Annotated in this window: 54 protein-coding genes (1 of these 54 only partly in view); 47 read left to right on the top strand and 7 right to left on the bottom strand. The window is 60.6% G+C overall.

All coding sequences use genetic code 11. The features are described 5' to 3' along the window. Positions 1-30: 30 nt before the first annotated feature. From HB633_RS12420 to HB633_RS12390, 7 genes are read left to right on the top strand one after another with little or no spacing between them, the layout of a single operon-like run. Positions 31-357 carry a YbaB/EbfC family nucleoid-associated protein gene (locus HB633_RS12420; protein ID WP_056363948.1) on the top strand — a complete coding sequence of 109 codons (327 nt, stop codon included), beginning with the start codon at positions 31-33 and terminating at the stop codon, positions 355-357. Positions 358-394: 37 nt separating this feature from the next. Continuing rightward, on the top strand, positions 395-991 hold the full coding sequence (gene recR, locus HB633_RS12415; protein ID WP_213778401.1) for a recombination mediator RecR: 597 nt from the start codon (positions 395-397) through the stop codon (positions 989-991). Between the two features lie 18 nt (positions 992-1009). Further along, the gene (locus HB633_RS12410) at positions 1010-1234 is read left to right on the top strand and encodes a DUF1653 domain-containing protein (RefSeq protein WP_060856302.1); all 225 of its coding nucleotides are present in this window, start codon (positions 1010-1012) and stop codon (positions 1232-1234) included. A gap of 54 nt (positions 1235-1288) precedes the next feature. Beyond that, complete coding sequence (locus HB633_RS12405) at positions 1289-2494, top strand: CaiB/BaiF CoA-transferase family protein (protein ID WP_213778400.1); 1206 nt, start codon at positions 1289-1291, stop codon at positions 2492-2494. 51 nt (positions 2495-2545) lie between these two features. Beyond that, positions 2546-3583 (top strand): ABC transporter substrate-binding protein, encoded by a 1038-nt coding sequence (locus HB633_RS12400; protein ID WP_213778399.1) that lies wholly within the window; start codon positions 2546-2548, stop codon positions 3581-3583. Positions 3584-3586: 3 nt separating this feature from the next. After that, positions 3587-4414: an ABC transporter ATP-binding protein gene (locus tag HB633_RS12395; protein ID WP_213778398.1), complete on the top strand. Its 828-nt coding sequence runs from the start codon at positions 3587-3589 to the stop codon at positions 4412-4414. A 36-nt stretch (positions 4415-4450) separates the two neighbouring features. Beyond that, positions 4451-5275, top strand: a complete 825-nt coding sequence (locus HB633_RS12390) for an ABC transporter permease (RefSeq protein WP_056363935.1) — start codon at positions 4451-4453, stop codon at positions 5273-5275. Between the two features lie 10 nt (positions 5276-5285). On the opposite strand, the gene HB633_RS12385 is transcribed toward HB633_RS12390, so the two are convergent. Continuing rightward, positions 5286-6260, bottom strand: a complete 975-nt coding sequence (locus HB633_RS12385) for an NADPH:quinone oxidoreductase family protein (RefSeq protein ID WP_213778397.1) — start codon at positions 6258-6260, stop codon at positions 5286-5288. Positions 6261-6465: 205 nt separating this feature from the next. On the opposite strand from HB633_RS12385, the gene surE reads away from it, so the two are divergent. From surE to rlmD, 6 genes are all read left to right on the top strand, one after another. Further along, positions 6466-7224, top strand: coding sequence for a 5'/3'-nucleotidase SurE (gene surE / locus HB633_RS12380; RefSeq protein ID WP_213778396.1), 759 nt, complete (start codon positions 6466-6468; stop codon positions 7222-7224). After that, positions 7221-8381, top strand: coding sequence for a protein-L-isoaspartate(D-aspartate) O-methyltransferase (locus tag HB633_RS12375; RefSeq protein WP_213778395.1), 1161 nt, complete (start codon positions 7221-7223; stop codon positions 8379-8381). The genes surE and HB633_RS12375 overlap by 4 nt, the downstream gene beginning before the upstream one ends. A 5-nt stretch (positions 8382-8386) precedes the next feature. Beyond that, complete coding sequence (locus tag HB633_RS12370; RefSeq protein ID WP_213778394.1) at positions 8387-9349, top strand: peptidoglycan DD-metalloendopeptidase family protein; 963 nt, start codon at positions 8387-8389, stop codon at positions 9347-9349. Positions 9350-9360: 11 nt separating this feature from the next. After that, positions 9361-10452: an RNA polymerase sigma factor RpoS gene (gene rpoS / locus HB633_RS12365; RefSeq protein WP_213778393.1), complete on the top strand. Its 1092-nt coding sequence runs from the start codon at positions 9361-9363 to the stop codon at positions 10450-10452. A 65-nt stretch (positions 10453-10517) separates the two neighbouring features. Then, positions 10518-11294 carry a 3'-5' exonuclease gene (locus HB633_RS12360; protein ID WP_213778392.1) on the top strand — a complete coding sequence of 259 codons (777 nt, stop codon included), beginning with the start codon at positions 10518-10520 and terminating at the stop codon, positions 11292-11294. A 131-nt stretch (positions 11295-11425) separates the two neighbouring features. Next, a complete protein-coding gene (gene rlmD / locus HB633_RS12355) occupies positions 11426-12802 on the top strand; it encodes a 23S rRNA (uracil(1939)-C(5))-methyltransferase RlmD (protein ID WP_213778391.1) in 1377 nt (458 codons plus the stop codon). Positions 12803-12888: 86 nt separating this feature from the next. Here rlmD and HB633_RS12350 read toward each other — a convergent pair whose 3' ends face one another. Continuing rightward, entirely contained in the window at positions 12889-13587 is a 699-nt protein-coding gene (locus HB633_RS12350) for a Bax inhibitor-1/YccA family protein (protein WP_056363922.1), read from the bottom strand. Between the two features lie 293 nt (positions 13588-13880). Between HB633_RS12350 and ndk the strand changes: the two genes are divergently transcribed. From ndk to HB633_RS12265, 17 genes are all read left to right on the top strand, one after another. Beyond that, a complete protein-coding gene (ndk, locus tag HB633_RS12345) occupies positions 13881-14306 on the top strand; it encodes a nucleoside-diphosphate kinase (protein WP_213778390.1) in 426 nt (141 codons plus the stop codon). Positions 14307-14426: 120 nt separating this feature from the next. Beyond that, entirely contained in the window at positions 14427-15569 is a 1143-nt protein-coding gene (gene rlmN / locus HB633_RS12340; RefSeq protein ID WP_213778389.1) for a 23S rRNA (adenine(2503)-C(2))-methyltransferase RlmN, read from the top strand. Between the two features lie 232 nt (positions 15570-15801). Next, a complete protein-coding gene (locus tag HB633_RS12335; RefSeq protein ID WP_213778388.1) occupies positions 15802-16962 on the top strand; it encodes a RodZ domain-containing protein in 1161 nt (386 codons plus the stop codon). A gap of 217 nt (positions 16963-17179) precedes the next feature. Further along, a complete protein-coding gene (gene ispG, locus HB633_RS12330; RefSeq protein ID WP_213778387.1) occupies positions 17180-18499 on the top strand; it encodes a flavodoxin-dependent (E)-4-hydroxy-3-methylbut-2-enyl-diphosphate synthase in 1320 nt (439 codons plus the stop codon). Between the two features lie 6 nt (positions 18500-18505). Next, the gene (gene hisS, locus HB633_RS12325; RefSeq protein ID WP_213778386.1) at positions 18506-19852 is read left to right on the top strand and encodes a histidine--tRNA ligase; all 1347 of its coding nucleotides are present in this window, start codon (positions 18506-18508) and stop codon (positions 19850-19852) included. Between the two features lie 100 nt (positions 19853-19952). Beyond that, positions 19953-20582, top strand: a complete 630-nt coding sequence (locus tag HB633_RS12320; protein ID WP_213778385.1) for a tetratricopeptide repeat protein — start codon at positions 19953-19955, stop codon at positions 20580-20582. A gap of 161 nt (positions 20583-20743) precedes the next feature. After that, positions 20744-21883, top strand: coding sequence for an outer membrane protein assembly factor BamB (bamB, locus tag HB633_RS12315; protein WP_213778384.1), 1140 nt, complete (start codon positions 20744-20746; stop codon positions 21881-21883). A 474-nt stretch (positions 21884-22357) separates the two neighbouring features. Next, entirely contained in the window at positions 22358-23695 is a 1338-nt protein-coding gene (gene der, locus HB633_RS12310; RefSeq protein WP_056364601.1) for a ribosome biogenesis GTPase Der, read from the top strand. A gap of 161 nt (positions 23696-23856) precedes the next feature. Next, the gene (gene hfq, locus HB633_RS12305; RefSeq protein ID WP_031356421.1) at positions 23857-24093 is read left to right on the top strand and encodes an RNA chaperone Hfq; all 237 of its coding nucleotides are present in this window, start codon (positions 23857-23859) and stop codon (positions 24091-24093) included. Between the two features lie 29 nt (positions 24094-24122). Next, positions 24123-25403, top strand: a complete 1281-nt coding sequence (gene hflX, locus HB633_RS12300) for a GTPase HflX (protein ID WP_061999530.1) — start codon at positions 24123-24125, stop codon at positions 25401-25403. 47 nt (positions 25404-25450) lie between these two features. Then, positions 25451-26920: an FtsH protease activity modulator HflK gene (gene hflK, locus HB633_RS12295; RefSeq protein WP_213778638.1), complete on the top strand. Its 1470-nt coding sequence runs from the start codon at positions 25451-25453 to the stop codon at positions 26918-26920. Between the two features lie 11 nt (positions 26921-26931). Next, on the top strand, positions 26932-27846 hold the full coding sequence (gene hflC, locus HB633_RS12290; RefSeq protein WP_213778383.1) for a protease modulator HflC: 915 nt from the start codon (positions 26932-26934) through the stop codon (positions 27844-27846). A gap of 41 nt (positions 27847-27887) precedes the next feature. Continuing rightward, positions 27888-28079, top strand: a complete 192-nt coding sequence (locus HB633_RS12285; protein WP_213778382.1) for a DUF2065 domain-containing protein — start codon at positions 27888-27890, stop codon at positions 28077-28079. Between the two features lie 121 nt (positions 28080-28200). Beyond that, on the top strand, positions 28201-29352 hold the full coding sequence (locus HB633_RS12280) for an ATP phosphoribosyltransferase regulatory subunit (RefSeq protein ID WP_213778381.1): 1152 nt from the start codon (positions 28201-28203) through the stop codon (positions 29350-29352). A gap of 163 nt (positions 29353-29515) precedes the next feature. Next, positions 29516-30862 (top strand): adenylosuccinate synthase, encoded by a 1347-nt coding sequence (locus HB633_RS12275; RefSeq protein ID WP_213778380.1) that lies wholly within the window; start codon positions 29516-29518, stop codon positions 30860-30862. Positions 30863-30952: 90 nt separating this feature from the next. Continuing rightward, on the top strand, positions 30953-31513 hold the full coding sequence (locus HB633_RS12270; protein ID WP_213778379.1) for a phosphoribosyltransferase: 561 nt from the start codon (positions 30953-30955) through the stop codon (positions 31511-31513). A gap of 245 nt (positions 31514-31758) precedes the next feature. Beyond that, positions 31759-33651 carry a potassium transporter Kup gene (locus tag HB633_RS12265; RefSeq protein WP_213778378.1) on the top strand — a complete coding sequence of 631 codons (1893 nt, stop codon included), beginning with the start codon at positions 31759-31761 and terminating at the stop codon, positions 33649-33651. An 83-nt stretch (positions 33652-33734) separates the two neighbouring features. Here the strand turns inward: HB633_RS12265 and HB633_RS12260 are convergent, their stop codons facing one another. Next, the gene (locus HB633_RS12260; RefSeq protein WP_213778377.1) at positions 33735-36095 is read right to left on the bottom strand and encodes a Tex family protein; all 2361 of its coding nucleotides are present in this window, start codon (positions 36093-36095) and stop codon (positions 33735-33737) included. A 199-nt stretch (positions 36096-36294) separates the two neighbouring features. Here HB633_RS12260 and HB633_RS12255 point away from each other — a divergent pair, with 199 nt between their 5' ends. The 3 genes from HB633_RS12255 (at position 36295) to HB633_RS12245 (ending at position 39867) form a co-directional block, all read left to right on the top strand. Then, the gene (locus HB633_RS12255) at positions 36295-37206 is read left to right on the top strand and encodes a colicin transporter (protein WP_346730304.1); all 912 of its coding nucleotides are present in this window, start codon (positions 36295-36297) and stop codon (positions 37204-37206) included. Positions 37207-37292: 86 nt separating this feature from the next. Further along, entirely contained in the window at positions 37293-37511 is a 219-nt protein-coding gene (locus HB633_RS12250; protein WP_060856278.1) for a DUF465 domain-containing protein, read from the top strand. 136 nt (positions 37512-37647) lie between these two features. Beyond that, positions 37648-39867 carry an ATP-dependent DNA helicase gene (locus tag HB633_RS12245; RefSeq protein WP_255580923.1) on the top strand — a complete coding sequence of 740 codons (2220 nt, stop codon included), beginning with the start codon at positions 37648-37650 and terminating at the stop codon, positions 39865-39867. Positions 39868-39957: 90 nt separating this feature from the next. Here the strand turns inward: HB633_RS12245 and HB633_RS12240 are convergent, their stop codons facing one another. After that, entirely contained in the window at positions 39958-40830 is an 873-nt protein-coding gene (locus tag HB633_RS12240; protein WP_213778636.1) for an outer membrane protein assembly factor BamD, read from the bottom strand. A gap of 57 nt (positions 40831-40887) precedes the next feature. Between HB633_RS12240 and HB633_RS12235 the strand changes: the two genes are divergently transcribed. The 13 genes from HB633_RS12235 (at position 40888) to HB633_RS12175 (ending at position 55132) form a co-directional block, all read left to right on the top strand. Continuing rightward, positions 40888-42138 (top strand): RluA family pseudouridine synthase, encoded by a 1251-nt coding sequence (locus tag HB633_RS12235; RefSeq protein ID WP_213778375.1) that lies wholly within the window; start codon positions 40888-40890, stop codon positions 42136-42138. Positions 42139-42143: 5 nt separating this feature from the next. After that, positions 42144-43010, top strand: a complete 867-nt coding sequence (gene pgeF / locus HB633_RS12230; protein ID WP_213778374.1) for a peptidoglycan editing factor PgeF — start codon at positions 42144-42146, stop codon at positions 43008-43010. A 478-nt stretch (positions 43011-43488) separates the two neighbouring features. Next, positions 43489-45318 (top strand): class I poly(R)-hydroxyalkanoic acid synthase, encoded by a 1830-nt coding sequence (phaC, locus tag HB633_RS12225; protein WP_255580922.1) that lies wholly within the window; start codon positions 43489-43491, stop codon positions 45316-45318. Positions 45319-45499: 181 nt separating this feature from the next. Beyond that, a complete protein-coding gene (locus HB633_RS12220) occupies positions 45500-46681 on the top strand; it encodes an acetyl-CoA C-acetyltransferase (protein ID WP_213778372.1) in 1182 nt (393 codons plus the stop codon). Positions 46682-46744: 63 nt separating this feature from the next. Next, entirely contained in the window at positions 46745-47485 is a 741-nt protein-coding gene (locus tag HB633_RS12215; protein WP_213778371.1) for a 3-ketoacyl-ACP reductase, read from the top strand. Positions 47486-47645: 160 nt separating this feature from the next. Beyond that, positions 47646-48227 (top strand): polyhydroxyalkanoate synthesis repressor PhaR, encoded by a 582-nt coding sequence (gene phaR, locus HB633_RS12210; protein ID WP_056353687.1) that lies wholly within the window; start codon positions 47646-47648, stop codon positions 48225-48227. A 204-nt stretch (positions 48228-48431) separates the two neighbouring features. After that, the gene (locus HB633_RS12205) at positions 48432-48734 is read left to right on the top strand and encodes a type II toxin-antitoxin system HigB family toxin (RefSeq protein ID WP_213778370.1); all 303 of its coding nucleotides are present in this window, start codon (positions 48432-48434) and stop codon (positions 48732-48734) included. Positions 48735-48740: 6 nt separating this feature from the next. Beyond that, positions 48741-49118, top strand: a complete 378-nt coding sequence (locus HB633_RS12200; RefSeq protein WP_213778369.1) for a transcriptional regulator — start codon at positions 48741-48743, stop codon at positions 49116-49118. Positions 49119-49425: 307 nt separating this feature from the next. Further along, positions 49426-50478, top strand: coding sequence for a tRNA-dihydrouridine synthase (locus tag HB633_RS12195; protein WP_213778368.1), 1053 nt, complete (start codon positions 49426-49428; stop codon positions 50476-50478). A 109-nt stretch (positions 50479-50587) separates the two neighbouring features. Beyond that, positions 50588-51979, top strand: a complete 1392-nt coding sequence (gene rimO, locus HB633_RS12190) for a 30S ribosomal protein S12 methylthiotransferase RimO (protein ID WP_213778367.1) — start codon at positions 50588-50590, stop codon at positions 51977-51979. Between the two features lie 22 nt (positions 51980-52001). Then, positions 52002-53189: a beta-ketothiolase BktB gene (bktB, locus tag HB633_RS12185; RefSeq protein WP_213778366.1), complete on the top strand. Its 1188-nt coding sequence runs from the start codon at positions 52002-52004 to the stop codon at positions 53187-53189. A 25-nt stretch (positions 53190-53214) separates the two neighbouring features. Then, positions 53215-53856 carry a hypothetical protein gene (locus tag HB633_RS12180; RefSeq protein ID WP_213778365.1) on the top strand — a complete coding sequence of 214 codons (642 nt, stop codon included), beginning with the start codon at positions 53215-53217 and terminating at the stop codon, positions 53854-53856. 79 nt (positions 53857-53935) lie between these two features. After that, positions 53936-55132 carry a cystathionine beta-lyase gene (locus HB633_RS12175; protein ID WP_213778364.1) on the top strand — a complete coding sequence of 399 codons (1197 nt, stop codon included), beginning with the start codon at positions 53936-53938 and terminating at the stop codon, positions 55130-55132. A gap of 19 nt (positions 55133-55151) precedes the next feature. Here HB633_RS12175 and serB read toward each other — a convergent pair whose 3' ends face one another. Further along, on the bottom strand, positions 55152-55997 hold the full coding sequence (serB, locus tag HB633_RS12170; protein WP_213778363.1) for a phosphoserine phosphatase SerB: 846 nt from the start codon (positions 55995-55997) through the stop codon (positions 55152-55154). 116 nt (positions 55998-56113) lie between these two features. On the opposite strand from serB, the gene HB633_RS12165 reads away from it, so the two are divergent. Then, positions 56114-57331 carry a cytochrome P450 gene (locus HB633_RS12165; RefSeq protein WP_213778362.1) on the top strand — a complete coding sequence of 406 codons (1218 nt, stop codon included), beginning with the start codon at positions 56114-56116 and terminating at the stop codon, positions 57329-57331. Positions 57332-57344: 13 nt separating this feature from the next. Here HB633_RS12165 and HB633_RS12160 read toward each other — a convergent pair whose 3' ends face one another. After that, a complete protein-coding gene (locus HB633_RS12160; protein WP_213778361.1) occupies positions 57345-57647 on the bottom strand; it encodes a BrnA antitoxin family protein in 303 nt (100 codons plus the stop codon). Continuing rightward, positions 57631-57671 carry the 3' end of a BrnT family toxin gene (locus tag HB633_RS12155; protein ID WP_213778635.1) on the bottom strand. It continues 229 nt past the right edge of the window, so 41 of the gene's 270 nt are visible here — the last part of the coding sequence; the start codon falls outside the window, past its right edge; its stop codon occupies positions 57631-57633. Before HB633_RS12155 ends, HB633_RS12160 begins: the two co-directional genes overlap by 17 nt.

Raw genomic sequence — 57671 nt, 5'->3', positions numbered from 1 at the left:
TTCTACCCCTTTCCCCCAAGGAGCCCGATCATGATGAAGAACCAACTCGCCGGCTTGATGAAACAAGCGCAGCAAATGCAGGACAACATGAAGAAGGCGCAGGATGAACTGGCGCTCATCGAAGTGGAAGGGCAGTCGGGCGCGGGCCTCGTGAAGGTAACGATGACCTGCAAGAACGACGTGCGCCGCGTCGTGATCGATCCGAGCCTGCTCGCCGACGATAAAGACATGCTTGAAGACCTCGTTGCCGCCGCGTTCAACGACGCCGTGCGCAAGGCCGAAGCCACCACGCAACAAAAGATGAGCGGCATGACCGCCGGCATGCCAATGCCGCCGGGTTTCAAGCTGCCGTTCTAAGCCAGCACATCCACTTTCAGAGCAACGGCCACCGCGCATGAAACAACCTTCCGCCTTGTCGGCGCTCGTCGAAGCGCTGCGCGCTCTGCCGGGCGTGGGTCCCAAGTCGGCGCAGCGCATGGCCTATCACCTGATGCAGCATGACCGCCCCGGTGCTGAAAAGCTCGGCCGGTCGCTGATGTTCGCGACCGAGCATCTGCAGCACTGCGAAAAATGCAACACGTTCACCGAGGCTGCGATCTGCGAAGTCTGCAGCGATCCCGAGCGCGACGCCGAACTGCTTTGCGTGGTTGAAACACCGGCCGACCAGATCATGCTGGAGCAGACGCTGACATACAGGGGCCTGTACTTCGTGCTGATGGGACGGCTGAGTCCGCTCGATGGTATCGGGCCGAAGGAAATTCACTTCGACCGTCTGATCCAGCGGGCCACCGACGGTATCGTGAAGGAAATCGTGCTTGCCACTAACTTCACGAACGAGGGCGAAGCGACCGCGCATTACCTCGCGCAGACGCTGAAATCCAAGGGCCTGAAGGTGACGCGTCTTGCGCGCGGGGTGCCGGTGGGCGGCGAACTCGAATACGTCGATGCAGGCACGATCGCACGCGCGATGCTGGATCGGCGTTCGGTATAGATCCGAGGGATATACAACATGACCGAAGCAGAAGCATTGGCGCTCGCCACGCATCGTCATTACAAGGGTGGGTTGTATCGCGTGATCGGCGTGGCGCGGCATTCGGAAACCGAAGAATCCATGATCGTCTACGAGCATTTGTGGCCGCATGACCACGGGTTGTGGGTACGCCCGGCCGCGATCTTCAACGATACGCTCGCGGACGGTTCGCCGCGCTTCCAGGCGCTCGAAATTCCGCTTTGAGCGATTCATAAGCCGGCCGACTTCGCCATTCACAACAACAATGCAGGAGACACCATGAGTGCATCCTCGGGACCGCTTGCCGGCGTCAAGGTGCTCGAACTCGGCACGCTGATCGCCGGGCCGTTCGCCTCGCGCTTCATGGGCGAGTTCGGCGCCGACGTCATCAAGATTGAAGATCCGAACGGCGGCGATCCGTTGCGCAAATGGCGCAAACTTTATCCGGAAGTGGGCGGAACATCGCTATGGTGGGCCGTCCAGGCACGCAACAAAAAATCGGTGACGATCAACCTCAAAGCCCCGGAAGGCAAGGAGATTGTCCGCCGGCTGGCCATGGAAGCCGATGTCGTTGTCGAGAATTTCCGGCCGGGATTACTTGAGAAGCTCGGGCTCGGTTATGAAGTGTTGTCCGCTGAAAACCCGGGACTCGTGATGGTGCGGCTGTCCGGTTACGGGCAGACCGGGCCGTATCGCGACCGGCCAGGGTTTGGCGCGATCGCCGAATCCATGGGCGGATTGCGGCATATCACGGGGTACCCGGATTTGCCGCCGCCGCGCATCGGGATTTCCATCGGCGATTCCATTGCGGCGCTTCACGGCGTGATCGGCGCGCTGATGGCGTTGCATCACCGGCAAGCGAACGGCGGAAAAGGGCAGGTGGTCGATGTCGCCCTGTATGAAGCCGTCTTCAACATGATGGAAAGCGTGGTGCCCGAATACGGCGTGTACGGCATGATCCGCGAACGCACGGGCGCGTCGCTGCCCGGGATCGTGCCCTCGAATACGTATCCATGCCGTGATGGCAGCATCGTGATCGGGGGCAACAGTGATCCTATTTTCAAGCGCCTGATGATGGCGATCGGCCGTGAAGATCTGGGCACCGATCCCGCGCTGGCATCGAACGACGGACGGGTGCCTCGCACCCGGGAAATCGATGATGCCATCCGCGTGTGGCTGTGCACGCGTTCCATCGACGAAGCCCTCGCCGTGCTCAACGCCGCCGATGTCCCCGCAGGACGCATCTACAGCGTCGCCGATATGTTCACCGATCCGCAGTACATCGCGCGCCAGATGATCCAGCGGTTTCCGTGGCAGGACGGCCGCGAGATTCCTCTGCCCAACGTCACTCCAAAGCTCTCGGAAACGCCCGGCGAGACGCGCTGGCTCGGGCCGCAACTCGGTGAACACACCGATGAAGTCCTGCAATCGCTCGGGTATGATCCTGACGAGATTGCAAGATTGAGGGCGAACAAGGCGATTTAGGCCCGCGCTTTCAAGACAAAGCCGCAAAAAATAAAAAACCAAGGAGACAAGATGCAACGCAGGACTTTCATTGCAAGCGGTGCGGCGCTCGCTGCCGGCACGCTGATCGATTCTCCATTCGCATTCGGGCAAGCGAAGCTGGAGCACCCGAAGGTATCCATCGCGGTGGGCGGCAAGAACCTGTTCTATTACTTGCCGCTCACCATTGCCGAGCGCCGCAACTACTTCAAGGACGAAGGCCTCGAGATCGAGATCTCGGATTTCGCCGGCGGCGCGAAAGCGTTGCAGGCGGCGGTGGGCGGCAGCGCGGACGTGGTGTCGGGCGCGTTCGAACATACGCTGCTGCTGCAGGCAAAGGGGCAGATGTTCCGCGAGTTTGTGCTGCAAGGGCGCGCGCCGCAGATCGTGCTGGCTGTATCGAAGAAAGCGATGCCGAATTACAAGGGCATTGCCGATCTCAAAGGCAAGAAGGTCGGCGTGACAGCGCCGGGTTCGTCGACATCGATCATGGCGAGTTTCGTGCTGGCGAAGGCCGGGCTTTCCGCGAGCGACGTGTCGTTCATCGGCGTGGGCGCCGGGGCGGGTGCAGTTGCCGCACTGCAGTCCGGCCAGATCGACGCCATGGCGAACCTCGATCCGGTCATGACCAAGCTGGAACGCTCGGGCGATATCCGCGTGATTTCGGACACTCGTACCCTTGCCGATACCCGCGCGGTCTTCGGTGGCGACATGCCGGCGGGATGCCTGTATGCGTCGCAAAGCTTCATCACGAAGAACCCGAACACCACACAAGCGCTGACGAACGCGATGGTTCGCGCCCTCAAGTGGCTGCAAACGGCCACGGGCAAGGAGCTGATTTCGACGGTGCCCGAAGCCTACTTGCTCGGCGATAGCTCGCTTTATCTGGATGCATGGCAGCACGTAAAAGAAGCCATGTCGCCCGATGGACTGATGCCAGCGAACGGTCCGGCGACGTCGCTCAAAACGCTTCAAGCCTTCGATGAAACTGTAAAAGGCAAGCCGATCGATTTGTCGAAGACCTGGACCAACGACTTCGTGACGAAGGCGCTGGCCACGGTCAAGGCCTGACCGATGCAGCCGACAACCACAGCCGTTCCCGCGCTCGCGCTGGAAAACGTCACCTGCACGTTCATCTCTCGCGATGATCGACGCTCGCGCTACACGGCGGTGAAGGAGACCACGTTGCGCGTTGCGCCGGGCGAGTTTGTATCGGTGGTCGGCCCAACGGGATGCGGCAAGTCGACGCTGCTGAACGTGGGCGCGGGCTTGCTCGCGCCGTCGTCGGGCACGGTCAACGTCTTCGGGACCGAGCTCAACGGGATCAATCGCCGCGCCGGTTATATGTTCCAGGCGGAAGCGCTGATGCCGTGGCGCTCGGCGCTCGACAACGTGACAGCGGGTTTGTCGTTTCGCGGCGTGCCGAAAGACGAAGCGCGCGCGAAAGGCGAGGAATGGTTGAAACGCGTTGGCCTCGGCGGGTTCGGTGACCGATACCCGCACCAGTTGTCGGGCGGCATGCGCAAGCGCGTTGGCATGGCGCAAACGCTGATTCTCGATCCCGACATCATCCTGATGGACGAGCCGTTTTCCGCGCTCGATATCCAGACGCGCCAGCTGATGGAAAACGAGTTGCTCGAGCTTTGGGCCGCCAAGCGTAAAGCCGTGCTCTTCATCACGCACGACCTGGACGAAGCCATTTCGCTGTCCGATCGCGTAGTGGTGCTGTCGGCCGGGCCGGGCACGCATCCGATCGGCGAATTTGTGATCGATCTGCCGCGCCCGCGCGACGTGGCCGAAATCCGTTCGCATCCGCGCTTTGTCGAATTGCATGCGCAGATCTGGTCCGTGCTGCGGGAAGAGGTCCTGAAGGGCTACAAGCAACAGCTCACCGCCGTTTAAATCGACAAGCAATCCGCCAAGAAGAGCAGACCCATCATGTGGAAAACGTTGCGCCCGAATCGCGCAAACCTGGTTGTGTGGCAATGGCTGCTGCTCGTGCTGTGTTTCGTGCTCTGGTATGTGCTGACCAGCCCGACACTGCTGCCGGCTTTCTATTTCGACGATTCCAGCAAGGCTGCATTCTTCTTCGGCGAGCCGCAGAAGGTGTTGCTGCGCATCTGGCAGTGGTTCACGACCGGCGAGATCTACGTGCATCTGTGGGTCACGCTGATCGAAACCGTGCTCGCGTTCGTGATCGGAACGGTTTTCGGACTGGGCGTTGGTTTGTGGCTCGCCCTGGCGCCGATGATGAGCGCGCTCTTCGACCCATACATCAAGGCCGCGAACTCGATGCCGCGCGTGATCCTTGCACCGATCTTCGCCGTCTGGTTCGGGCTTGGAATCTGGTCGAAGGTGGCGCTTGGCGTGACGCTGGTGTTTTTCATCGTGTTCTTTAACGTCTATCAGGGCGTGAAGGAAGTGAGTCCGGTCGTGCTTGCCAACGCCCGGATGCTCGGCGCGAACCGCAAGCAGTTGTTGCGGCATGTGTATTTGCCGAGCGCGACGAGCTGGGTATTCTCAAGCTTGCATACGTCGGTGGGACTTGCGTTTGTCGGCTCAGTGGTCGGCGAATATCTGGGTTCGGCGCGGGGTGTCGGATACCTGATCCTCCAAGCCGAAGGCACCTTCGATATCAATACCGTGTTCGCGGGCATTCTGGTGCTCACGGCGTTCGCGCTGATCCTGGACGGTATTGTTGCGCTCGTTGAGCGCCGCCTGATGAAATGGCAGCCGAGCGCCGGCGACACCGAGAAGATGTGAGGCGACATCGTCATGGCTCGATCACGATCTTTCCCGTCACACGCCGGCTCGCCATGTCGCTGAACGCCTCGGCTGCTCGTTCCAACGGATAACGCTTCGTGATATGCGGCCTGAGCCGGCCTTCTTTGATCCATCCAAAGATTTGTTGCATTGCTGCGCTCACAAGCTCAGGTTCGCGCTGTACGTGCTGGCCCCAAAATACGCCTACTATGCTCGCGCCTTTCAGCAACGTCAGATTGAGCGCTAACTTCGGTATCTCGCCATTGGCGAATCCCACCACCAGATAACGGCCCCTCCATCCGATGCTGCGGAAAGCCGGTTCCGCATACTCGCCACCGACCGGATCGTAGATGACGTCCGGCCCGCGCCCATCAGTCAGAACCTTGATGCGATCGCGCAAGTTCTCATTCGAATAGTCGATGGTCGCGTCGGCTCCATGCTCAACACACAGCGCAAGTTTCTCGGCGCTCGAAGCTGCCGCAATCACGCGCGCTCCAAGCGCCTTGCCGATTTCCACTGCCGCCAGACCCACGCCTCCGGCCGCTCCGAGCACGAGCAAGGTCTCGCCGGCTTTCAGCGCGGCGCGGTCGACCACCGCGTGATGCGACGTTCCGTAAGCCAGCGTGACGGCCGACGCGCTCGAAAAGTCGATGTCTTCAGGCAGGGGAATGCAGGCCGCTTCGCGCGCCACCGCCTGATCGGCGAACGCGCCCTGCGCCGTGTAGGCTGCGACCCGCATGCCGACCTTCAGCCGCCTGACGTTCGCGCCAACCTCGCGCACGACACCCGCGAACTCGGCGCCTGGCGTAAAAGGCAGTTCGGGCTTCGTCTGATACTTGTTCTGGATGATCAAAACATCAGGGAAATTCACGCTGGCCGCGCGCACGTCAATCACCACTTCGTCCGCGCCCGGCTTCAGATCCGGCAAGGTCTCGAGCACAAGTGAATCGGGCGGCCCGTACTGGTTGCATCGAATGGCGCGCATGGTGTCTCCGTGTGAGGTTTCGTGATGTGCCAGTGTAAAACGACCTCGTTCGGGCGTGCGCTCGCCGGCGCGGCGTTAGCCATTCGGTCTGGTAATCGCACGGGAAATGCTTGAAAACATTGTGTGTTTCGCGGAAAAGCTGGCCGATCGGCCGAGGACCCCGCCGCCGGGCCGCATGCCCAGTTTCCTCGGTTACAATCGGCGAATGCAAATCCTACTCAGCAACGACGACGGTTATCTGGCTCGCGGGCTCAACGTACTGCACGCGGCCATGGAGCCGCTTGGGCAAGTCACGGTCATGGCTCCGGAGCAGAATTGCAGCGGTGCTTCGAACTCGCTGACGCTGTCGCGCCCGCTCACCATTCACACCGCGCCGAACGGTTTCAATTATGTGAACGGTACGCCCACCGACTCCGTGCATATCGCGCTGACCGGCATGCTCGAAAAGCAGCCGGATCTGGTTGTTTCCGGAATCAATAACGGCCAGAACATGGGCGAGGACACGTTGTATTCGGGAACGGTGGCTGCGGCAACCGAAGGTTTCATGTTCGGCGTACCGGCCATCGCGTTTTCGCTGGTTGGCCGCGACTGGCTGCATCTGGAGGACGCTGCGCGAGTTGCCGCTGACATCGTTGCGCATTTTCTGGCGCATCCCATGCCCGGTCATCCGTTGCTGAATGTGAATATTCCGAGTCTGCCTTATGAAGAGATGGGCGAGTGGCGCATCACGCGGCTTGGCAAGCGTCATCCGTCGCAACCGGTAATACGGCAAATCGATCCGCGCGGGAATCCGATCTGGTGGATCGGGCCCTCGGGTGATGCGCTCGATGCAAGCGAAGGCACAGATTTTCATGCTGTTGCGAACGGACATGTTTCAATTACGCCGTTGCAACTCGATCTCACGCATACCAAGCTGCTGCCCGCCACGCGCGAGTGGGCTGAAGCGCGGAGCAGCCGTTCATGACGGACGAACGCGCAAAACGCTTTCCGCTGGCACTCGCCGATCTGGTGCGCGAGCCGCGTAAAGCGACTGCGCGTCCCGACGCAAGCGGCAAGTCGAACGCCAGGCCCGCTGCCAAGCCGACGTTGAAGTCGATCGCGGGCGGTAGCGGCGCGGCGCGGCCGGCAGCGGGGGCGCACAAGGCCGGCGCCGCCACGCTGAAACCGGCAAGCGTGAAGATCGCGAAATTGCCGACGGCGCTTCATCCTGGAACGAAGGTGAACGTCGTGGCCAAGCCGGCTAATGTTGCGGGAACGACAGCAGGAAAGCCACACGCTGCACCGAAGCCGTCCACTGTCGTGACCCATCATCAGCCGGGGGCGTTGCGATCGGGTGCGCGGATGAATGAAACGCGTGATTTTCCCGCGAGTGCGAAGATTCAGGCAGCGCCGGAGAACAAGCCGAAGCAGCAGCCGGATGACAAGCTCAGGACCGCCCGGAAGACCGCGCTACAAGGCGCGCACGGGAGCACGCATGCGCTGACATCGGAACGCGTGCGTGAGCGTATGGTCGAGAGGTTACGCGCCAACGGCATCACGGACCCGCGAGTGCTGGCGGCGATGTCGGCGGTCCCGCGCCACATGTTCGTCGATCCGGGGCTCGCGGCGCAGGCCTACGAAGACGCCGCGCTGCCGATCGGCCATCACCAGACGATCTCGAAGCCGTCGGTTGTCGCGAGAATGATCGAGCTGGTCGCCGCGGGGCGAACGCTGAAAAACGTGCTGGAGATTGGCACTGGCTGTGGTTACCAGGCAGCCGTGTTGTCGCAGGTCGCCACTGATGTGTATTCCATTGAGCGGATTCGGCCGTTGTCAGAGCGCGCGAAGCTGAATTTGCGCCCTCTGCGCGTCCCGAACATCCGTTTGCATTACGGCGATGGCCGGCTCGGACTGCCGGCGGCAGCGCCGTTCGACGCCATCGTCATAGCGTGTGCGGGACTCGACGTTCCGCAAGCGCTGCTCGATCAACTCGCTGTTGGCGGCAGGCTGGTTGCGCCGGTTGGATCGCAAACCGCGCAAGCGCAAATACTGACGCTCGTCGAGCGCGTTTCGCCCACGCAATGGCGCGAGTCGCAGCTTGATCGGGTTTTCTTTGTACCTTTAAAATCCGGAGTGATTTGACACCGATGAGTATGTTGCGTGCTAAACGAGAAGTAAGCGCGAACCCTGGTTTGACCGCGGTTCAGCGCATGGTGTGTGTCGCGGCGTTGTCCGTGCTGGCGGCCTGCGCGACACGGATGGACAATGCGCCCGTCGTCGACCGGACCGGCGGCGCGATCGGCACGCAAGCCGCGCAGGATGGCGCCGTCCTGCCGCCGGGCCCGCCGCCGCCTGGCTATTACCGCGTGAAGCCGGGTGACACCCTATACCGGATTGCGCTGGAAAACGGTCAGAATTATCGGGATATCGCGTCATGGAACAACATGACGAACCCGAATCAGATCGAAGTCGATCAGTTGCTGCGTGTTGCGCCTCCGGGTGCGAATCTCGCTGCCGCAACGCCGGGCGTTTCTACCGCGCCCATCGTGGGCGGCGGGGTGCAGGCGCAGCCGCTGACAAACACGTATGGTGCAAACAGCACGATGCTGCCGCAGGCTCCGGCCTATGGTTCGTCGTCCGGCATGGGAACGCCGCTACCTCCGTTAACTGGCGCTGCACCGGGGCTGGCAATGAATCAGCCCGCAACCGGAACGGATAACGGCGCAGCAGTGACGCCAGCGGCTCAGCCCGCGTTTATCTGGCCGGCGCGCGGACCGATTCTCGGCACCTTCGACGACGCCAAGAACAAGGGCGTCAATATTGGCGGCGCGGCGGGAGATCCAGTCAACGCGTCGGCGGATGGACGGGTTGTTTATTCCGGCAATGGTCTGCGCGGATACGGTAATCTCATCATCATCAAGCACGACGCAACTTTTCTGACCGCATACGCACATAACCGCGCTTTGATGGTAAAAGAAGGTGACGCGGTGACAAAAGGGCAGAAGATCGCCGAGATGGGCAATAGCGATTCGGACCGTGTGATGTTGCATTTCGAAGTTCGCCGGCAGGGCAAACCTGTCGACCCTCTGACGTATTTGCCGCCGCAATAAGCGAAATCACCATGCCTAAATCGAAGCGCATCCCGCCGCAAGCCGAGACTGATCTAATCAGACCCACGCAGACAACGGTGGAAGACGGCGCTTCGAATCATGCTGACGAATCAGAATCCGAAACGGCCGAAGCCGAATTGGATAGCGACGAAGACAGCGGATCAAATAGCAAGGAAGCAGCGGAGGGCGCAAACGATTCCGCGCCCGACGTTGACGATTTCAAGTCGATCCTGCAGGCCGAACTCACCGCCGACACCATTCAGCATTACCTGAATCGCATCAGCGTAAAGCCGCTTCTGACCGTTGAAGAAGAGCAGCGCTATTCGCGGCTTGCGAAAGCCGGCGAATTCGAGGCGCGGCAGGTGATGATCGAACGCAACCTGCGGCTGGTGGTCAGCATCGCGAAGGGTTATCTGAATCGCGGCGTGCCGTTGCTCGATCTGATCGAGGAAGGCAATCTCGGCCTGATGCACGCTATCGAAAAGTTCGATCCCACGCGTGGTTTCCGGTTTTCGACCTACGCCACGTGGTGGATTCGCCAGAGTATCGAGCGCGCAATCATGAACCAGGCGCGCACGGTGCGTTTGCCCGTACATGTGATTCGCGAGTTGAATCAGGTGCTGCGCGCGAAACGCCATCTCGAAAAAAGCTCTGCGAACTCGACGGCGGCCATTGCGCCGGACAGACGCGACGCGAGTATCGACGACATCGCGCATCTCACCGGCAAGACGCCTGAAGAAGTTACCGACATCCTTGCGTTGAATGAACATACGGCTTCGCTCGATGCCCCGCTGGATCTCGATCCGGCAAGCAGTCTGCTCGACCTGCTCTCCGACGACGCCAGCCAGTCGCCCGATTCCGAAGTTCAGCATCGTGAACTGGAAACGCTTACAAAGCTCTGGCTTTCGCGCCTTTCCGACAAGCACCGCCACGTCATAGAGCGGCGCTTTGGCTTGAACCACATCGAGCCGGCCACGCTCGAAGAGCTTGCCGACGAGATGGGCCTGACGCGCGAACGTGTGCGCCAGATCCAGCAAGAAGCGCTCGTGCGGCTAAAGCGCTTTTTTGCATCGAACGGTGTGCGCAAAGACGCTGTGCTGTAGTCGTATGCAATCGGGCGACGGCCCGGTCAGCGCTTTCCTTAAAATACGCGGCATCCAATAAAGCAATGACACCCATTCTCGTTTTCGACATCGAGACGATCCCCGATGTCGGCGGCATTCGCCGTCTCGAAGATCTCCCCGCCACACTGACCGACGCCGAAGTCGCCGAGCACGCATTCGCCGCGCGCCGTGAGCGCGTAGGCAATGACTTCCTGCCGCACCACTTGCAACGCATCGCCGCCATTTCGTGCGTGTTCCGCGACAACACCGGGTTTCGGGTGCGCTCGCTTGGCACCACAACGGACTCGGAAGCCACGCTGATCCAGTCGTTTTTTCGTGTGATCGAGAAGTACACGCCACAGCTTGTATCGTGGAACGGCGGCGGTTTCGACCTGCCCGTGCTGCACTATCGCGCGATGATTCACGGTGTAGCGGCGTCCCGATACTGGGACCTCGGCAACGATGACCGCGAATTCCGTTACAACAACTACATCAGCCGCTATCACGCGCGTCACACCGACCTCATGGACGTACTCGCGATGTACCAGGCCCGCGCGAACGCACCGCTGGACGCGTTGGCGAAGCTCTGCGGTTTTCCCGGGAAGCTCGGCATGGACGGCGGCAAGGTCTGGCAAGCGTTCTCGGAAGGGCGGCTCGATGAAATTCGCAATTATTGCGAGACCGATGTGGTCAACACGTACCTGATGTACTGTCGCTTCCAGTTGATGCGCGGCGGTTTTTCGCAGGAAGAATACGCCGACGAAGTCAACGTGGTGAAAAACGCCCTTGCGCTCGAACCGGCGCCGCACTGGGCGGAATATCTCGCGGCGTTTGGAAACTGAACCTCTGCCGGATGCCCGAGCGGCATCGTTTACAATTCTTCCGTTCGACGTCGTTCCCATCGCAGTCTAAATATCAGTCAGGAAGTCCGCAGGTGCCTCGCGCTCGTAAAAAATCCAATCGCCGCTGGAGCATGCCGGGGCGAATCGTTCCTCTGGACCCCACGGCCGCGCCGGTCGAGATCGAAATCAAATCACTCGATATGGAGGCCCAGGGCGTTGGCCGCACGGCCACGGAAGACGGTTCGCTGGGAAAGGTTATTTTCGTGGAAGGCGCGTTGCCGGGCGAACGTGTTTCGTATGCGACCTTTCGCCGGAAAGCGGCGTTCGAAAATGGGCTGCTGGTCAAAGTGCTGCGCGAAAGCGTGATGCGTACCCGCCCCAAATGTCCTTATTTCAGCAAATGCGGCGGCTGCTCGATGCAGCATCTCGACGTGCGCGCGCAGATCGCGGTCAAGCAGCGGGTGCTCGAGGACAACCTCGAGCACATCGGCAAACTGAATGCCGAGACGATATACCGGCCGATTCACGGTCCTTCGTGGGGATATCGTTATCGGGCGCGGCTGTCCGTTCGGCTGATCGCTGGAAAGGGCGGCGCGCTGGTCGGGTTCCATGAGAAGAAAAGCGATTTTGTCGCTGACATGCAAACGTGTGATGTGCTGACGCCGCAAATGTCGGCGTTGCTCATGCCGCTTCGCAAGCTTGTCCAGGATCTCTCCATTCGCGATCGTCTGCCGCAAATCGAAGTGGCTGTGGGCGCTGAGATCACGGCGCTGGTTCTGCGGATTCTCGATCCTTTAACCGAAGCCGACGAAGCGCTGGTGCGTGCTTTCGCCGACAAGCACGGCATCCAGTTCTGGCTGCAGCCGAAAGGACCCGAGACAGCGTATCCGTTTCATCCAGTCGATCGTGAGCTGGCGTACACGCTGCCGGAATTCAATATCCGGATGCCGTTCAAACCCACTGATTTCACGCAGGTCAATCATCAGATCAACAGAGTGCTCGTCAGCCGCGCGTTACGCTTGCTGGCGGCCTCACGCACGGACCGCGTGCTGGATCTGTTTTGTGGCATCGGCAATTTCACGCTGCCGCTTGCGCGGGTGGCGCGTGAGGTGGTGGGCATCGAAGGTAGCGAAGGTCTTACGCAACGCGCACTAGAAAATGCGAAGGCGAACGGTGTGGACGGCCATACTTCATTCGCATGCCGAAACCTGTTTGAAGTCACGGCAGATGATCTGCGCGCGCTTGGCCGCTTCGATAAATACCTCATCGATCCGCCTCGCGATGGCGCGCTGGCGGTATCGAAGGCGCTTGCGGAATTGGCGCAGAACGGCGATCGCGAACTGATGCCTGAGCGCATTGTCTACGTGTCTTGCAATCCGGCAACGCTCGCCCGCGACGCCAGCGTTCTCGTGAGCGAGGCGGGCTATCGGTTGAAGGGCGCAGGTGTAATGAACATGTTTCCGCACACATCGCATGTCGAATCGATTGCGCTGTTCGAGCGCGACTGAATCGATTGAATCATCTGCGGACATGAAAAAGCCGGCCCCAAACGAGGCCGGCTTTTTTCATCGATACAACCCATTCGCTGTCCCGATCAGTTCCGGTTGCCGCCGAAAATACCGAGCAGCGCGAGCAGGTTCGTGAATACGTTGTACAGGTCGAGATAGATCGCAAGCGCTGCGCTGATGTAGTTCGTTTCGCCGCCATTCACCACGCGCTGGACGTCGAACAACATGTACGCCGAGAAAATCACGATCGCGAGCACAGACACGGTCAGCATCAACGCGGGCAGGTGCAGGAAGACGTTCGCGAACGCGGCCAGCAACAACACCAGCACGCCCATGAACAGCCACTTGCCAAGCCCGGAAAAGTCGCGCTTGCTCACGGTCGCGATAGTCGCCATGGCCGCGAAGATCACACCGGTGCCACCGAAGGCCATCATGATGAGCTGCGGCCCATTCGAAAAACCGAGAATGAAGCTCAACAGACGCGACAGCATCAGGCCCATGAAGAATGTGAAGCCGAGCAGGACAACCACGCCCATGCTGCTGTTCTTCGTGCGCTCGATGGCGAACATGAAGCCGAACGCGATCGCCATGAAAGCGATGAAACTCATGGCGGGGCTCGTTGCCGCGAACAGCGAGAAGCCGGTCGCAACGCCGACCCATGCGCCGAGCACGGTCGGCACCATGGAAAGTGCGAGCAGCCAGTAAGTGTTCCGTAGCACGCGATTGCGGGTTTCGGACGATGTAACACTGCCAGTCCGACCAAAACCGTAAGGGGATTCGTTCATGGTTTCTCCTTGCCTAAACTTGTGTAAAGCCAACTGTTCCAAAAATACCGGCCCGACTGATTTTACGCTACGGCGTTGCGGACCTTCACACACACGATATGTACCTATATTGCGCCGAATTCAATGATGCTGCACCGCAATGAGCCGGCCAGTAAAATTACCGCGCATTTCGTTACCGGTTTCAAACTTTGATGCTTACGATGCCGTAAGGTTTCCATCGCAATCATACAATGCTTCGTGCTACAATTGTCGATTCTTTATATTCGTAACCCGTTAATTTTTTGGAGTTTTTCATGGCGATCGAGCGCACCCTGTCGATTATCAAACCGGATGCAGTGGCAAAGAATGTGATCGGTCAGATCTACAGCCGCTTCGAGCAAGCTGGCCTCAAGGTCATTGCGGCTCGCATGGTTCACCTGTCGCGTGCTGACGCAGAAAAGTTCTATGCAGTTCACGCAGCGCGTCCGTTCTTCAAGGACCTCGTCGAATTCATGATTTCCGGCCCGGTGATGATCCAGGCGCTGGAAGGCGAAAACGCCATCCTGAAGAACCGCGACCTGATGGGCGCGACGGATCCGAAGAAGGCCGACAAGGGTACGATCCGCGCTGACTTCGCGGACAGCATCGACGCGAATGCAGTGCATGGTTCCGACGCTGCTGAAACGGCACGTCAGGAAATCGCGTTCTTCTTCCCCGAAGTAAACGTTTATTCGCGTTAATTCGAGAGTAGATTTATCGCAGGAACTGGCGCGAAATACGGAAAAGCGAACCGAAAGGCGGACTGCGGCGTGTCTTGAAACGCTTCCGGTTTCGCTCATCAGGAAAATGGCACAAATCGAATGACAGCTTCCACCGTCAACCTTCTGGATCTCGATGCCGCCGGGCTTGTCGCATATTGCGGCAGCCTGGGGGAGAAGCCGTTTCGCGCCAAGCAATTGCAGCGCTGGATTCACCAGTTCGGCGTCGACGACTTCGACGGCATGACCGATCTGGCGAAATCGCTGCGTGAAAAATTGAAGGGGCGGGCAAGTCTGGATATGCCCGCCATCGTCCGCGACCACGTTTCCACCGACGGCACGCGCAAGTGGCTGATCGACGTAGGGAACAGCAACGCGGTCGAGACCGTCTACATTCCGGAAGAAAATCGCGGCACGCTTTGCGTTTCATCGCAAGCGGGCTGTGCGGTCAATTGCCGGTTTTGCTCCACCGGCAAGCAGGGTTTCTCGCGCAACCTGAGCACGGGCGAAATCATCGGCCAGCTGAGAATGGCGGAGTTCGCACTGCGTGCGTCCAAAAGCGGTACTTATGGCGTCCCAAACAATGGCAAAGCCGATCGGGTGGTGACCAACGTCGTGATGATGGGCATGGGCGAACCGCTGCTCAATTATGACGCTGTAGTGCCCGCCATGCGGCTGATGCTCGACGACAACGCGTACGGCTTATCGCGTCGGCGTGTGACTTTGTCGACCTCGGGCGTCGTGCCCATGATGGACCGGCTTGGCGCCGACCTGCCGGTAGCGCTTGCTGTATCCCTGCACGCGCCGAATGATCCGCTTCGCGACATGCTCGTGCCCCTGAACAAGAAGTATCCGTTGCGCGAGCTGATGGCCGCGTGCCAGCGCTATTTAAAAGTGGCGCCGCGCGATTTCATTACGTTCGAGTACTGCATGCTCGACGGTGTGAACGACAGCGAAGCGCAAGCACGTGAACTTGTTGCGCTGACGCGTGACGTGCCGTGCAAATTCAATCTGATTCCGTTCAATCCGTTCCCCGAGTCCGGATTGAAGCGCTCAGGTAACGAGCAGATCAAGCGTTTCGCGCAGGTATTGTTGGACGCCGGTGTCGTGACCACGGTGCGCAAGACCCGCGGCGACGATATCGATGCAGCCTGCGGGCAGCTCGCCGGCGAGGTTCAAGACCGTACACGACTTGCGCAGCGCATGGGCAAGGCGTCCAAGGTTATTGAGGTTCGTGCTGTCTAAGCGGGCTTGCCAAGTCAAATCAGTGAAGCGGCTGGCGCACCGTACGGCCGATGCGTGTCATTCGGTTGCGAAATGGGAAAATTAGGCAATAAACGATCAAAGTCGGCGCACAACACCGTGCATTTTGTTATAAAGCGGTCTGCAACGCCGGCGCGGTAAGTCCGTGCGGTAGTGCCGTGCTCGGCAACGAAGCTGGGCAGCGACAAAAAAGAATCGATGCGAGGAAATTGGGATGAGTGAGCCGCAGCACCCGACGCCTTTTGGCGCTCATAAAGGTGGCCAGTCGGGCGGTCAGGCCGAAGTTTTACCAGGCAGCCAGCCTGAGCGCGCCACGAGCGCTGCGCAGGGCGGAATCCAGGGCGCAAGCCTTGAATCGGTCGCAGCGGTAGGCGCGCGCCTGACGCAGCTTCGCGAGGCGAAGAACTGGTCGCTTGATGACGTCTCCGCGCGGTTGAAGGTATCCCCGCTAAAATTGCGCGCGCTTGAAAACGGCGATCTCAGCCTCTTTCCGGATCGAAACTTCGCGGCTGGCATCGTGCGAAGTTACGCAAAAATCATGGGTGCCGACCCGGCGCCGTTCACAGCTGCCCTGCGTCAGGCTAGCGGCCCGGTGGAGCAAAACTTGTCATTGCCGGCGTCATCCGGTGCGGGCTTGCCGCGTGGCCGGGTGTCTGTTCCGCTTGGAAGTTCACCGAAACGCCGGTCGTGGCTTTGGGGTGTGGCCGCTGTGGTCGTTGCGGTGATCGCGCTTGCCATGTGGCATACCGGCGGCGACTCGGCCGCGTGGCTCGCCCGCCTGAAAGCAAGTGCCAACGGCGCTGGCCAATCGGCTGGTGGCGAAACAAGCGCGAGTTCGTCGGTAACTGCATCTGACGAGTCCAGCTCGAACGCGGGTTCGGTGGCACCCGCCGACACTGCTGCAGCCAGCAGCGCAGCAACGAACAGCGCGACCACGCAGCAAGCCGGCGCTCAGCCAATGCCAAGTCCGTTGGGCACAAATGCGCTTCCGGCGTCTTCGTCGACTATTTCGGCGGTTCAGGGTGCGGCCGCCAAGGGCGCCAGCGTTCCTGCGGCGGTTCCGCTGACCAACGCGGCCAAGCCTGAAGCACCAGCGCCCGCATCTGTCGCGGCTGCTGTCGGCACCGGTTCGAATACGCTTGAGTTGAAGGTTGCGGCCGACAGCTGGTTCAGCGTGCGTCAAAAGGATGGCAAGGAAGTGTTTTCCGGCTTGGTGAAGGCCGATTCGGTGCAGCGGGTAGCGGGTGAAGCGCCGTTCAAGATCACGATCGGCAACCGCGCGGGTCTCGACTCGCTGACGTTCGACGGACAACCGGTCGAAGCCGCGAAGTTCGGACCAGCCAAAGGTAATGTTGCGCGTTTTTCACTCCCGTGACGCTCATATCGCGAGCTCCGGCAGCGTATGCCTGAACTCGCGGGATAACCTGCACCGGATCGTGGCGTTTCACCTCGATCCTCAGGCTTGACACGAAATCGTGCGAAGATTTCGCTTCGGCGTTGCGAATTGTTAAACGCCGGTCCTTGTCCTTGAGTCTCATTCATTCCAGAAACGCGTCTCCGTGCGGCATCCGGCAACGCAGAGGGTCACTTAGATGCAATCCGAAGCTCAACAACCCCTAATTGAAAGCAAGATTTGTTCGTCGGAACCGGTTTTCGGCGGATCGTTGAAACGACGGTCTTCGCACGCCGTCGATGTGCGCTGGGGCGGCCAGCTTGTCACTATCGGCGGGGATTCGCCGGTGCGTGTCCAGTCGATGACCAACACCGACACCGCAGACGCGATCGGTACGGCAATCCAGATCAAGGAACTGGCGCAAGCCGGATCGGAACTGGTGCGGATCACGGTCAACACGCCTGAGGCGGCAGCAGCAGTTCCGGCCGTGCGCGAACAGCTGGACAGAATGGGCGTGACGGTTCCGCTCGTTGGCGATTTTCACTACAACGGCCATACGCTGCTGCGCGACTACCCTGCGTGCGCGGAAGCGTTGTCGAAATATCGTATCAATCCGGGCAACGTGGGCGCCGGCGCAAAACGCGACACGCAGTTCGCGCAGATGATCGAAGCGGCTGCGCGTTATGACAAGCCGGTTCGGATCGGTGTGAACTGGGGCAGTCTCGATCAGGATCTGCTCGCGCGCATGATGGACGAAAACGCCGCGCGATCAACGCCGTGGGAAGCGCAAAGCGTGATGTACGAAGCGCTGATTCAATCGGCGATCGGCTCGGCGGAACGCGCGGTCGAACTCGGCTTGCGGCGCGATCAGATCATCTTGTCGTGCAAGGTCAGCGGCGTGCAGGACCTGATCGCGGTGTATCGCGAATTGGCGAAGCGCTGCAGTTTCGCGCTGCACCTCGGGCTGACCGAAGCGGGTATGGGCTCGAAGGGCATCGTGGCATCGACGGCGGCATTGTCGGTGCTCTTGCAGGAAGGCATTGGCGACACCATCCGGATTTCGCTGACGCCTGAACCAGGCGGCGCGCGGACCGGCGAAGTGATCGTCGGGCAGGAAATTTTGCAGACCATGGGTCTGCGATCGTTCACGCCAATGGTTATCGCCTGCCCCGGCTGCGGACGCACGACGAGCACGTTGTTCCAGGAACTGGCATCGCAGATTCAGACATATCTGCGCAATGAAATGCCCGTTTGGCGCGATCAGTTCCCGGGCGTCGAGAAGATGCATGTCGCGGTGATGGGTTGCATCGTGAACGGACCGGGTGAATCCAAGCAGGCGAATATCGGCATCAGCTTGCCTGGTTCCGGTGAAAATCCGGCGGCGCCGGTGTTCATCGATGGCGTGAAGGTCAAGACGCTGCGCGGCGAACATATCGCTCAGGAGTTCCAGCAAATCGTCAGCGAGTACGTCACGCGGACTTACGGCAAGCGCGAAACCGCGCAGGCAGAAACAATCTAAAGACAGATGACTGAAGTCAAGAAAAAGCTTGAAAAGCTGAGCGGCGTGAAGGGCATGAATGACATCCTGCCGGAACATGCCGCGTTGTACGAATTTTTCGAAAGTACCGTCAAGTCGATGCTGCGCGCCTACGGCTACCAGCAGATCCGCACGCCGATTCTCGAGCATACGCAACTGTTCACGCGCGGCATTGGCGAAGTGACGGACATCGTCGAGAAGGAAATGTACAGCTTCACCGACGCGCTCAACGGCGAGCAACTCACGCTGCGTCCGGAGAACACCGCGGCGGTGGTGCGCGCGACGATTGAACACAATCTGCTGTACGACGGCCCGAAGCGGCTGTGGTACGTCGGCCCGATGTTCCGCCATGAGCGTCCGCAACGTGGACGCTACCGGCAGTTTCACCAGGTTGGCGTGGAAGCACTGGGTTTTGCCGGCCCTGACACCGACGCGGAAATCATCATGATGTGCCAGCGCCTGTGGGACGACCTCGGGCTGACCGGCATCCGTCTCGAACTCAACTCGCTTGGCCAGCCGGAAGAGCGCGCCGCGCACCGGAAGGAACTGATTGCGTATCTCGAGCAACATGTCGACGCACTCGATGAAGAAGCGAAACGCCGCCTCTACACGAACCCGTTGCGCGTGCTCGATACGAAAAATCCGGCCATGCAGGAAATCGCACAGAACGCGCCAAAGCTCGTCGATTTTCTTGGCTCCGAATCGCTCGCGCACTTCGAAGGCGTTCAGCGTTTGCTGAAAGCGAACAACGTGCCGTTCACGATCAACCCGCGTCTCGTTCGCGGCCTCGATTACTACAATCTGACCGTGTTCGAGTGGGTGACCGACAAGCTTGGTTCGCAAGGCACGGTTGCGGGCGGTGGCCGTTACGATCCGCTGATCGAGCAGCTTGGCGGCAAGGCGGCGGCTGCGTGCGGCTGGGCGATGGGCGTCGAACGGATTCTTGAGCTGCTGAAAGAAGAGAATCTCGTGCCGGCGCCGGAAGGTACGGACATCTACGTGGTGCATCAGGGCGAAGCGGCGGCGGAGCAGGCGTTTATCATTGCCGAGCGTTTGCGCGACACCGGTCTCGACGTCATCCTCCATTGCAGCCCGGACGGCACGGCCGCCAGCTTCAAGTCGCAAATGAAAAAAGCCGATGCAAGCGGCGCAGCGTTCGCGGTCATTCTTGGCGAAAACGAACTCGCGCAAGGCATGGTTGGCGTGAAACCGTTGCGGTCTTCATCGCTCGAATCGACGGGTCAAAAGAACGAGCAGGCCACCGTGCCTGTGGAAGACTTGACCGAATTTCTAATCAATGCGATGGTGGCAACCGCCGACGACAGCGCCGACTGATTGTCCGGCTGCGCCGCGCGGAAACCCCCGCGCGGCGGCCCGAAACAATGGCGCGCGGCATTGCACGCGAACACAAAAGCAGTCAAGGAATACGCTGGGCATGAGCTATCACGAAGAACAAGAATCACTTGAAAACCTGAAGGCCTGGTGGGCCAAATGGGGCAATTCCACGACCTGGATCGTGCTCGCGGTGCTCGTGGTCGCGGCAGGCTGGAACGGCTGGAATTTCTGGCAACGCAGGCAGGCGGCCGAAGCCGCCGTACTCTACGATCAGGTCCAGCAAGCGGTGACAGCGGGTGACAAGGCATTAATCACACGCGTTTCGTCGGACATGGAAGACAAGTTCGGCGGCACCGCCTATGCGCAGATGACCGCGCTCGCCGCAGCCAAATCCCTGTACATGAGTGGTGACAGCGCCGGGGCGAAGACGCAGCTGCAGTGGGCTGTCGATCACGCGAAGGACGCTGAATATAAGCAGATCGCGAAATTGCGGCTGTCGCTGATTCTGCTCGACGAAAAAGCCTACGACGCCGGCCTGAAGGTTCTCGCCGACGAACCCATCGACGCGTTCAAAGGCGTGGTATCGGATCGTCGTGGTGACTTGCTGGCGGCACAAGGCAAGCGCGACGATGCGCGTGCGGCCTATAAACTGGCGCTCGACTCGTTGCCACAGTCCGACTCGTCGGCACGTCAGCTGGTTCAGTTCAAGCTCGATGCGCTTGGCGGCTAACGCTGCGCATGCCGAAATGCGCGGCGCCGCAGCATCGTCTTTGTGCTGGTGCGGTGCTCACTGAGTTAAAGTCGCGGGTTCTTAGCGGTTGGACCTGAACAGTCTTGAGTTTCGCCGCACACCGATCAACCGATTTCATTTTCTCCATGTTGCGTCCACCGATGAATTTTCTGAAACGCTACGCTCTGCCGCTCGCCTGCGCGATGTCGGTCATGCTCACGGCCTGTGCCACCAAGGACGAGCGCCGGGCGCCGACTCCGCTTGTCGAGATCAAGCCCGTTCTGAACGTGGAGCAGGCCTGGAAGGCGAGCGTCGGCAAGGCCGGGCGGTATCTGTTCTCGCCGGTTGCCGTAGGCGACGCCGTGTACGCGGCAGGCGCCAACGGCACGGTCGCGAAGATCGATTCGAAGACGGGTCAGGATGTGTGGCGCATCAAGCTCAAGGACGACCTGTCGGCGGGCGTGGGCAGCGACGGCAACCTGACGGCGGTTGGCGGCTTGAAGGGCAATGTGTACGTGCTCGGACCCGACGGCAAGCAATTGTGGACGGCTACGGCGCCTGGCGAAATCATTTCGCCGCCGCTGGTGGGTAACGACCTCGTGGTTGTCCGGACTATCGACGGCAAGATCGTCGCGTTCAATTCGCAGACCGGCGAGCAAAAGTGGATGTTCCAGGCCCGCGCCGTGCCGCTGAATCTGCGCGTGGCTGCAGGCATGACGTTCGCGGCATCGCAGGCAATCTTGGCGGGTTTCCCGGGCGGCACGTTCGCAGCCATCAACCTGCAGACGGGAGATGCTTACTGGCAGACGCCGGTATCGTTTCCGAAGGGCGTGACCGAAGTCGAGCGTATCAATGACGTGACTGGCGCGCCGACGCTGGTTGGATCGGAGACTTGCGCGGTGACGTTCCAGGGCCGTATCGGCTGTTTCGATGCAAACTCGGGCCGGGCGCAATGGGAAAAGAACTTCTCGAGCGACAGCGGTCTTGCGCAGGACAATGAAGTCGTGGCGGCAGGGGACGACTGGTCGGTGGTCAACGCGTTCAGCGCGATCGACGGAACCCCGCTGTGGAAGAACGACAAGCTGAAAAATCGCACGGTCGGCGTGCCGTTTATCCTGGGTCGCGCGGTTGTGATTGGCGACTATCAAGGGTTTGTGCATTTCCTTTCCACGACCAACGGCGAATTTGTTGGCCGCGCGAAAACCGACGGCAGCGCGATCACGGCTGCCCCGGTCCTGGCTGGCGACACGCTGGTGATCCAGACGCATGACGGCGGTCTTTACGGTTTCCGTCCGCGCTGAAGCTTTAGATTGAGTTGACGAGCGCGCCGGTATTGCCGGCCGTTCGTGTTTCTCCGGACTTTTTTGTTTTTTGAGTCCGCGCCGTGCGAATAGAATCGATTCATCAATGCCGCACGTGACGGATTTATCGTGCGGCAAATAAGCGCACAAGCAGCAATAACGACGGCAAGCGCAACATCCTGGCATCTGCATTCCAGTGCCGGACGCGCAAATTCATGTTCTCGATGGGGCGCTCCGCGCGTTCCAAGTGCGCCTCGAACGTGACGACCGCAACGAGTAAGCGGGTCAGCAGAAGCCGATAAGCAGGGAGTAACCAGCGAGAATTGCTGCGTCCTGCGATCGATCTGCTGGAACCGTGCTAATTTTCGACACACCGCCGGACCGCGCATATCGCGGTTCGCCGTTTCCGGAGTGACATCCGGCGCGCGCCGGACCGGAATCATCCGCCTTGCGTTCAACCAAGAACACCATCTCATGAAACCCGTAATTGCCCTCGTGGGGCGCCCCAATGTGGGGAAATCGACGCTCTTCAACCGCCTGACGCGCTCGCGTGACGCGCTCGTCGCCGACTTGCCCGGTCTCACTCGCGACCGTCACTACGGCGAAGGCCGCGTGGGCGACCGCCCTTATCTGGTCGTCGATACCGGCGGTTTCGAACCCGTCGCGAAGGACGGCATCCTGCATGAGATGGCTCGCCAGACGCGCCAGGCGGTGGAGGAGGCCGACGTCGTCGTCTTCATCACCGACGGACGCAACGGACTCGCGCCGCAAGACAAGGCGATTGCCGACTATCTGCGCAAGACGGGCCGGCCGTTGTTTCTGGTGGTGAACAAGGCCGAAGGCATGAAGTACAGCGCGGTCGCCGCCGATTTCTACGAACTCGGCCTTGGCGACCCGCGCGCGATTTCCGCGGCGCACGGCGACGGCGTGACGGAGATGATCGGCGATGCGCTCGAGATCGCGTACGCCGGGCAACCGGAAGAAGATCCCGAGGAGAAGGCGGCGCGTGGCGTGAAGATCGCCATCGTGGGACGCCCGAATGTAGGCAAGTCGACGCTGATCAATGCCTTGGTGGGTGAAGAACGCGTGATCGCGTTCGATATGCCGGGCACCACGCGCGATTCCATCTATGTTGATTTCGAGCGGAGTGGCCGCAAATACACGTTGATCGATACAGCGGGTTTGCGTCGCCGCGGCAAGGTGTTCGAAGCAATCGAGAAGTTTTCGGTGGTGAAGACGCTGCAGTCAATTTCAGACGCAAACGTGGTGATCCTGCTGCTCGACGCGCAGCAAGACATCTCTGAACAAGACGCGCACATCGCTGGATTCGTGGTGGAGCAGGGACGTGCGCTGGTGGTTGGCGTCAACAAGTGGGACGGGCTGGATTCGCATGTGCGCGAGCGCACCAAGGCGGACCTGACACGCAAGCTCAAGTTTTTGGACTTTGCTAAATTTCACTACGTGTCGGCGCTGGAGAAAACCGGTATTAGCCAGTTGATGAAATCAGTCGATGACGCCTACGCCGCTGCCATGGCAAAACTGCCGACGCCCAAGCTCACGCGCGCGCTGATCGACGCAGTGGAGTTCCAGCAACCGCGCCGTCGTGGCCCGATTCGTCCGAAGCTGCGCTACGCGCATCAGGGCGGGCAGAATCCCCCGATCATTGTCGTGCACGGAAATGCGCTCGACGCGATCACGGACACATATAAACGCTACCTCGAAGGACGTTTCAGAGAAACTTTCGGCCTGGTTGGGACTCCATTGCGCATAGAGTTTCGTTCGAGTGCGAATCCTTACGCGGATAAGGGCTGATGCCGGCCTGAATCCCGCGTGCATCAAGCGTTTCGGCGGATTTGGACGGGCGGGGCGCGCTGGTGCGAAAATGAAAATCGGCTATAGTGTAGCGATTGACGGCGGATCTCTTTTTCTTCGTCGCAATCACGTTAACCTGCAAAAATAATACGGAGTTTGCTATGAGCAACAAAGGGCAATTGTTACAAGACCCGTTTTTGAACGCACTGCGAAAAGAGCATGTGCCGGTGTCGATCTATTTGGTCAACGGCATCAAGCTGCAAGGCAATATTGAATCGTTCGACCAGTACGTCGTGTTGCTCCGTAACACCGTGACCCAGATGGTCTACAAGCACGCCATTTCCACGGTCGTGCCAGCGCGTCCGGTGAATTTCCACCCGGATGCTGAAACGCCCTAAACCTCGCAGCGTCCGGTGCAACAGCATGAATGAACTTGCTAATTCACCGGTCGCTTCAAAATGAAAACATCAATTTGATCAACGCAGCGCTTGTGGGTGTCGACTTCGGAAAAATCGATTTCGATGCCAGTCTCGAAGAACTCAGTCTGCTCGCACAAAGTGCGGGTGCCCATCCCGCCGTCACCCTGACCGGTCGCCGTTCCAGCCCTGATGCCAAGATGTTTGTCGGCAGTGGCAAAGTCGAAGAGCTGCGCCTCGCGTGCGTTGCCAACGACGTGGAACTCGTCATCTTCAATCACGCTTTGGCACCCGCGCAGCAGCGGAATCTGGAAACGGCGCTCGAGCGTCGCGTGATCGACAGGACCAGTCTCATCCTCGATATTTTTGCGCAGCGTGCCCGAAGTCACGAAGGCAAGTTGCAGGTCGAACTCGCACAGCTCCAGTATCTGTCCACGCGATTGATTCGCGCGTGGACTCACCTCGAGCGGCAGAAGGGCGGTATCGGCTTGCGCGGACCGGGTGAAACGCAGCTTGAAACCGACCGCCGATTGATTGGCGAGCGGATCAAGGCGCTGAAGGCGCGGCTTGCGAAGCTGCAGCGCCAGCATGGCACGCAGCGCCGGCAGCGTGAGCGCAACCGGACCACGTCTGTGTCGCTCGTCGGTTATACGAACGCGGGCAAGTCCACGTTGTTCAATGCGCTGACAAAAGCGCAGGCGTATGCGGCGGACCAGTTGTTCGCCACGCTCGATACAACCTCGCGCCGCGTGTATCTCGGCGAGGAAGCGGGTCAGGCGGTGGTATCGGACACGGTCGGGTTCATTCGCGACCTGCCTCACCAACTGGTTGCGGCATTCCGTGCGACGCTCGAGGAAACCGTTCAGGCCGACTTGCTGCTGCACGTAGTCGATGCTTCGAGCATGGTGCGGCTCGATCAAATCGAAGAAGTGAACAAGGTGCTGAGCAGTATCGGCGCGGATGGTGTTCCGCAAATTCTCGTATTCAACAAGATCGACGCAGTGCCTGAGCTCGCGGCCCGTAACGATCCGGTTGAAAGGGACGAGTATGGTAATATTTTGCGCGTCTTTTTGAGCGCGCGAACGGGTCAGGGACTCGACGCCCTGCGCGCGGCAATCGCCGAATTTGCGGCCTCCGAACCAAAAGATAACAACGAGTACACGGAACTTCCGGACGGCACAATCGTGCCGGAGTCCATGGATAGCACATCCGACGACGGAACCACGCTACCGGAAGACCACCGGTCAGCCGACGAAAGTGAAGACCGCAAGGTCCCCGAGCACGGGCACTGATCTGTTCCGATTTGCATTGACCCGGCTGTCTAATGGTGAATCACCGAGTGAACGACTACAACGAGCGGAGTACCCGGCAGCTTTCGCATGCCGTCTTTTCGATCAACGACCCGCGCTGGGGGCGGGGCGACGGCAATGGCGACACCAAAAGCCAGGACCCGAAGCGTCCGCAGGAACAAAAGCGTCCGTCGAAAGACAAGGATGGCGAAGGACCGCCGGATCTCGACGAAATGTGGCGCGACTTCAACAAGAAGCTCGCGGGCCTGTTCGGCAAGAAGCCGGCGGGCGGCGGACCGCGTCCTGACAATGGCCGCAGCGCGAAAATCGGGCTGGGAATTGTTGTCGGCGCGCTGATCGCGATCTATCTTGGCAGTGGCGTGTTTGTCGTGCAGGACGGGAACGTGGGCGTTGTGTCGCGCTTTGGCAAGTACGAAGGCCAGGCCGATCAAGGCGTGCATTGGCGCCTGCCGTATCCGTTCGAATCGCACGAGATCGTCAATACGTCGCAGATCCGTTCGGTCGATATCGGCCGCAATAACACGCTTACGCAAGCCAATGTTCGCGATGCATCGCTGCTGACGCACGACGCGGATATCGTCGACGTTCGCTTTGCCGTGCAGTATCAGATCAAGTCGGCGACCGACTATCTGTTCCGCAATCTCGATCCCGAGCAGAACGTGACGGAATCGGCCCAGGCCGCCATCCGCGAGATCGCCGGTACGCACAGCACGGACGAATTGCTCTTCAAGGATCACGAAGCGTTGCGCGCGAAGCTGGTCGATCGGATTCAGGCATCGCTCGATTCATACAAGACCGGGTTGCAGGTGACCGGCGTGACCATTCAAAGCGTGCAGGTTCCGGCGCAGGTTCAACCCGCGTTCGAAGAAGCAGCGAAGGTTCGCCAGGACAACGAACGTGCGGTGGACACCGCCAAGGCCTACTCCGATCAGTTGCTTCCCCGCGCGAAGACGGACGCGGCGCGGATGATCGATGAGGCCAAGGGCTACAGCAACCGGGCCGTTTCTCAAGCGCAAGGCAACGCCGAGCGCTTCAAACAGGTTTATGCAGAATATTCGAAGGCGCCGGCAGTGATTCGTCAACGCATGTATCTGGAAACAATGCAGCAGATCTACTCGCGGGCGACGAAGGTTTTCGTCGACAGCAAGAGTTCGAACAACGTGGTCTATTTGCCGCTCGACAAGCTCGTCGATGCAAACCGTCAGCGTGCAAACGCAGCTGCGCCGGCAAGTGGGGCGTCGGAGGTTCCGGCTGCTTCGGCTGGAACGACGAACCAGCCGGTGGGCGCGGCACCCGCGGCCGTCGGTACGTCGATCACGCAGGATGCGCGCAGCGAAAGTGCGCAGGCCGCGTCGGCAGTGGCGGCGCAATCCGCTTCTGCCAGCACGGCTGCAAGCGCAGCGGCTGCTTCGTCGGCCTCGGCGAAGTCGTCCGGTGGCGACCCATTGCGCTCGCGCGACGCGTTCCGTTCGCGTTCGCGTGAAGACGACACGCAATGAGGAGCGCGATCATGAATCGAATCGTTGCCCTCGTGGTTGCCGTGGTGGTCGTGTTGTTCATCGGCTCGTCCATGATGTTCGTTGTCGACGAACGCCATGCCGGTGTGATCACTGCGCACGGCGGCGGTGAGCCGAAGCTCGTCACGCCCGGACTGCATTTCAAGCTGCCGCCGCCGTTCCAGACGCTTACGCTGATCGACACGCGCACGCTCACCATCGATGAAGCCGGCACCGACCGCTTCAACACGTCGGACAAGAACGAGGTGATCGTGAATACGGTCATCAAGTATCGTGTCGCGGACCCGCTGAAGCTTTTTGTCAGCAACGAGAAGAACACGCAGACTGCGCAGGACCGGCTGGCGGCTCTCACGCGCACGGCGCTGACGTCATCGTTTACGAAGCGTCCGCTTGCCGACGTGCTCGGCGAGCAGCAGGCTATCGGGACGGAAGCGCAGAAATCGATCGAGGCGCCGGCAGCGGCGTTCGGCGTCGAACTCGTGGATGTGCAGCTGACGCGCATTGACTTTCCGGCTGCGGTGGCGGATTCGGTCTACAAGCGCATGATCGCGGCGCGCCAGCAAGCGGCCGCCGAAGAACGCGCGAAGGGCACGGCCGACGCCGACGCCATCAAGGCGAATGCGGACCGTCAGCAAGAAGCGATTCTCGCCGATGCCTACAAGGAAGCGCAGACCATCAAGGGCGAGGGCGATGGCCGCGCTGCATCGATTGCCGCTGATGCGTACGGCGTCGATCCGCAGTTCTACCAGTTCTATCAAAGCCTCGAAGCGTATAAAAAGACGTTCAATGCCGGCGACGTGATGGTCGTCGATCCGAGCAGCGATTTCTTCCGCTTCATGCGCAGCCCGAACGGTGCTGCGCCGAGCGCCCCCGATGCCACCACCCCGGCACTCGCGCGCAAGCGCTGAGTGCCAAGCGCCGCGGTGCGAGCCGCGGCGTCATCTATCGAATGGATATGGCTGCATCGTTACTGCTCGCGATCGCGTTGATGCTGATTATCGAAGGGATGTTTCCGTTCGTCTTCCCCAATTCCTGGCGCGATACGTTCCGCCGGATCAGCCAACGGCCGCCGCACCAGATTCGTATCGGCGGCCTGATCGCGATGGCGCTCGGCGTCATTTTGCTGCTGATTGCGACCTGAATTGCGTCGAAACCGGCCGCGCCGTAGCCATCCATAGATCAAAAGATTATTCTGACCGACCGGCGATGCCACGTTCAATTCGCACCGCCGCGCTCAAAAACGTTCCGTAGGAAACGCCCTGATGTCCACCTGGTTACTCCCCGAGAATATCGCCGATGTCTTGCCGTCCGAGGCGCGCAAGATCGAAGAATTGCGCCGCCGGCTGCTCGACCGCTTTCGTTCGTACGGCTACGAGCTCGTGATGCCGCCGATGCTCGAGTACCTCGAGTCCTTGCTGACAAGCGGGGGGAGCGACCTCAACCTGCGCACGTTCAAGCTTGTCGATCAATTGTCCGGCCGCACGCTCGGTCTGCGTGCGGATATCACGCCGCAGGTGTCGCGTATCGATGCGCATTTGTTGAATCGGCAGGGCGTGACGCGTCTTTGCTACGCGGGCAATGTGCTGCATACGCGTCCACGCGGCTTGCACGCGACGCGCGAACAGATTCAGATCGGTGCGGAAATCTACGGTCATGCGGGACTGGAAGCAGACCTGGAAATCCAGCAATTGATGCTTGATTCGCTGCGTCTGAGCGGCCTGAACAAAGTGCGCCTCGACTTGTGCCACGCGGGCGTTCTGGCCGCGTTGCTCGATCTCGAACCGGCCGCCGCAGCGCTCGGCGAATCGCTTTACGACGCGCTCGGGGCGAAAGACGTGCCGCGCCTGAACGAGCTCACGTCCAAGCTTGGTGATGTCGCCCGCGACGCGTTGCGCGCGTTGCCGTCTTTGTACGGCGATGCATCGGTGCTCGATGAAGCCCGCGCCCGCCTGCCCAATCTGCCGGTAATCTCCCGCGCACTCGATGACCTCGCGTTCCTCGCAGGCCAGGCTCACGGCGCCGAGCTGATGATCGATCTCGCCGATCTTCGCGGCTACGCGTACCACAGCGGCGTGATGTTCTCGGCGTACGTGGACGGCGTGCCGAACGCGGTCGCACGAGGCGGCCGTTATGATGACGTCGGCCAAGCCTACGGCCGCGCGCGTCCGGCAACGGGTTTCTCGCTTGATTTGCGTGAAGTCGCGCGCATTTCTCCAATCGATGCCCGCGGCAGCGCGATCCTCGCGCCCTGGAACCACGACGAACCGCTGCGTGCGGCGGTCGCGCAATTGCGTGATGCCGGCGAAGTGGTGATCCAGGCGTTGCCTGGACACGACCATGACCTCGACGAATTCGCGTTCGATCGCGTACTGGTCGAGCGCGACGGGACATGGGTCGTGGAGGCCCGTTCCTAGTGGCTCCGGGCTTGTCGGAAGCGCTGCTGAAGGCAAACCCCAGACAAGACTTCAGTCCTGTCCGATCGACTTTAGGTCGATATCCGTTCGCAAATACCGGGAAAAACTCGGAACCTTCGGCGAACATAGGTAAAATGCTTTTTTAACCAGCTATCAAATTGACATGTCTGCCAGCGCAGTGAATGTGAACCCGGGGCGCAACGTCGTCGTGGTCGGCACCCAGTGGGGTGATGAAGGCAAGGGCAAGATCGTCGACTGGTTGACGGACCACGCCCAAGGCGTCGTGCGCTTCCAGGGCGGTCATAACGCCGGCCATACGCTGATCATCGGCGGCAAGAAGACCATCCTCCGCCTGATTCCGTCGGGCATCATGCGCGCCGGCACGGCTTGCTATATCGGCAATGGCGTGGTTTTGTCGCCCGAAGCGCTCTTCAAGGAAATTGGCGAGCTGGAAACGGCGGGCATCGACGTCCAGAAACGCCTGTTCATCTCCGAAGCCGCCAACCTGATTCTTCCGTATCACATTGCCATCGACCAGGCGCGCGAAGCACGTCGCGGCGCGGCGAAGATCGGCACGACGGGACGCGGTATCGGCCCGGCGTACGAAGACAAGGTCGGTCGCCGCGGCCTGCGCGTGCAGGATCTGTACGATCGCGAAGTTTTTGCAGAACGCCTGCGCGAAACGCTGGACTTCCATAACTTCGTGCTGACAGGTTATCTCGGCGCTGCAGCGGTGGACTATCAAGAGACGCTCGACACCATGTTCGGCTACGCCGAGCGCCTGGCGCCCATGGTGACGGACGTGTCGCGTCGTCTGTACGACGAGAACCACGCCGGCCGTAATCTTCTGTTTGAAGGCGCGCAAGGCACGCTGCTCGACATCGATCACGGCACGTATCCGTATGTCACTTCGAGCAACTGCGTGGCGGGTGCGGCAACATCGGGCGCAGGCGTGGGTCCGCAAAAGCTGAATTACATCCTCGGCATCACGAAGGCGTATTGCACGCGCGTGGGTGCGGGTCCGTTCCCAAGCGAGCTGTATGACGCCGACAACGTGAATCGTCAGGAGCAAATTGGTCTGACGCTTGCAACCGTCGGCAAGGAATTTGGCTCGGTAACCGGCCGTCCGCGCCGCACTGGCTGGCTCGACGCCGCCGCACTGCGCCGTTCCATCCAGATCAACGGTATCTCGGGCCTGTGCATGACCAAGCTGGACGTGCTGGATGGCCTGGACGAAGTGAAGCTGTGCGTGGGCTACAAGCTCGACGGCAAAAACGTCGACATCCTGCCGCGTGGCGCCTCGGAAGTGGCGCGTTGCGAGCCGGTGTACGAGACGTTTGGCGGCTGGAAGGAAAGCACCATCGGCATCACGCAATGGGACCGCTTGCCGGAAACAGCGCGCAAGTATCTGTCGCGCGTGCAGGAAGTGGCGGGCGTTCCTATCGACATGGTGTCGACGGGTCCGGACCGCGACGAAACCATCCTGTTGCGTCATCCGTTCAAGGTTTGAGACCTTGAGCCTCTAGCAAAGACAAAGTGGCCGCGAATGTGCGGCCACTTTGCATTTTCAACCGCTGTACGTATTTAAAAGAGTTTGACCATGATCGCGATGAAAGACCCGCGTAACGACGACCGCAACCTGTGGGTAGGCTGGGACGAATATCACCGGCTGATTGAACTGCTGGCGCTGTCCGTGCACGACTCAGGCTGGAAGTTCGACAATATCCTGTGCCTCGCACGCGGCGGCTTGCGCGTGGGCGACCAGCTTTCACGCATTTATGATCTCCCACTCGCGATCCTGGCGACGAGTTCGTATCGCGAGGCTGCGGGAACGGAGCAGGGCGCGCTCGATATCGGCCAGTACATCACGATGACGCGCGGCGAGCTTTCCGGCAACGTGCTACTGGTCGACGATCTGGTCGATTCCGGCGTCACGCTCTCGCGGGTTCAGCAGCATTTGAAGGAACGTTATCCGGCGGTGACCGCCGTGCGCTCAGCCGTGCTTTGGTATAAAGGCTGTTCGAAGGTGAAACCTGACTATTTTGTTCAGTTTCTCGAAACCAACCCCTGGATTCATCAGCCGTTCGAAGAGTGGGACACGGTTCGACCGCACAACCTGGGTGCGTGGATCAAGCGGGGACTGCACGACGAACGCAGCTGATTTCTTCCATTTTCCTTTCCGCCGTGCTGCCGCCGCGCCGTTCCAGGCAAATTGCCGTTCGATTGCCTGTTAGCATGTTCGAACGGCATCTTTACGATTATCGCCATGCACCTTAGGGGCTTCGCTGCAATGTCAAATCGCTTTATTGCGCCCGTCGTCGCGGTATCACAACACGGCGGTGGGGCGGCAGGTGCAGCGTTAGAATGGCGTTCGTTTTTTCCGATCAGGACGGCTCCCCCGCGTTTATGACAACAATGACCCACGCGCACGAGCGCAAACAACCACTGCCTGCCCTGGCGCTTGCCGCTATCGGAGTCGTGTTTGGCGACATCGGCACGAGCCCGCTCTACGCGCTGAAAGAGGCGTTCAGCAAGTCGCACGGCATCGAGCTGAACGAAGCGTCCGTCCTCGGGGTCATTTCGCTGCTGTTCTGGGCGATCGTGATCGTCGTGGGGATCAAATACGTGCTGTTCGTGATGCGTGCCGACAACAACGGCGAGGGCGGCGTGCTCGCCCTGATGACGCTGGCGCTGCGCACGCTGAAGGAGTCCGGCCGCGCCACCGGCGTACTGATGATGCTCGGCATCTTCGGGGCCTGCATGTTTTATGGCGATGCTGTGATTACGCCGGCCATGTCGGTGATATCGGCGGTGGAAGGGCTCGAAATCGCCTCGCCGCGGCTGGCAAATTACGTGATTCCAATCACCATCGTCATTCTAATCATGCTGTTCTGGATTCAGCGGCGTGGTACGTCGGTGGTCGGCAAGCTGTTCGGCCCGATCATGCTGGTCTGGTTCGTGACGCTCGCGGTAATGGGCGTGTTTCACATCGTCCAGGCGCCGCGTGTATTGGTTGCACTGAATCCGTATTACGCGTTTTCATTCATGCAGGCGCATGTGTTGCAAGCGTATATCGTGCTGGGTTCGGTCGTGCTGGTGCTGACCGGGGCTGAAGCGCTTTACGCCGACATGGGGCACTTTGGTGCGAGCCCCATTCGATACGGCTGGTACGGCCTCGTCATGCCGTCGCTGTTGCTCAACTACTTCGGGCAGGGCGCGCTTCTGTTGCATACCCCTGAAGCGCGCGAGAGTCCGTTCTTCCTGATGGCGCCCGACTGGGCGTTGCTGCCGCTCGTGATCTTGTCGACGATTGCGACCGTGATTGCATCGCAAGCGGTGATTTCGGGCGCGTATTCGCTCACCAGCCAGGCCATCCAGCTTGGTTACGTACCGCGCATGAAGATCCTGCACACGTCGGATCTGGCTATCGGACAGATTTATATTCCGGTCGTCAACTGGATGCTGCTGTTCATCATCTTGTGCATTGTGATCGGCTTCAAGAGCTCTGAAAATCTCGCGGCTGCATACGGGCTTGCGGTCACCGCGACCATGCTGGTCACGACCATTCTCGCGTCGGTCGTGATGACCAAGCTGTGGGGATGGAACAAGTTCCTGGTGGGCGCGATCATCAGCGTGTTTTTTATTATCGATGTCGGGTTCTTCGGCGCGAGCTTGCTCAAGATCGAGCAGGGCGGCTGGTTGCCGCTGGGTATCGGCGGGGTGTTGTTCTTCCTGCTGATGACGTGGTTCAAGGGACGCATGATCGTCAAGGACCGGACCGCCGCCGATGGTATTCCGCTGATGCCGTTCCTGCAGGGCTTGCTCGCGCATCCGCCGCATCGCGTGTCGGGCACGGCGATCTACCTGACCGGCAGCGATTCGCTCGTGCCGGTGAGCTTGCTGCATAACCTGAAGCACAACAAGGTCTTGCACGAGCGCACCATTTTCCTGAACTTCGCGACGCGCGATGTCCCCTATGTGGACGATGCCACTCGCGTGGAAGTGAAGGATGCGGGCGGTGGTCTGTTCCTCGTTAAGGCGCAATACGGCTTCAACGAAACGCCGGACGTGAAGGCTGTTCTGCTCGAAATCGGGCGGACGCACGACATGACGTTCGAGTTGATGGATACGTCGTTCTTCATGGCGCGCGAGACCGTTGTACCGACACAGTTGCCAGGCATGTCAGTGTGGCGTGAACGCGTGTTCGCATGGATGCATCAGAACGCCGCGAAGCCAACTGACTTCTTCAGTATTCCAGCCAATCGTGTGGTTGAACTTGGAACGAAGATCGAGATTTGAGCGTTGCGTTTGATTGAGTCTTAAAAAAACGGCCCGTCTTTCGACGGGCCGTTTCGTTTTCCACTGCGATGTCGTGTGAAGCTTTATTTCTTCAGCTTCGCAAACGCGGCTGCCATTGCGCTGCTGGCAGCTTCCGGCTCGCGCCGGCCGCCGCCGTTGCCACGTACATCACGTGCGCTGCCACCGCCGCCGCCACTACCACGGCGATCCTGCCCGCCACGTTGCTGTTGCTGCGACGAACTGCCCTCGGGCGCGAAGTCATCGTCAAGACGCATGGTCAGCGCGATCCGCTGGCGCTTCACGTCGGTTTCCAGCACTTTTACCTTTACCACCTGACCGGCCTTCACCACCTCGTGCGGGTCCTTGATGAACTTCGTCGACATCGCTGAAACGTGCACGAGCCCTTCCTGATGCACGCCGATATCGATAAACGCGCCGAACGCCGCTACGTTCGTGACCACGCCTTCCAGGATCATTCCCGGCGTCAGGTCGGAAAGCTTTTCGACGCCTTCGCGGAACGTAGCCGTCTTGAACTCGGGGCGCGGATCGCGGCCGGGTTTTTCCAGCTCGGCCAGGATGTCGCGGATGGTGGGCAGGCCAAAACGCTCATCGACGAAATCCGCTGGCGACAAGCCTGACAAGGCTTCGCGCTTGCCCATCACGTCGGCGGCGTGCTTCTGGATCTTCGCCAGAATCCGTTCAACGACCGGATACGCTTCCGGGTGCACCGACGACCGGTCCAGCGGATTCACGCCATTGTTGATGCGCAAAAATCCGGCGGCTTGTTCGAAGGTTTTATCGCCGAGACGGGGGACTTTTTTCAACTGGTCGCGGGAAGCGAAGGGGCCGTTGGCATCGCGGAAATCGACGATATTTCGCGCCAGCGTCGCATTCAAGCCCGACACGCGTGCAAGCAACGCCACCGACGCCGTGTTCGCGTCCACGCCGACGGCGTTCACACAGTCTTCGACGACAGCATCGAGCGAACGAGCGAGGTCGCGCTGATTCACGTCGTGCTGATATTGGCCAACGCCAATCGCCTTCGGGTCGATCTTCACGAGTTCGGCAAGCGGATCCTGCAAACGCCGCGCGATGGAAACAGCGCCGCGCAAGGTCACGTCAAGATCGGGAAACTCCTTCGATGCCAGTTCGGACGCCGAATAGATCGATGCACCCGCTTCCGACACCACGATCTTCTGCAGCTTCAACTCGGGGTGTTTAGCGATCAACTCGCTCGCGAGTTTGTCCGTTTCGCGCGACGCGGTCCCATTGCCGATGCTGATCAGCTCGGCCTGCGTCTGCGCGGCGATGCGCGCAAGCTTGGCAAGCGAGCCGTCCCAATCGCGCCGCGGCTCGTGCGGATAGATCACATCGGTTGCGAGCAGCTTGCCGGTGCGATCCACCACGGCGACCTTTACGCCTGTGCGCATGCCCGGATCGAGTCCGATAACCGCTTTCGGGCCTGCCGGCGCCGCCAGCAAAAGATCCTTCAGATTGCGCGCAAACACGCGAATCGCTTCGCCTTCGGCTTCTTCCCGCAGGTTCGTCAGCAAGTCGTTTTCGATATTCGGCTGCACTTTCACGCGCCAGCACCAGCGGCAGACGTCGGCGAGCCATTTATCGGCAGGACGGCCTTGATTGGCAATACCAACGTGGTTCGCGATCAGCGTCTCGCCAGGATGCGGCACCTGGGCATCGAGTTCTCCACCCAGGCCCAGCTTCACGGACAGAACGCCGGCGTTGCGGCCGCGGAACAGCGCCAGCGCCCGATGCGACGGCACCGTGCGGATAGTTTCCGAGTAGTCGTAGTAATCGCGGAATTTCTCGCCTTCCTCGGTTTCCTTGCCTTCGACCACAGTCGAGATCACGCTGCCCTGCTTGAACAGATATTCGCGGACCTTGCCGAGGATTTCCGCGGTTTCGCCGAACTGTTCGGAAAGAATGTCGCGGGCGCCGTCGAGCGCGGCTTTCGTGTCGGCGACGCCTTTTTCTGCGTCTACATAACGCGCGGCTTCGGTTTGCGGATCGAGTTTCGGATCGGCGAGGAGGGCGTCTGCAAGCGGCTGCAGGCCGGCTTCGCGGGCGATCATCGCGCGGGTGCGGCGCTTCGGTTTGTACGGGAGGTACAGGTCTTCGAGCACCTGCTTGCTGTCGGCGCCTTCGACGGCCGCGCGCAGTTCGGGCGTGAGCTTGCCTTGTTCGTCGATGCTCTGGACAATCGCCGCGCGCCGGTCTTCGAGTTCGCGAAGGTAGACGAGGCGTTCCTCGAGATTGCGCAATTGCGTATCGTCGAGATTGCCTGTCACTTCCTTTCGATAACGGGCGATGAACGGAACAGTCGAGCCTTCATCGAGAAGTTGCACGGTGGCGGCGACCTGGCGCGGCTGCACGCTCAACTCGGTGGCGATGCGCTGGACAATCTTGAGTGCTACGGTTTCCGTCATGGGTGTCTGCGTCTGCCTGCTGGCTCATCAGGGGCGTTTCCATGCCGCGCATTTCACTTGAATCCGCGCGAACACGTTTGCCGGGTTGGTGAAGCGGGGCATTTTGCCATAAATGCCGGAGGCCTCCGGCGCGCGGTGATAGAATTTCGGCATCGTAGAAGCTGCATTTCATACTTTGTCCAACACGCTGGCTATCACGTTGCCGACCTCCCGCCTTTTGTCCGTTTTGCCGACTGATCCAGTCGAATCGTTCGCCTCGACCGGCCTGACCGCATCGGGCGATGCTGTGCGTTTTTTCTCGCAATGGCTTCGTCCGCTCGCGGCCGTATCGGTCATGCTCGCTTGCGCGGGGTTTGCGCCAGGGGCAATGGCGCAGACGCCCAAGCCGATCAATCCGAATACGTCGGTCACGGAATCGCCGCTCGACGACGCTGGAGCGAACGGCGCCAATGCCGGGAGCCCGTCTGAGGACACGAACGGTTTTGGCGCGCGTCAGAAAGCGCTGGATGTGCGCAGCGAGGAAAACAACTATCGTTATGCGCTCAAGCAGCACGATTGCTACAGCGACTTTTTCGTCAATCATTGCCTCAACGCCGCGCGCGCAGCCAAACGCGACGTGAGCCAGCAGATCCGCAAGGAACAGTTGGCGCTGGACGACGAACAACGCCTCCAACACGCGCAGCAACGCGATCAGCAAACCGCGATCAAGCGCGCGCAGTACGAAGCGGACGCGCCGCAACGTGCGGCAACGGAAAAGGCGAGCGCGGAATCGTTCGCGGAGAAGCAACGCCAGAACGCACTGTCCGAAGCGCAACGCACCGCCGAAGCGCCGCAGCGCGCTCAGAACCAGGCAGCCTACGACCGCAAGCAGGCGGACTACCAGAAGAAGCTCGACGATGCCGCTGCGCGTGGCGCGCAGGACGCGCGTGATCGTGACGCAAAGGCTGAACGTTTCGAGGCGAAGCAACGCGACGCCGCCGAGCATCAGGCGGAGGTTCAGGCCCGCCAGAAGGAAGCTGCGGCGAAACAGCAGCAGCGTGCCGCTCAGGACGCCGCGGATCGTGCGCATCAAGAGCAACTCAAGCAACAGCAGCAACAACAACCGAAGTAAGCTTTCGAAAGTCTGGATGTGGACAGCAATCTCGGGCGACGCCGCCAGTCATTTCCGGCGGCTCGCCGCGACGAGAGGAGCCGAACATGCATGCATATCCTGCAGCAGCAGTGGACACGGGCACGATCCGCGAGCGTATCGGGCAGTTGCAGGCGGAGCATCATGGCCTGGACAGCCTGATCGGCAAGATGGCGGACGTGCCTGGCATCAACGAGCTGGAAATCAGGCGCCTGAAAAAGCGCAAGCTCAAGGTCAAGGACACGATCATCCTGCTGCAGTTACAGTTGGAACCGGACGCGCGCTGAAACGCCGTCACGCGATTCAGCCGCGCGTGCGTCGAACAGCTTGGCCCCACGCGCGGCAACAAAGCCCAAGCTACAAAGCAGGAACGTCCCTTTGAATTCGCCCGACAACGCCCTCACAGACAACGCGGAATCCGTGCTGAAGCCGGCCGCGAAAGCGGGTGTCGCCGACACATCGCTCTCGCTCGCGCTCGCACCAAAACGCCGCACGGAACTCGACGCGATCTTTGCCGCCGAGGGTCTGCTGGCGCGTCAAATCGATGGCTATCGTTCCCGTGCATCGCAGATCGACATGGCGCGCGCAGTCGCCGCCGCGATGGAAGCGTCCGGCCGCGCCATGCCTGAGCCCGCCATGTTCGACGCACAACGTCGCCCGGCGCGAAAGCTGGGGCCATCGGATGCGCCGGTCGTGGTTGAAGAAAACGGGGACGAGATCGGTCTCGCGACCGCATCCACAGGCGTCGATGGCGGTGAAAACACGCTGATCGTGGAAGCGGGCACGGGGACGGGCAAGACCTTTGCGTATCTCGTGCCGGCCATGTTGTGGGGCGGCAAGGTGATCGTCTCGACCGGCACCAAGCACTTGCAGGACCAGTTGTTCCAGCGCGATATCCCGACCGTGCGTGACGCGCTGGCGGTGCCGGTTTCCGTCGCAATGCTTAAAGGCCGCGCAAATTACCTGTGCCACTATTATTTGCAGCGCACCGCCGACAACGGACGCTTGCCGACGCGCCAGGACACGGCGCATCTGCAGGAAATCATCCGCTTCGCGAAGATTACGCATACCGGCGACAAGGCTGAACTCGCGAGCGTCCCGGAGAACTCGCCCGTCTGGCCGATGGTCACGTCCACGCGCGACAATTGCCTTGGACAGGAATGCCCGCAGTACAAGGAATGCTTCGTCATGCAGGCGCGGCGCGAGGCACAGCAGGCGGATATCGTGGTCGTGAATCACCACCTCTTTTTCGCCGATGTCATGCTCCGCGACACCGGCATGGCCGAATTGCTGCCGACTGCGAACACCATCATCTTCGACGAAGCGCATCAACTGCCCGAAACCGCGACGCTGTTTTTCGGCGAGACCGTTTCCACCACGCAGTTCCTGGAACTTGCACGCGATGCCGTCGCGGAGGGCTTGAGCCACGCGCGCGACTTCTCCGACTGGACGAAGCTCGGCGCCGCGCTCGAACGTGCTGCACGGGATGTCCGGCTCGCGTTCAGGGAAGATTCAGTGCGCATGTCGCTCGGCCAGCTCGCCGACGATCATCCATTATTTGATGCCCTGGAGACGCTCGAAGAACATCTCGACGCCCTCACGGCTGCACTGAACGCGCACGCTGAACGTGCTGAATCGCTTGGCGCGTTGCAGCGCCGGGCACGGGAATTACAGGGTTTGCTGGGCGGCTGGACCGCACCGCCGACGTCCGTGGAAAAAGCCGTTGCTGAAGAAAAGGAAGCGGCTGCAAAAGCCGATCCGAACGAGATGGTCCGATGGATCGAAGTGTTCTCGCACACGGTCCAGTTGCACGAAACGCCGCTGTCTGTTGCACCGATTTTTTCGAAGCAGCGCGCGGGCGTGCCGCGTGCGTGGATCTTTACATCGGCGACCTTGTCGGTGCGGGGCGACTTTACGCATTACGCCGCGCAGATGGGCCTGAACGCGCGGCGCTCCATGACGCTGCCAAGCCCGTTCGATTATCCCGAGCAAGGCTTGCTCTACGTGCCGCGTAACTTGCCGCAACCGTCCTCGCCCAATTTCACCGATGCCGTTTTCGATGCCGCTTTGCCTGTCATCGAAGCATCGAAGGGTGGCGTGTTTTTCCTATGCACCACGCTGCGCGCAGTCGATCGCATTGCGAACCGGTTGCGGGACACCATCGAGCGGCGCGGCTGGGATTACCCGCTGCTGGTTCAGGGTGACGCGAGCCGCACCGAATTGCTCGATCGTTTCCGTTCGTATGGCAACGCCATCCTGGTCGGTAGCCAAAGTTTCTGGGAGGGCGTGGACGTACGCGGCGACGCGCTTTCGCTGGTTGTTATCGACAAGTTGCCGTTTGCGCCGCCCGATGATCCGGTGTTGTCGGCGAGACTGGATGCGTTGACGAAGAAGGGCTTGAGTCCGTTCGCCGTGCATCAGTTGCCGCAGGCGGTGATCACGCTCAAGCAGGGCGCGGGGCGCCTCATTCGTGCGGAAACGGATCGTGGCGTGCTGATGATCTGCGACACACGTCTCGTCGATAAACCCTACGGCCGGCGGATCTGGCAAAGCCTGCCGCCGTTCAAGCGCACACGGGAAATAGAAGTGGTTCGCGCGTTTTTCACCGATCCGGAAACAGCGGTGGCCGAGGCGGACGAATAAGCACCGCGCATCGATTCAATCGAGCACGCAACAAAAAACCCGGCTTGGAAAAGCCGGGTTTTTTGTTTCTATGCACCGCGAATCAAACTGCTACCAGATCTGCCACCAAGACTTGTTGTCCTTGCCCGGTCGCGCCTTGCCCGTGACATACGGGCTATCCGGGAACGTGGCGGCCAGCACGCGCTTCGTGTCGCCTTCCAGTTGCGGCTGATCGAGCTTGCCGTACGACAGCATCATGATATGCAATGCATCTTCCGTCGCCGGCGCGTTTTTGTACTCGCGGATTGCGAGTTGCGCGCGGTTGATCGCAGCCACATAAGCACCACGGCGATAGTAATAATCCGCGGCATGAACCTCATGCGAAGCAAGTGCGTTCACGATATAACGCATGCGTTGCGCTGCATCCGGTGCGTACTTGCTTTGCGGATAACGGTCAACCACGACCTTGAACGCGTCGTAGGATTCGCGCAGCGACTTCGGATCGCGCTCGCTCATGTCCTGGCCGGAAAAGCGGCCGAACAGACCGAGGTCGTCGTTGAAGTGGATCATGCCTTTCAGGTAATACGCGTAGGCAATGTCCGGGTGATCCGGGTGCAGCTTGATGAACCGGTCGATGGCGGCATCAGCCGATGCGGTTTCGCCGTCTTTCCAGTTGCAGTACGCAACGTTGATCTGTGCTTGTTGCGCAAAATGTCCGAACGGGTCACGGCCTTCGAGGTTCTCGAAATACTTCGCACATTTGCCGAAGTCGCCGCCGGTCAGCGCATCCTGCGCCTCCGAGTATAATTTCCCGTTATTCCACGTTGCCGTTTCGTCAGTTTTCTCGGGCAGGCCATGGCAGCCTGCGACAATGACGGCACCCGCAGCCAGCGCAGCAACCCTGACAGACGAATTCGACGATAGCCTGATTAACTGGCGCACAGGGTTCAAAACGGTTTTCAAAGCTTGATTCACGGCTCGCATCAGTGCTTGCATTTTCTAGCTCATGCCTTTCTGGCTAATTCCCAGCTTTCAGTCTAAATGACCCGCTCAAGTACAAGTCGTACCAAAGATCGCAGCAAAGATTATAGCCCAAGCGCATCGGCCGACGACGCACGTCCGGACGATTTGACCGCATCCGCGGCGGCGTCCGGCTCTGCAACCGAAACGCACGGCACGCCTGTGTCCACCAACCTTCATGCGCGCCGCGCCGATGCCGAAACCCCGCGCACGATTGCCGTGCCGGACGAATACGCCGGCGAGCGCCTCGACAAGGTCATGGCGCGCCTGTTCCCGGAATTTTCGCGCAGCCGACTGCAGACGTGGATTGATGCGCAGCGCGTGCAGGTCGACGGCGCGCCAGCCAAGATCCGGCAACCCGTGCCGCTGGGCGCCACCATCACGCTGATTCCCGACCTGCTGCCCGAGCAGCTCGCATTCACGCCGGAACCCGTGCCGCTCGACATTGTTTACGAGGACGATGCGCTCGTGGTCATCAACAAACCGGCCGGCATGGTCGTGCATCCGGCAGCCGGAAACTGGAGTGGCACGCTGCTGAACGGCCTGCTTTATCGATACGGCGATGCTGCCGCGGGTCTGCCGCGCGCGGGTATCGTGCATAGGCTGGATAAGGAGACGTCGGGGCTCATGGTCGTCGCGCGCACGCTGGAGGCGCAGACCATCCTTACCCGCCAGTTGCAGGCGCGCACGGTGAAGCGCCGCTACGTCGCGCTGGTATGGGGGACGATGCCGGATGAAGGCACGATCGATGCCCCCATCGGCCGCGATCCGCGCGACCGTACGCGCATGGCGGTGGTGGAGAGCGCATCGGGCAAGTACGCCCGTACACATTACCGCACGATCGACCGGGCAATGTGGAACCAACAGCCCGTGTCCGCCGTGCATTGCGATCTCGATACCGGCCGCACGCACCAGATTCGCGTGCATTGCGCGCATATCCGCCATCCGCTGCTCGGCGACCCGATTTATGGTCACGCGCGCGGCAAGCGCTCGGTGCAGCCGCTGCCCGATGGTTTCAACCGGCAGGCGCTGCATGCCTGGCGTCTTGGCCTGATCCACCCTACAGCGGGCCGTGAGATAAGCTGGCGCGCGGACGTGCCGGACGATATTGAAGCGTTGGCGGCGGAATTGGGACTCGGCCGCGATGAATCAACGGATCTCGATCCGGAAGACGAGGATTTCATCGAGGAAGAAGGATACGACGCCAGCGCGCGCGGCGGCTGGGATGAGTCTCAGCCGATCGAATACGACGAAGATGACGACGAGGAGTGAGCGCGATGAGCGAGTCTTCCCGCGCGGATTTCCTGGCCCGGCCGCTTCGTCACGACAATTGCCTGTGGCCTGAATGGTCGAGCGGACCTTCCAAGGTATCGAAGCGCGTGCACGCGTTCGCGACCACGCGCAACGGCGGTGTGAGCGAAGGGCCGTATGGGGGCGCTCACGGCCGCGGCGGCCTGAACCTCGGAATGCACACCGGAGACGCACCTGAAGCGGTGCTGGAAAACCGCCGCCGCGTGGTCGAGCTGACGGGCGCGCCTGTCGCGTGGCTGGAGCAGGTTCACGGTGTGCAGATCGAAGACGCGGGCGAAGTAATCGACCGTTGTGCGGGTTCTCCCGCGCTGGCGGTCAAAGCCGATGCCGCCGCGACCGACCGCCCGGGCGTGGTCTGCGCGGTGATGGTCGCGGATTGCCTGCCAGTGCTTTTCTGCGATAGCGCCGGCCGCGCGGTCGGCGCCGCACATGCGGGCTGGAGGGGTCTTGCGGGCGGAATCGTGGAAAAGACGGCGGTGCATGTTGCCAAGCTCGCCGGCGCGCGAATGGAAAGCGTGCATGCATGGCTTGGACCGGCAATTGGACCATCGGCCTTCGAGGTCGGCGAGGATGTACTCGACGCATTCGTGAGTTCGTCCGATCCCGCGCACTGCGACACGGTTGTCGCCGCTTTCGTCCCGCGCGAGCAAAAACACAAATATCTCGCCAACCTGTACGCACTCGCCCGACTGCGGCTCGAACTGTCGGGCGTTCTGCCGCAGAACATCCATGGCGGGGCGCATTGCACGATGACCGAAGCCGAGCGGTTTTATTCCTATAGGCGGGAGCGGACAACCGGGCGCATGGCCGCGCTGACCTGGCTCGCCGACTGATCCTTTCACTGCTCTGCGCACCACGAAGCACCGGCGTCTCACCGCATTCATGTTGCGCAGCAAATTTCATTGTCCGATCGTTTGATTACATCGGGAAAACGATGATGAAAAAAATATCGCACTGCGTCAAAATCAAGTCGATGCATTGACACACCTTGCACCGTGGAGCAAGAATGTTTCACAAAAGCGCACGGCGCAAGCAAGGTCACATCATCGCGGTCGGGCGTTTGTCGGGCGATTAAAGCGCGCGGCACTTCACTCGCGATGATCCCCGACGCGGCTCCACGTCACGCCTCTATCAGCAACTCAGTCTCTCGGGACGCTTAGGTCAAACGCGGATATGGCTGCCTCCAGATCGTCTTCCTCATCTTCATCCGGTTCGTCGCGTCCTTCGGCCAAAGCTCAGGCCACGGATACAACCACCACATCCAGTACGCCATTCGGCGTGGCCGGCGCGGACCCCGCCGCCGTGCAAAAGATGTTCGAGCAATGGCTCAACACATGGCGTTCGGTCGCCGATCCTTCTTCGTGGCAAAAGCTCGCGGCACAAGCGAATCCAGGTTCGGGGTCAACAACCGCGGCGGCGAATCCGTTCGCGGCCTTCGGTGGCATCCCGGGCTTTGCGGGTTTTCCCGGCGGCGGCGGCAACATCCAATCCATGTTCCCGTCGATGCCCGGCATACCCGCCATGCCGAAGATCCCCACGGCCGCAATTGCGCCGCAACGCCTGCAGGAATTGCAGGCCAATTTCTCGCGCGACGCCACGGAATTGGTCAAGCAGGCGAGCGCGCAAAGCATTGATCTGTCGACATTGAAGGACCGGCGTTTTAGCGGCGCCGCGTGGCAGGCCGCACCGGGTTTTGCATTTGCGGCCGCATGGTACGTGCTGAACGCGCGTTACTTGCAAGAGCTTGCCGAAGCGGTCGAAGGCGATGCCAAGACGCGCGAGCGGATCCGGTTCGCCGTGCAGCAATGGGCAGCGGCGGCATCGCCGAGCAATTACATTGCGTTGAATCCGGATGCGCAGAAGGCGTTGATCGAAAGCCGCGGCGAAAGTCTGCAAAAAGGCATGATGAATCTGCTCGCCGACATGCAGCGCGGCAAGATCCAGCAAAGCGATGAATCTGGCTTCGTGGTCGGCAAGAACATCGCGACCACGCAGGGTTCAGTGGTGTTCGAGAACGACCTGCTGCAACTGATCCAGTACACGCCGCATACCGCGACCGTGCGCGAACGGCCGTTGTTGATCGTGCCGCCTTGCATCAACAAGTTTTATATTCTCGACCTGCAGCCCGAAGGTTCGCTCGTCGGCCACGCACTCGACGCCGGCCATCAGGTTTTCATGATCTCGTGGCGTAATGCCGATGCGTCGATTGCGCACAAGACCTGGGACGATTACATCGGTGAAGGCGTGCTGACGCCTATCGATGTCGTCAAGCAGATCAGCGGACGCGAGCAGATCAATACGCTCGGCTTTTGTGTGGGCGGCACCATGCTCGCGACCGCGCTCGCCGTGCTGGCCGCGCGCGGGGAACATCCGGCGGCATCGATGACCTTGCTCACCGCCATGCTCGATTTCTCGGACACCGGCGTGCTGGATGTGTTTATCGATGAACAGCATGTGAAGATGCGCGAGCAGACCATCGGCGGCAAGGATGGGACGCCGGCGGGCCTGATGCGCGGCGTCGAGTTCGCGAACACCTTCTCGTATCTGCGCCCGAACGACCTGGTGTGGAACTACGTGGTCGACAACTATCTGAAGGGCCGCACGCCTCAAGCATTCGATCTGCTTTACTGGAACAGCGATTCGACCAATCTTCCCGGGCCCATGTTTGTCTGGTATCTGCGCAACACGTATCTGGAAAACCGGCTGCGCAATCCTGGCGAGTTGACAGCGTGTGGCGAGCCGGTGGATTTGTCGCTGATCGATGTGCCCACGTTCCTGTACGGATCGCGCGAGGATCACATCGTGCCGTGGACGGCGGCTTATGCGTCCGCGCCATTGCTCACCGGGCCGCAGACGTTTGTCCTCGGCGCATCGGGGCATATTGCGGGCGTCATCAACCCGCCGTCGAAGAACAAGCGCAGTTTCTGGAAGCTCGACACGGACGATAAAACCCTTCCCGAAAACGCCGACGACTGGTTCGAAGGCGCGACCGAGCATCCGGGAAGCTGGTGGACCGCCTGGACCGCGTGGCTCGATGGTTACGGCGGCAAGAAAGTGAAGCCGAAGCCGGCGCTGGGATCCGAGGATTTTCCGGTGATCGAGCCGGCGCCGGGACGCTATGTCCTGCAGCGGGACCAGTGAGCGGCATGCGGACCAGACCCGATTGCATTTCAGCCGCGACGGGTCAACAGTAGGCGGGTAATCACGCATGACGCGGGCGCTGTTCAGCGCGCCGCGTGCATCGTCAGAAAAACGGCAAGCGGGCTACAGGCGCGGCCCCCTGAGGCGGGCCACCACTTTCGATTCTCAAAGGAAACTGAAAATGACAGACGTAGTGATCGTATCGGCCGCACGGACGGCAGTCGGCAAATTCGGCGGGTCGCTGGCAAAGATCGCCGCGCCTGATCTGGGCGCAATCGTGCTGCGCGCGGTGCTGGAGCGCGCAAACCTCAAGCCGGAGCAGATCAGCGAGGTGATCCTCGGCCAGGTGCTCACGGCCGGCTCAGGCCAGAATCCGGCACGTCAGGCGCTCATCAAGGCGGGATTTCCGAACGCGGTTCCGGGCATGACCATCAACAAGGTGTGCGGCTCGGGCCTGAAGGCCGTGATGCTTGCGGCGAACGCGATCATTGCCGGCGATGCCGACATCGTGGTCGCGGGCGGCCAGGAAAACATGAGCGCGGCGCCACACGTGCTGCCGGGTTCGCGGGATGGTTTCCGCATGGGCGACGCCAAGCTGATCGATTCGATGATCGTCGATGGTTTGTGGGACGCGTTCAATTCCATCCATATGGGTGTGACCGCGGAAAACGTCGCGAAGGAATACGGCATCTCGCGCGCGGACCAGGACGCGTTCGCGGCCTTGTCGCAGAACAAGGCGGAAGCGGCGCAGAAGTCGGGCCGTTTCGACGATGAAATCGTGCCCGTCGAGATTCCCCAGCGCAAAGGCGACCCCGTGCGCTTCGCCACCGATGAATTCGTGCGCCACGGCGTGACGGCGGAATCGCTGGCATCGTTGAAACCGGCGTTCTCGAAGGAAGGCACCGTGACCGCGGCCAATGCGTCCGGCTTGAACGACGGCGCCGCTGCAGTGATTGTGATGTCGGCCAAAAAAGCGGATGCGCTCGGCCTCACGCCGCTCGCGCGCATCAAGGCGTACGCGAACGCGGGCGTTGATCCGAAGGTCATGGGCATGGGCCCGGTGCCGGCATCGAAGCGCTGTCTGGAGCGCGCGGGCTGGTCCGTCGGCGACCTGGACCTGATGGAAATCAACGAAGCATTCGCCGCGCAAGCGCTCGCGGTGCATAAGCAGATGGGCTGGGATACATCGAAGATCAACGTGAACGGCGGGGCGATCGCAATCGGCCATCCGATTGGTGCGTCCGGCGCGCGAATCCTGGTCACGCTGCTGCACGAAATGCAGAAACGGGATGCAAAGAAAGGGCTGGCGTCGCTGTGCATCGGCGGCGGCATGGGCGTGGCGCTCGCACTCGAGCGTCCGTAGGGAGGCCGTGCGAACGGGCACGGTGCGCTGTACCAGCGCGCATAACGATAAACGGAGCGAGCAATGACTAAACGAGTAGCGTATGTAACGGGTGGTATGGGTGGCATCGGCACGAGCATCTGCCAGCGGTTGCACAAGGACGGCTTCACGGTCGTCGCGGGTTGCGGGCCGAATTCGCCACGCCGGGTCAAATGGCTCGAGGAACAGAAAGCGCTCGGCTACGAGTTCATCGCGTCGGAAGGCAATGTGGGCGACTGGGAGTCGACCAAGAATGCTTTCGACAAGGTCAAGGCAGAAGTCGGCGAGATCGACGTGCTGGTGAACAACGCCGGCATCACGCGGGACGTGGTGTTTCGCAAGATGACGCACGAAGACTGGACGGCGGTTATCGATACCAACCTGACGAGTCTATTCAACGTGACGAAGCAGGTGATCGATGGCATGGTCGAACGCGGCTTTGGGCGCATCATCAATATTTCGTCGGTGAACGGCCAGAAAGGGCAGTTTGGCCAGACGAACTATTCGACGGCGAAGGCCGGCATTCACGGCTTCACAATGGCGCTCGCCCAGGAAGTGGCGACCAAGGGTGTGACGGTCAATACGATTTCGCCGGGGTATATCGGCACGGACATGGTGAAGTCGATCCGACCGGACGTGCTGGAGAAGATCGTTGCGACCATTCCGGTGCGCCGGCTCGGACGCCCGGAGGAAATCGGGTCGATCGTGGCGTGGCTGGCATCGGAGGAATCGGGTTTCTCGACCGGCGCCGACTTCTCGTTGAACGGCGGCCTGCACATGGGCTGAGGGTGCGAGGCACCGCGCGCAGCAGAACGTGGAGACCTTGCGCGCCGTGTCACCCGTACCGTACCCGGCGCCCACTACGAACCGGTGGCTTCCCAGCGTTGAAAGCGAAAGCGCATGAAGTCCGCCGGCACAGTTTGAGTTTTGCGTTTAAAGGCGTTACATGACCACTACAAAGAAATCCGCCGAACGGCTCATAAAAAAATATCCGAATCGCCGGCTCTACGATACCGAAACCAGCACCTACATCACGCTCTCCGACGTCAAGCAGCTCGTGCTCGACCAGGAAGAGTTCAAGGTGATGGACGCCAAGTCGTCCGAGGACCTGACGCGCAGCATCTTGCTGCAGATCATCCTTGAAGAAGAGAGCGGCGGGCTGCCGATGTTCTCATCGGTCATGCTTTCGCAGATCATCCGCTTCTATGGCAACGCCATGCAGGGGATGATGGGCACGTACCTGGAGAAGAATATCCAGGCGTTCATCGATATCCAGCACAAGCTGACCGATCAGTCGAAGGGTTTGATCGATGGCGGCAATGGCACGCAGCTGAATCCGGAAGTCTGGTCGCAGTTCATGAACATGCAGGCGCCCATGATGCAGGGAATGATGACGAGTTACATCGAGCAATCGAAGAACATGTTCGTGCAGATGCAGGAGCAAATGCAAAACCAGGCGAAATCGATGTTCAGCACGTTTCCGTTTCCAAATCCGCCGGGGACGGGTGGGACTGGGGAGAAGAAGTAGGGGAGATGTCGTACGGTAGTGGCGTGGGGTGCCGCAGCTTACTTAGCGTAAGTTGCGGGTGCCGTGCGTTCCGACTTGATTTCCCGAACTGATTTCAACAAGTCCGACTTCAATTGTTCCGGCCTGAATCCACGCTTTACCGTTTCACGTAACTGTTCTGGCTACGTCTTTACATAGTCCCAAATTGGGACTACGATCTGACTCATGCAAATCCTTGCCAAACCAACCATTCTACGGTTTTGTCAAAAACACCCGAAGGCAAAGCAGCAAGCCTTGGCATGGCACGACGAAGTCGCAAAAGCCAAGTGGGTGAGTCCGCAGGACATCAAGAACCGCTATGCCTCCGCTAGCTTTGTTGGACGAAACCGCGTGGTGTTCAATCTCAAGGGCAACGAGTACCGGTTAATCGTTGCTGTTGCATACCGGATCGGTGCGGTCTATATCAAATTCATAGGCACGCATGCAGAGTACGACAAGATTGACGCGGAAACCGTGGAAATGGAGTAATCAATTATGGACATTCGGCTGTTACACACCGAGGAAGACTATCGCGCCGCGTTAGCGGAAGCGTCGACCCTTGTTGACATTGACCCGGAACCCAATACGCTGGAAGGCGACCGCCTGGAGTTGCTCGGAGTCCTCATTGGACGCTATGAAGATGAGCATTTTCCGCTTGAACGGCCTGATCCAATCGAAGCGATCAAGTTTCGAATGGAGCAGGAGCAACTGTCGATCGCGGATATGCAGGAATACATAGGCGGCGCAAATCGCGTTTACGAAGTGCTGGCTGGCAAGCGCGCCCTGACTCTCGCAATGATCCGCCGCTTGCACGAAGGCTTGCACATTCCTGCGGAAGTCTTGATCCGTGAACCGATTAGAGCGGGTAAGTAGACGCTGCTCTAAAAGGACGCGGGACGGCATGGGAATCAGCGGTCGACTACACGGCTTTTTCATTTGCCACCGCGCAGTACAATACAGGTCTACCGCGCAACGCCCGCGGCGGATTCTCGTCCTGCGGCAGATGCTGCGCCGCTGCGCTAGTCAATTCGTGCTCGCCCGGCTCGCCCAAAGCCGTGTGACATCCATATCGCCAGGTCGCAACATGTCCCGCATCACCATGCTCGTCATCCCAAAAGCCGGCCTTGTTGCGCTCGCATAACCACAAGAGTCGCAAACGCAGCTCAGGCGGGGCTCCCGCATGAGCCAGCTGTTTCTCGCGCCTATGGAAGGCCTGGCGGACTACGTGCTGCGCGACGTGCTGACCAGCACTGGTGGATTCGACGGCTGCGTGTCCGAATTCGTCAGAGTCACGGGTTCGGTGCTTCCTCGTAGTGTCTACGAGAGAGAGGCGCCCGAAGTCCTCCGCGGAGCTCGTACATCCAGCGGCACGCCGATGGTGATCCAGTTGCTCGGCAGCGATCCTGACTGGATGGCGCTGAATGCGGCCATGGCCTCCAGTGTGTCGCCACATGGAATCGATCTGAACTTCGGTTGTCCCGCCAATATCGTCAACCGGCACGGCGGCGGCGCGATGCTTCTGGCACATCCTGAACAACTAAACCGGATCGTTTCGTCCGTTCGTGCAGCGGTGCCTGCCGGCATCGCCGTGACAGCAAAAATGCGGCTGGGTGTATCCGATACTTCGCTCGCCATCGACTGCGCCACGGCGTTGGCCGAAGGCGGCGCTGCTTCCCTTGTCGTGCATGCCAGAACACGTGACCATGGCTATCGGCCGCCGGCCCACTGGGAGTGGATCGCGCGTATCGACGCCGCCGTGGACGTGCCGGTCGTGGCCAACGGAGAAGTGTGGACCGTGGCCGATTGGGAACGATGCCGTGCGGTCAGCGGCTGCGCGGACGTGATGATCGGGCGCGGCGCCGTCTCGGATCCGTTCCTTGCGTTACGCATCCGTGGATTGATGGACCGGACGCCTTCCGGCGAGGAATGGCCGGCCGTGCTGGGCCAACTCGCCGATTACCTGAGAAAACTGCAGCTCCGCGTTGCGGTCCGCCACGAGCACGGACGCGTCAAAAAGTGGCTCAGCTATCTCAAGCGGACCTGGCCGCAGGCTGAAGAACTGCACGCAGCCATCCGGCGCCTGCATGATTCGTACGAGATTATTGAGGTGATCGAGCGCGCCCTGGCGTGCAATCACTCGATGCCAGCACGGCAGCGCGCGGCAGCCGGTCTCCTCGACCACGCAACGCCGTGCTCCTTGGCCGACTGCGCCATCGCGGGCACGGTACAATGAGTGGTTGCGTGCGCGGGACGCCTTTAATCCTCACGGACGTCAGGGCCCTTAGCCTTGCCGCACCGTCCCCATTTGTCGCCATCGTCACCGCTATACGCCGGACCCACTTATGTCGCAGACTATTTCCCCCGCCGTGCCGACTCCTTCGGCCCCCAAAGTTGGATTCGTTTCGCTCGGTTGCCCTAAAGCCTTGGTCGATTCCGAGCAAATCATCACCCAGCTGCGCGCCGAAGGTTACGAGATTTCCAGCTCCTACGACGGCGCCGATCTTGTCGTGGTGAACACGTGCGGTTTTATCGATGAAGCCGTGCAGGAAAGCCTCGACGCCATCGGTGAAGCGCTGCACGAAAACGGCAAGGTGATCGTGACCGGTTGTCTTGGCGCGAAGAAAAGCGCCAGCGGGACGGGCCTGATCGAGGAAGTGCATCCGAAGGTGCTGGCGGTGACCGGTCCGCACGCGACCGCCGAAGTCATGATCCACGTGCATCAGCATTTGCCCAAGCCGCACGATCCGTTCATCGATCTGGTGCCGCCGGCCGGGATCAAGCTCACGCCGCGCCATTACGCGTATTTGAAGATCTCCGAAGGGTGTAATCACCGCTGCACGTTCTGCATCATCCCGTCGATGCGCGGTGACCTGGTTTCGCGTCCCATCGCCGACGTGATGCTCGAAGCGGAAAATCTCTTCAAATCCGGCGTCAAGGAATTGCTCGTGATTTCGCAGGACACGAGCGCGTATGGCGTCGATGTCAAATATCGCACGGGTTTCTGGAACGGCAAGCCGGTCAAGACGCGCATGACGGATCTCGTCGGCGCGCTCGGTGAGCTCGCGGCGCAATATGGCGCGTGGGTTCGCCTGCATTACGTGTATCCGTATCCGAGCGTGGATGAAGTGATTCCGCTGATGGCCGAAGGTCCGCTGAAAGGCCACGTGCTGCCGTATCTCGACGTGCCGTTCCAGCACGCGCATCCCGAAGTGCTCAAGCGCATGAAGCGCCCGGCGAACGCCGAAAAGGTGCTCGAACGCGTGCAGAAATGGCGCGCGATGTGCCCGGACCTGACGATCCGCAGCACGTTTATCGCGGGATTCCCAGGCGAGACGGAAGAGCAGTTCCAGACGCTGCTGGACTTCATTCGTATCGCGGATCTGGATCGTGTAGGTTGTTTCGCGTATTCGCCGGTCGAAGGTGCGACGGCCAATGAACTCGACGGCGCGTTGCCCGACGAAGTCCGCGAAGAACGCCGGGCGCGGTTCATGGAACTGGCCGAGGAATTATCGGCGGAACGCATGAAACGCAAGGTCGGCAAGACGCTGAAAGTGCTCGTCGATGAACTCAGCGCTGAAGGCGGCGTCGGACGTACTGCGGCGGATGCGCCGGAGATCGATGGCGTGGTGTATATCGAACCCGCGAAAAAGGCGTCCAAACGATACAAGGCTGGCGATTTCGTGTCCGTGAAAATTACCGGCGCCGATGGCCACGACCTGTGGGGCGAAGTTTAAGAAGCTGGATAAAGGAGCTTTCATGACGCAGCGTGAAGTGGTGGTGGTCAGTGGTGTACGGACTGCAGTCGGCGATTTCGGCGGTGCGCTGAAGGACTTCAGCCCGACCGATCTCGGCGCGCGTGTGGTGCGCGAAGTTTTATCGCGGGCGGAATTGTCTGGCGATGACGTTGGCCATGTCGTGTTCGGCAACGTGATCCAGACCGAGCCGAAGGACATGTATCTGGCGCGGGTCGCGGCTTTGAACGGCGGCGTCACGCAACACGCGCCGGCCTTGACGGTCAACCGGCTGTGCGGATCGGGCCTGCAGGCGATCGTTTCCGCCGCGCAATCCATCTTGCTGGGCGACACGGATATCGCCATTGGCGGCGGCGCGGAAAGCATGAGCCGCGCGCCATACCTCGCGCCGGCCGCTCGTTTCGGCCAGCGCATGGGTGACGCACGACTTATCGACATGATGCTCGGCGCGCTCCACGATCCCTTCGACTCCATCCACATGGGCGTGACCGCCGAGAACGTCGCGGCGAAGTACGGCATTTCACGCGAGATGCAGGATGAGCTCGCGGTGGAATCGCACAGACGGGCGGCGCGGGCTATCGAAGCGGGATATTTCAAGGAGCAGATTCTGGCGGTGACGCAGAAGTCGAAGAAAGGCGATATCGTCTTCGATACCGATGAACACGTCCGCATGAACGCCACGCCTGGCGATTTCTCGAAGCTCAAGCCGGTGTTCGCCAAGGAAAACGGCACGGTGACGGCGGGTAATGCATCGGGCATCAATGACGCAGCGGCGGCCGTCGTGTTGATGGAGCGCAACGAAGCCGAAAAACGCGGCCTGAAACCGCTCGCGCGTCTGGTCTCGTACGCGCACGCGGGCGTTGATCCGAAATACATGGGCATCGGACCGGTTCCGGCTACGCAAAAAGCCTTGGACCGCGCCGGATTGACGGTCGCCGATCTCGATGTGATCGAAGCGAACGAAGCGTTTGCGGCGCAGGCGTGTGCGGTATCGAAGGAACTCGGGCTTGACCCCGCAAAGGTCAATCCCAACGGTTCTGGCATTTCGCTCGGCCACCCGATTGGCGCGACCGGCGCGCTGATCACCGTGAAGGCGCTGTACGAATTGCAGCGCACGGGCGGCCGGTACGCGCTGGTGACCATGTGTATCGGCGGCGGCCAAGGGATCGCGGCAATTTTTGAACGTGTTTGAGTTGGGACTGAGTAGAGATCATTCGATGACGCAATTGAAAGTGGCAGCAGTGGCGCTTGCAGCGCTGGTGCTCGCCGGATGCAATTCCCCGATGCCGCCCGATGGATCGCGCGCCGTTTCCGCAGCGCGCGCCGCTGCCACGCCGGGCGATCTGGGCCTGCGGGCGCCGGGAACTTCTGAGGCGATCGAAACGCTGGCATTGCCGCCCGCCAAACCGCTGACGCCGAATCCGGCGTTCGCGCGGTTCCCAGTGTACGTGGGCACGCTTGGTGGCAGACAGATCGAGATGAAGCTCGGCGCGAAGACCGACGAAGCGTCGGGCGTGCATGGCGAATACCGGTTTACCGGAAGCCCGACGGTCACCGTGGTCGCGGGGGACCGCGACGGCGATACGCTGGAAATCGAAGAGTCGACCGACGGCACGCATATCACGGGCAACTGGGTCGGCAAATTTGCAGCGGATGGCAGCGTGTCCGGCGAGCGCATGAACGCCGACGACTCCAACCCGATTCCCTTCGACCTGAAGCCAGTCGGCGCCGGATTGCCGCCCGCGGCCGGTTCGGCTGCGCCAAAAGCGCCGAAGCCTGTCGCGCCATCGCTCGAAGCCGCACCTTCAACGCCGAACAACGCGGTGGGCGGGACGAGCAACGTGATCATCGGCGAGTGATTCCGGACCTCGCCGCAGAGCGTCATCGGCTTTCCGCGATGACGCTTTTTTCTTTCAGCCAAGACCAAGCAGGACAACCATGACCGATACCAGCCACTCGTCGAAACAACGCAGCTTGCAGACCCGCATCGTTCATCCCGAGGATAAGTTGACGCCCGGTTTCGAGTCGTTTTCGGTCCCGGTCACGCGTGCATCGACGGTCGTGTTTCCCGATCTCGCGACCATGCGCGCGCTCGTCTGGCACGACGACAGCCAGTGGCGCTATGGCCTCCACGCCACGCCGACATCGCTTGCATTGGCACAGCGGCTCGCCGTGATCGAAGGCGGCCAGCATGCGTTGCTGGCGCCGTCTGGACTATCGTCCATATCGAATGTGTATTTCGCGCTCGTCAAATCCGGCGATCACGTGCTGATTCCCGATAACGCGTATTCGCCCAACCGCGAGCACGCCGACTGGCTCGCTAATGATTTCGGACTCGAAGTGACGTATTACGATCCGCTGATCGGCGCGGGTATCGATGCGTTGATTCAGGCGAACACCAAGTTGATCTGGCTGGAGGCGCCGGGTTCGGTGACCATGGAAGTGCAGGACGTGCCGGCCATTGCGAAAGTTGCGCGCGCACGTAACGTGCTGACCGCGATCGACAACACTTATTCCGCCGGTCTTGCTTTCAAGCCGTTCGAACATGGCGTCGACATCTCGGTCCAGGCGCTGACGAAGTACCAGTCGGGGGGAAGCGACATCCTGATGGGCGCAATCATCACCGCCGATAAACCCCTCCACGCCCGGATCAAAAGTGCGCGGATGCGCATGGGTATCGGCGTGTCTTCGGACGATTGTTCGCTCGTGCTGCGTAGTTTGCCGAGCATGAAGATCCGCTTCGAAGCGCATGACCGCACGGCGCTTTCGCTTGCGCGCTGGCTGAAGACGCGTCCGGAAATCACGGCGGTCTTGCATCCGGCTTTGCCGGATTGTCCTGGACACGAGTTCTTCGAGCGTGACTTCACGGGCGCGGGCGGCCTGTTCTCCATGGTCTTCGATCAACGCTACAGCCCGGCGCAAATCGATACCTTCGTTGAAGCGCTCGAAAATTTCGCGATTGGCTGGAGCTGGGGTGGCGCGAACAGTCTTGCCATGCCGTACAACATCAAGTCGATGCGCACCGCCGGCGACTGGCCGCACGAGGGCGTGCTGGTGCGCTTGTATATCGGGCTGGAAGATGAAGCCGATTTGCGCGCGGATCTTGAACGCGCGCTTGACGGACTGCGTGGCTGAAATCAGATAACAGCGGCGCTCAGAACAGTTTCAACAGACCATCCATTCCCACGAAATTCAGCGCGAGCGTCGCCGCTTCCCGTACTACCGGCTTCGCCCTGAACGCCACCGATAACCCCGCTTCCGCCATCATCTTCAGGTCGTTCGAGCCGTCGCCCATGGCGATGGCGCGCTTCGGATCAATACCAAGCTTAGCGCACGTTTCGCGCAACGTCCGCGCTTTCACCTCGGCGTTGACAATCTCGCCCGTCACTCGACCGGTCAGTTTTCCATCGATAATTTCAAGCGTGTTCGCGCGCGTGAAATCGAGTCCAAGCCGTGCCTTCAGCTTTTCCGTGAAGAACGTGAAACCGCCGGAAACCAGCAGTGTTTTCAAGCCCGCGGCACGCGCGCCCGCAAGCATGACTTCCGCACCCGGCGACAAGCGCAGCCGTTCCTCGTAGACGCGTTCGAGCGCGCTTGCATCCAGTCCTTTCAGCAACGCAACGCGTCGAGTCAGGCTTTCGTTGAAGTCCTTGATCTCGCCGCGCATCGATGCTTCCGTGATCGCCGCGACCTCGGCTTTCAGCCCGCAGAAGTCCGCGATTTCATCGATACATTCGATCGTGATCAGCGTCGAATCCATGTCCATGGCAACCAGACCGAAGTCGGCCAGACGCGTTTCAGGCGCCACGAATGCGTAGTCCAGCCGATGTGTGCCGCAGTAGGCATCGATGTCGGGACGCTGCAGCGGATCAGCGCCGCTTAACCGTAGCACCGTGCCGTCCGCTGCCGTGCGTTCCGTTTGCCGCGAGCGGGCGAGGGCGGCGAGCGGTTTCAGGTGGGTATCGGCGATCGGGTCCAGGCTTTGGATGACGAGGTTCATGGCGGGCGGCGGGAAATTTAAGCAGCGAAAGACCGACATTGTAATGGTCCCGACCGATGGCGGACGCCGGTGGGCCGCCGCTATCATTAACGTCAAAAGATATTACGGAGACCCGCATGACCCCGACCGAACGCGCACGTGCCTTCGATCTTCGCCAACTTGACGCCGCTTTCTATGCAGATCCGTACCCGGTCTACGACGCATTGCGCGCGACCGAGCCGATCAAAAGAATGCCTGACGGCTCGCTTTTTCTCACGCGCTACAAAGACGTGCAGGCGGTGTATCGCGATCCGAAAACCTTCAGTTCGGACAAGACGGTGGAGTTCGGCCCGAAGTACGGCGCCGATACACCCTTGTTCGCACACCACACGACGAGCCTTGTTTTCAACGATCCGCCGCGTCACACGCGCGTGCGCAAACTCATTGCGGGCGCGCTGACCGCACGCGCGATTGCCGCGATGGAACCTGGCCTTGTGCGTCTTGTCGATGATCTGCTGGACCAGGCCGCAGGACGCGTTGAGATCGATCTGATCGGCGAGTTTGCATCGGCGATTCCGGTTGAAGTGATCGGCAACCTGCTGGATGTTCCCCACGATGAGCGCGCACCGTTGCGCGACTGGTCACTCGCGATTCTCGGCGCGCTGGAACCGGCGCTCACGGCGCAGCAGCATGAGAAGGGCAATCGCGCGGTGACGGAATTCATCGACTATCTGGTGACGCTGGTTGCACGTCGCCGAAAAAATCCCGGTGATCCGCAGCACGATGTCCTGACGCGACTGATTCAAAGCGAGTCTGACGGCGAAAGACTCGACGAGGCCGAACTGCTGCACAACTGCATCTTCATTCTGAACGCCGGGCACGAGACGACCACGAACCTGATTGGCAACGGCATCGTCTTGCTCGCGCAATGGCCTGAGCAACGCGCACGGCTTTTGGCGCGGCCTGAGCTGATCGAAAGCACGATCGAGGAATGTCTGCGCTACGAAAGTTCGAATCAGCTCGGCAACCGGATTGCAACGGCGGATACGCGGATCGCGGATATCGACGTAGCACGCGGCACGCCGGTAACGCTTTGCATTGGCGCGGCGAACCGCGATCCCGACCAGTTCGACCAAGCCGATAAATTCGATATCTCCCGCGAGCCTAACCGGCACCTTGCGTTCGGATTTGGCATTCATCAGTGCGCGGGGTTATCGCTCGCGCGCCTTGAAGCACGGATTGCGATCGGGCGGTTCGTTGCGCGCTTCCCTGCGTTTCGGCTGGCCGGCGAGCCATTGCGCGCTCCACGCGCCCGGTTTCGCGGCTTTTTGGAGGCACCGGTTTCGGTGAAATGACCGGCCGAAACCTTCAGCTCATCAGGCCATGCGACATGGCGTAGTGGCGCAACGCGGCGTTCATGCGTGTTTGCCAGCCGTCGCCTTGCGCCTTGTACGCGTGGACGACGTCCGGATCGATGCGCAACTTGACCGGCAGCTTCGGGTTTTCAAGCTTCGGCCGTCCGCGCGGACGCAATAGTTCCTGCGCACGTTCCTCTCCGTAAAGCTCCGGCAATACTTCGGCGGCGGGTCGTGCGCGGGCGAAGTCCGCATCGCCCCATTCCGGATTGTCGTCCGGCGCGTGTTCGTTGCTTTCTTTAATGTGCTTGTTCATATCTCTTTATCTCGCGAGGATTTG

The sequence above is a fragment of the Caballeronia sp. dw_276 genome (assembly GCF_018449635.1).
In the GTDB taxonomy this organism is placed as follows: domain Bacteria; phylum Pseudomonadota; class Gammaproteobacteria; order Burkholderiales; family Burkholderiaceae; genus Caballeronia.
This window is presented reverse-complemented; position numbering and strand designations above follow the sequence as displayed.

Bases quoted from the DNA above. Each gene is read 5' to 3' on its own strand.
- HB633_RS12420 (WP_056363948.1), top strand. From the start codon at position 31: ATGATGAAGAACCAACTCGCCGGCTTGATGAAACAAGCGCAGCAAATG.
- recR (WP_213778401.1), top strand. From the start codon at position 395: ATGAAACAACCTTCCGCCTTGTCGGCGCTCGTCGAAGCGCTGCGCGCT.
- HB633_RS12410 (WP_060856302.1), top strand. From the start codon at position 1,010: ATGACCGAAGCAGAAGCATTGGCGCTCGCCACGCATCGTCATTACAAG.
- HB633_RS12405 (WP_213778400.1), top strand. From the start codon at position 1,289: ATGAGTGCATCCTCGGGACCGCTTGCCGGCGTCAAGGTGCTCGAACTC.
- HB633_RS12400 (WP_213778399.1), top strand. From the start codon at position 2,546: ATGCAACGCAGGACTTTCATTGCAAGCGGTGCGGCGCTCGCTGCCGGC.
- HB633_RS12395 (WP_213778398.1), top strand. From the start codon at position 3,587: ATGCAGCCGACAACCACAGCCGTTCCCGCGCTCGCGCTGGAAAACGTC.
- HB633_RS12390 (WP_056363935.1), top strand. From the start codon at position 4,451: ATGTGGAAAACGTTGCGCCCGAATCGCGCAAACCTGGTTGTGTGGCAA.
- HB633_RS12385 (WP_213778397.1), bottom strand. From the start codon at position 6,260: ATGCGCGCCATTCGATGCAACCAGTACGGGCCGCCCGATTCACTTGTG.
- surE (WP_213778396.1), top strand. From the start codon at position 6,466: ATGCAAATCCTACTCAGCAACGACGACGGTTATCTGGCTCGCGGGCTC.
- HB633_RS12375 (WP_213778395.1), top strand. From the start codon at position 7,221: ATGACGGACGAACGCGCAAAACGCTTTCCGCTGGCACTCGCCGATCTG.
- HB633_RS12370 (WP_213778394.1), top strand. From the start codon at position 8,387: ATGAGTATGTTGCGTGCTAAACGAGAAGTAAGCGCGAACCCTGGTTTG.
- rpoS (WP_213778393.1), top strand. From the start codon at position 9,361: ATGCCTAAATCGAAGCGCATCCCGCCGCAAGCCGAGACTGATCTAATC.
- HB633_RS12360 (WP_213778392.1), top strand. From the start codon at position 10,518: ATGACACCCATTCTCGTTTTCGACATCGAGACGATCCCCGATGTCGGC.
- rlmD (WP_213778391.1), top strand. From the start codon at position 11,426: ATGCCGGGGCGAATCGTTCCTCTGGACCCCACGGCCGCGCCGGTCGAG.
- HB633_RS12350 (WP_056363922.1), bottom strand. From the start codon at position 13,587: ATGAACGAATCCCCTTACGGTTTTGGTCGGACTGGCAGTGTTACATCG.
- ndk (WP_213778390.1), top strand. From the start codon at position 13,881: ATGGCGATCGAGCGCACCCTGTCGATTATCAAACCGGATGCAGTGGCA.
- rlmN (WP_213778389.1), top strand. From the start codon at position 14,427: ATGACAGCTTCCACCGTCAACCTTCTGGATCTCGATGCCGCCGGGCTT.
- HB633_RS12335 (WP_213778388.1), top strand. From the start codon at position 15,802: ATGAGTGAGCCGCAGCACCCGACGCCTTTTGGCGCTCATAAAGGTGGC.
- ispG (WP_213778387.1), top strand. From the start codon at position 17,180: ATGCAATCCGAAGCTCAACAACCCCTAATTGAAAGCAAGATTTGTTCG.
- hisS (WP_213778386.1), top strand. From the start codon at position 18,506: ATGACTGAAGTCAAGAAAAAGCTTGAAAAGCTGAGCGGCGTGAAGGGC.
- HB633_RS12320 (WP_213778385.1), top strand. From the start codon at position 19,953: ATGAGCTATCACGAAGAACAAGAATCACTTGAAAACCTGAAGGCCTGG.
- bamB (WP_213778384.1), top strand. From the start codon at position 20,744: ATGAATTTTCTGAAACGCTACGCTCTGCCGCTCGCCTGCGCGATGTCG.
- der (WP_056364601.1), top strand. From the start codon at position 22,358: ATGAAACCCGTAATTGCCCTCGTGGGGCGCCCCAATGTGGGGAAATCG.
- hfq (WP_031356421.1), top strand. From the start codon at position 23,857: ATGAGCAACAAAGGGCAATTGTTACAAGACCCGTTTTTGAACGCACTG.
- hflX (WP_061999530.1), top strand. From the start codon at position 24,123: ATGAACTTGCTAATTCACCGGTCGCTTCAAAATGAAAACATCAATTTG.
- hflC (WP_213778383.1), top strand. From the start codon at position 26,932: ATGAATCGAATCGTTGCCCTCGTGGTTGCCGTGGTGGTCGTGTTGTTC.
- HB633_RS12285 (WP_213778382.1), top strand. From the start codon at position 27,888: ATGGATATGGCTGCATCGTTACTGCTCGCGATCGCGTTGATGCTGATT.
- HB633_RS12280 (WP_213778381.1), top strand. From the start codon at position 28,201: ATGTCCACCTGGTTACTCCCCGAGAATATCGCCGATGTCTTGCCGTCC.
- HB633_RS12275 (WP_213778380.1), top strand. From the start codon at position 29,516: ATGTCTGCCAGCGCAGTGAATGTGAACCCGGGGCGCAACGTCGTCGTG.
- HB633_RS12270 (WP_213778379.1), top strand. From the start codon at position 30,953: ATGATCGCGATGAAAGACCCGCGTAACGACGACCGCAACCTGTGGGTA.
- HB633_RS12265 (WP_213778378.1), top strand. From the start codon at position 31,759: ATGACAACAATGACCCACGCGCACGAGCGCAAACAACCACTGCCTGCC.
- HB633_RS12260 (WP_213778377.1), bottom strand. From the start codon at position 36,095: ATGACGGAAACCGTAGCACTCAAGATTGTCCAGCGCATCGCCACCGAG.
- HB633_RS12250 (WP_060856278.1), top strand. From the start codon at position 37,293: ATGCATGCATATCCTGCAGCAGCAGTGGACACGGGCACGATCCGCGAG.
- HB633_RS12240 (WP_213778636.1), bottom strand. From the start codon at position 40,830: ATGCGAGCCGTGAATCAAGCTTTGAAAACCGTTTTGAACCCTGTGCGC.
- HB633_RS12235 (WP_213778375.1), top strand. From the start codon at position 40,888: ATGACCCGCTCAAGTACAAGTCGTACCAAAGATCGCAGCAAAGATTAT.
- pgeF (WP_213778374.1), top strand. From the start codon at position 42,144: ATGAGCGAGTCTTCCCGCGCGGATTTCCTGGCCCGGCCGCTTCGTCAC.
- phaC (WP_255580922.1), top strand. From the start codon at position 43,489: ATGTTCGAGCAATGGCTCAACACATGGCGTTCGGTCGCCGATCCTTCT.
- HB633_RS12220 (WP_213778372.1), top strand. From the start codon at position 45,500: ATGACAGACGTAGTGATCGTATCGGCCGCACGGACGGCAGTCGGCAAA.
- HB633_RS12215 (WP_213778371.1), top strand. From the start codon at position 46,745: ATGACTAAACGAGTAGCGTATGTAACGGGTGGTATGGGTGGCATCGGC.
- phaR (WP_056353687.1), top strand. From the start codon at position 47,646: ATGACCACTACAAAGAAATCCGCCGAACGGCTCATAAAAAAATATCCG.
- HB633_RS12205 (WP_213778370.1), top strand. From the start codon at position 48,432: ATGCAAATCCTTGCCAAACCAACCATTCTACGGTTTTGTCAAAAACAC.
- HB633_RS12200 (WP_213778369.1), top strand. From the start codon at position 48,741: ATGGACATTCGGCTGTTACACACCGAGGAAGACTATCGCGCCGCGTTA.
- HB633_RS12195 (WP_213778368.1), top strand. From the start codon at position 49,426: ATGAGCCAGCTGTTTCTCGCGCCTATGGAAGGCCTGGCGGACTACGTG.
- rimO (WP_213778367.1), top strand. From the start codon at position 50,588: ATGTCGCAGACTATTTCCCCCGCCGTGCCGACTCCTTCGGCCCCCAAA.
- bktB (WP_213778366.1), top strand. From the start codon at position 52,002: ATGACGCAGCGTGAAGTGGTGGTGGTCAGTGGTGTACGGACTGCAGTC.
- HB633_RS12180 (WP_213778365.1), top strand. From the start codon at position 53,215: ATGACGCAATTGAAAGTGGCAGCAGTGGCGCTTGCAGCGCTGGTGCTC.
- HB633_RS12175 (WP_213778364.1), top strand. From the start codon at position 53,936: ATGACCGATACCAGCCACTCGTCGAAACAACGCAGCTTGCAGACCCGC.
- serB (WP_213778363.1), bottom strand. From the start codon at position 55,997: ATGAACCTCGTCATCCAAAGCCTGGACCCGATCGCCGATACCCACCTG.
- HB633_RS12165 (WP_213778362.1), top strand. From the start codon at position 56,114: ATGACCCCGACCGAACGCGCACGTGCCTTCGATCTTCGCCAACTTGAC.
- HB633_RS12160 (WP_213778361.1), bottom strand. From the start codon at position 57,647: ATGAACAAGCACATTAAAGAAAGCAACGAACACGCGCCGGACGACAAT.